41 protein-coding genes and 1 tRNA gene (1 of these 42 running past the window's edge) are annotated in these 57,671 nt (G+C 75.2%); 24 read left to right on the top strand and 18 right to left on the bottom strand.

Annotated features, from left to right (window positions below):
- Positions 1-806 precede the first annotated feature (806 nt).
- Complete coding sequence (locus tag ACFQ8C_RS02315) at positions 807-2,501, top strand: S8 family serine peptidase (RefSeq protein ID WP_383451594.1); 1,695 nt, start codon at positions 807-809, stop codon at positions 2,499-2,501.
- Positions 2,502-2,723: 222 nt separating this feature from the next.
- Positions 2,724-5,747 (top strand): AAA family ATPase, encoded by a 3,024-nt coding sequence (locus tag ACFQ8C_RS02320; protein WP_383451413.1) that lies wholly within the window; start codon positions 2,724-2,726, stop codon positions 5,745-5,747.
- A gap of 25 nt (positions 5,748-5,772) precedes the next feature.
- Here the strand turns inward: ACFQ8C_RS02320 and ACFQ8C_RS02325 are convergent, their stop codons facing one another.
- From ACFQ8C_RS02325 to ACFQ8C_RS02360, 8 genes are all read right to left on the bottom strand, one after another.
- Positions 5,773-6,465, bottom strand: coding sequence for a 1,4-alpha-glucan branching protein (locus ACFQ8C_RS02325; protein WP_383451414.1), 693 nt, complete (start codon positions 6,463-6,465; stop codon positions 5,773-5,775).
- A gap of 190 nt (positions 6,466-6,655) precedes the next feature.
- Entirely contained in the window at positions 6,656-7,669 is a 1,014-nt protein-coding gene (locus tag ACFQ8C_RS02330; protein WP_383451416.1) for a M48 family metalloprotease, read from the bottom strand.
- Between the two features lie 893 nt (positions 7,670-8,562).
- Positions 8,563-9,192 carry a Pycsar system effector family protein gene (locus ACFQ8C_RS02335; RefSeq protein WP_383451417.1) on the bottom strand — a complete coding sequence of 210 codons (630 nt, stop codon included), beginning with the start codon at positions 9,190-9,192 and terminating at the stop codon, positions 8,563-8,565.
- The gene (locus tag ACFQ8C_RS02340; RefSeq protein WP_383451418.1) at positions 9,189-10,415 is read right to left on the bottom strand and encodes a PE-PGRS family protein; all 1,227 of its coding nucleotides are present in this window, start codon (positions 10,413-10,415) and stop codon (positions 9,189-9,191) included. The genes ACFQ8C_RS02335 and ACFQ8C_RS02340 overlap by 4 nt, the downstream gene beginning before the upstream one ends.
- Positions 10,416-10,532: 117 nt before the next feature.
- Complete coding sequence (locus ACFQ8C_RS02345; RefSeq protein ID WP_383451420.1) at positions 10,533-12,944, bottom strand: hypothetical protein; 2,412 nt, start codon at positions 12,942-12,944, stop codon at positions 10,533-10,535.
- Positions 12,941-13,828 (bottom strand): hypothetical protein, encoded by an 888-nt coding sequence (locus ACFQ8C_RS02350; protein ID WP_383451422.1) that lies wholly within the window; start codon positions 13,826-13,828, stop codon positions 12,941-12,943. Before ACFQ8C_RS02350 ends, ACFQ8C_RS02345 begins: the two co-directional genes overlap by 4 nt.
- A gap of 162 nt (positions 13,829-13,990) precedes the next feature.
- Complete coding sequence (locus ACFQ8C_RS02355) at positions 13,991-14,677, bottom strand: Crp/Fnr family transcriptional regulator (RefSeq protein ID WP_383451424.1); 687 nt, start codon at positions 14,675-14,677, stop codon at positions 13,991-13,993.
- Positions 14,678-14,735: 58 nt separating this feature from the next.
- Positions 14,736-16,043: a cytochrome P450 gene (locus ACFQ8C_RS02360; RefSeq protein WP_383451426.1), complete on the bottom strand. Its 1,308-nt coding sequence runs from the start codon at positions 16,041-16,043 to the stop codon at positions 14,736-14,738.
- A gap of 376 nt (positions 16,044-16,419) precedes the next feature.
- Here ACFQ8C_RS02360 and ACFQ8C_RS02365 point away from each other — a divergent pair, with 376 nt between their 5' ends.
- Positions 16,420-17,919 (top strand): cellulose binding domain-containing protein, encoded by a 1,500-nt coding sequence (locus ACFQ8C_RS02365; protein ID WP_383451428.1) that lies wholly within the window; start codon positions 16,420-16,422, stop codon positions 17,917-17,919.
- Here ACFQ8C_RS02365 and ACFQ8C_RS02370 read toward each other — a convergent pair.
- Positions 17,909-18,862: a hypothetical protein gene (locus ACFQ8C_RS02370; RefSeq protein ID WP_383451430.1), complete on the bottom strand. Its 954-nt coding sequence runs from the start codon at positions 18,860-18,862 to the stop codon at positions 17,909-17,911. The two genes, ACFQ8C_RS02365 and ACFQ8C_RS02370, sit on opposite strands and share 11 nt — an antisense overlap.
- 242 nt (positions 18,863-19,104) lie before the next feature.
- Between ACFQ8C_RS02370 and ACFQ8C_RS02375 the strand changes: the two genes are divergently transcribed.
- The 13 genes from ACFQ8C_RS02375 (at position 19,105) to ACFQ8C_RS02435 (ending at position 38,929) form a co-directional block, all read left to right on the top strand.
- A complete protein-coding gene (locus ACFQ8C_RS02375) occupies positions 19,105-20,406 on the top strand; it encodes a serine hydrolase domain-containing protein (RefSeq protein ID WP_383451432.1) in 1,302 nt (433 codons plus the stop codon).
- 238 nt (positions 20,407-20,644) lie between these two features.
- Positions 20,645-21,253, top strand: a complete 609-nt coding sequence (locus ACFQ8C_RS02380) for a TetR/AcrR family transcriptional regulator (protein ID WP_383451434.1) — start codon at positions 20,645-20,647, stop codon at positions 21,251-21,253.
- Positions 21,254-21,458: 205 nt separating this feature from the next.
- Positions 21,459-23,078, top strand: a complete 1,620-nt coding sequence (locus ACFQ8C_RS02385) for an acyl-CoA dehydrogenase family protein (protein WP_383451596.1) — start codon at positions 21,459-21,461, stop codon at positions 23,076-23,078.
- Between the two features lie 415 nt (positions 23,079-23,493).
- Positions 23,494-23,979 (top strand): RNA polymerase sigma factor, encoded by a 486-nt coding sequence (locus tag ACFQ8C_RS02390; RefSeq protein WP_383451598.1) that lies wholly within the window; start codon positions 23,494-23,496, stop codon positions 23,977-23,979.
- Between the two features lie 143 nt (positions 23,980-24,122).
- Complete coding sequence (locus tag ACFQ8C_RS02395) at positions 24,123-24,455, top strand: hypothetical protein (protein ID WP_383451436.1); 333 nt, start codon at positions 24,123-24,125, stop codon at positions 24,453-24,455.
- A 253-nt stretch (positions 24,456-24,708) separates the two neighbouring features.
- Entirely contained in the window at positions 24,709-26,382 is a 1,674-nt protein-coding gene (locus ACFQ8C_RS02400; RefSeq protein WP_383451438.1) for an ABC-F family ATP-binding cassette domain-containing protein, read from the top strand.
- Positions 26,383-26,619: 237 nt separating this feature from the next.
- The gene (locus ACFQ8C_RS02405) at positions 26,620-27,963 is read left to right on the top strand and encodes a discoidin domain-containing protein (protein WP_383451440.1); all 1,344 of its coding nucleotides are present in this window, start codon (positions 26,620-26,622) and stop codon (positions 27,961-27,963) included.
- Positions 27,963-29,249, top strand: coding sequence for an MFS transporter (locus tag ACFQ8C_RS02410; RefSeq protein WP_383451442.1), 1,287 nt, complete (start codon positions 27,963-27,965; stop codon positions 29,247-29,249). Before ACFQ8C_RS02405 ends, ACFQ8C_RS02410 begins: the two co-directional genes overlap by 1 nt.
- A gap of 3 nt (positions 29,250-29,252) precedes the next feature.
- Positions 29,253-30,257: a hypothetical protein gene (locus ACFQ8C_RS02415; RefSeq protein ID WP_383451444.1), complete on the top strand. Its 1,005-nt coding sequence runs from the start codon at positions 29,253-29,255 to the stop codon at positions 30,255-30,257.
- A gap of 125 nt (positions 30,258-30,382) precedes the next feature.
- Positions 30,383-33,505: a type 2 lanthipeptide synthetase LanM family protein gene (locus ACFQ8C_RS02420; RefSeq protein ID WP_383451446.1), complete on the top strand. Its 3,123-nt coding sequence runs from the start codon at positions 30,383-30,385 to the stop codon at positions 33,503-33,505.
- A 109-nt stretch (positions 33,506-33,614) separates the two neighbouring features.
- The gene (locus ACFQ8C_RS02425) at positions 33,615-33,815 is read left to right on the top strand and encodes a hypothetical protein (protein ID WP_383451448.1); all 201 of its coding nucleotides are present in this window, start codon (positions 33,615-33,617) and stop codon (positions 33,813-33,815) included.
- Positions 33,816-33,919: 104 nt separating this feature from the next.
- Positions 33,920-36,844 (top strand): helix-turn-helix transcriptional regulator, encoded by a 2,925-nt coding sequence (locus ACFQ8C_RS02430; protein WP_383451450.1) that lies wholly within the window; start codon positions 33,920-33,922, stop codon positions 36,842-36,844.
- Between the two features lie 204 nt (positions 36,845-37,048).
- Entirely contained in the window at positions 37,049-38,929 is a 1,881-nt protein-coding gene (locus ACFQ8C_RS02435; protein ID WP_383451451.1) for a BTAD domain-containing putative transcriptional regulator, read from the top strand.
- Between the two features lie 49 nt (positions 38,930-38,978).
- On the opposite strand, the gene ACFQ8C_RS02440 is transcribed toward ACFQ8C_RS02435, so the two are convergent.
- The 5 genes from ACFQ8C_RS02440 to ACFQ8C_RS02460 form a co-directional block, all read right to left on the bottom strand.
- On the bottom strand, positions 38,979-40,343 hold the full coding sequence (locus ACFQ8C_RS02440; RefSeq protein WP_383451452.1) for an MFS transporter: 1,365 nt from the start codon (positions 40,341-40,343) through the stop codon (positions 38,979-38,981).
- A gap of 50 nt (positions 40,344-40,393) precedes the next feature.
- The gene (locus ACFQ8C_RS02445) at positions 40,394-41,191 is read right to left on the bottom strand and encodes a class I SAM-dependent DNA methyltransferase (protein ID WP_383451454.1); all 798 of its coding nucleotides are present in this window, start codon (positions 41,189-41,191) and stop codon (positions 40,394-40,396) included.
- A 68-nt stretch (positions 41,192-41,259) separates the two neighbouring features.
- Positions 41,260-42,420, bottom strand: a complete 1,161-nt coding sequence (locus ACFQ8C_RS02450) for a glycosyltransferase (protein ID WP_383451456.1) — start codon at positions 42,418-42,420, stop codon at positions 41,260-41,262.
- A gap of 76 nt (positions 42,421-42,496) precedes the next feature.
- Positions 42,497-43,687 carry a radical SAM protein gene (locus tag ACFQ8C_RS02455; protein WP_383451458.1) on the bottom strand — a complete coding sequence of 397 codons (1,191 nt, stop codon included), beginning with the start codon at positions 43,685-43,687 and terminating at the stop codon, positions 42,497-42,499.
- A 93-nt stretch (positions 43,688-43,780) separates the two neighbouring features.
- Positions 43,781-43,933, bottom strand: a complete 153-nt coding sequence (locus ACFQ8C_RS02460) for a hypothetical protein (protein ID WP_383451460.1) — start codon at positions 43,931-43,933, stop codon at positions 43,781-43,783.
- A 315-nt stretch (positions 43,934-44,248) separates the two neighbouring features.
- Between ACFQ8C_RS02460 and ACFQ8C_RS02465 the strand changes: the two genes are divergently transcribed.
- From ACFQ8C_RS02465 to ACFQ8C_RS02490, 6 genes are all read left to right on the top strand, one after another.
- Entirely contained in the window at positions 44,249-45,427 is a 1,179-nt protein-coding gene (locus tag ACFQ8C_RS02465; protein ID WP_383451462.1) for a radical SAM protein, read from the top strand.
- Positions 45,424-46,179, top strand: a complete 756-nt coding sequence (locus ACFQ8C_RS02470) for an iron-containing redox enzyme family protein (protein WP_383451465.1) — start codon at positions 45,424-45,426, stop codon at positions 46,177-46,179. Before ACFQ8C_RS02465 ends, ACFQ8C_RS02470 begins: the two co-directional genes overlap by 4 nt.
- On the top strand, positions 46,176-46,376 hold the full coding sequence (locus ACFQ8C_RS02475; RefSeq protein WP_383451467.1) for an aroma-sacti cluster domain-containing protein: 201 nt from the start codon (positions 46,176-46,178) through the stop codon (positions 46,374-46,376). Before ACFQ8C_RS02470 ends, ACFQ8C_RS02475 begins: the two co-directional genes overlap by 4 nt.
- 127 nt (positions 46,377-46,503) lie before the next feature.
- Entirely contained in the window at positions 46,504-49,659 is a 3,156-nt protein-coding gene (locus tag ACFQ8C_RS02480; protein WP_383451469.1) for an adenylate/guanylate cyclase domain-containing protein, read from the top strand.
- Complete coding sequence (locus ACFQ8C_RS02485; protein WP_383451600.1) at positions 49,647-50,537, top strand: S8 family serine peptidase; 891 nt, start codon at positions 49,647-49,649, stop codon at positions 50,535-50,537. Before ACFQ8C_RS02480 ends, ACFQ8C_RS02485 begins: the two co-directional genes overlap by 13 nt.
- Positions 50,521-51,099: a GAF domain-containing protein gene (locus ACFQ8C_RS02490; protein ID WP_383451471.1), complete on the top strand. Its 579-nt coding sequence runs from the start codon at positions 50,521-50,523 to the stop codon at positions 51,097-51,099. Before ACFQ8C_RS02485 ends, ACFQ8C_RS02490 begins: the two co-directional genes overlap by 17 nt.
- 122 nt (positions 51,100-51,221) lie before the next feature.
- Here ACFQ8C_RS02490 and ACFQ8C_RS02495 read toward each other — a convergent pair whose 3' ends face one another.
- The 3 genes from ACFQ8C_RS02495 to ACFQ8C_RS02505 all read right to left on the bottom strand — a co-directional run bounded on the left by ACFQ8C_RS02495 (position 51,222) and on the right by ACFQ8C_RS02505 (position 55,029).
- Positions 51,222-52,481, bottom strand: a complete 1,260-nt coding sequence (locus ACFQ8C_RS02495) for an acyltransferase (RefSeq protein WP_383451473.1) — start codon at positions 52,479-52,481, stop codon at positions 51,222-51,224.
- Positions 52,482-52,483: 2 nt separating this feature from the next.
- Positions 52,484-54,634: a bifunctional polysaccharide deacetylase/glycosyltransferase family 2 protein gene (locus tag ACFQ8C_RS02500; protein WP_383451475.1), complete on the bottom strand. Its 2,151-nt coding sequence runs from the start codon at positions 54,632-54,634 to the stop codon at positions 52,484-52,486.
- Positions 54,635-54,792: 158 nt separating this feature from the next.
- Positions 54,793-55,029 (bottom strand): hypothetical protein, encoded by a 237-nt coding sequence (locus ACFQ8C_RS02505; protein ID WP_383451477.1) that lies wholly within the window; start codon positions 55,027-55,029, stop codon positions 54,793-54,795.
- Positions 55,030-55,378: 349 nt separating this feature from the next.
- On the opposite strand from ACFQ8C_RS02505, the gene ACFQ8C_RS02510 reads away from it, so the two are divergent.
- Entirely contained in the window at positions 55,379-56,329 is a 951-nt protein-coding gene (locus ACFQ8C_RS02510; protein WP_383451479.1) for a glycoside hydrolase family 16 protein, read from the top strand.
- Positions 56,330-56,554: 225 nt separating this feature from the next.
- Here ACFQ8C_RS02510 and ACFQ8C_RS02515 read toward each other — a convergent pair.
- Positions 56,555-56,628, bottom strand: a tRNA-Pro gene (locus tag ACFQ8C_RS02515).
- A gap of 374 nt (positions 56,629-57,002) precedes the next feature.
- Between ACFQ8C_RS02515 and ACFQ8C_RS02520 the strand changes: the two genes are divergently transcribed.
- Positions 57,003-57,671, top strand: the 5' portion of a protein-coding gene (locus ACFQ8C_RS02520) for an acyl-CoA dehydrogenase family protein (RefSeq protein WP_383451481.1). Its footprint extends 540 nt past the window's final position; 669 of the gene's 1,209 nt are visible here — the first part of the coding sequence; the start codon lies at positions 57,003-57,005; the stop codon falls past the right edge of the window.

A 57,671-nucleotide genomic window follows, 5' to 3' on the forward strand; every position in this document is an offset into this window, starting at 1 on the left:
GGCCTCCGGCATCCGGGACATCGGATCCAATACCCAGCCCGGGACTGGATCCGGTAACCGGTATCCAGGAGACCGGATCCGATATCCAACCCAGACCGGATCCAACCTCCGCGATACCGGATCCACCGTCCAGCCCCTTACCGGATCCGCTCTCCGGGGTATCGGATCCGATATTCAGCATCCGAGGTCCGCACCCCTACCCCTCACCCTCACCCCCTCCCCCGCCCACGCGGCCCACGCGCACCCCCCTGCGCGCCCCCCATACGTGCCCGCGAACGGGTCGGATCCGGCCAGTTCGCCTCGCGGAGGCGGGCCTTCGGGCCGTCGAGGGCTCGGTGGGGCCGGACCGCCGGACCTCCCGGGCGATCCCCTCGGGGGGACCCCCTCCCCGGCGGTGAGGGGTGACAAGGGTTTTCCCCGTATCGCGTTCACCTCCGCGTTCCCTACTGTCCTCCGCACCGGCGGATATCATCCCCCGCATCGCACCTGACAGGTGCATGCGGGGAGACCGCCGCCGGTGACGGCCTTGACCCGGGCCGTCGGCGCCGGTGGCGGCGCACGGGCTCCCCAGCCCAGGGAACACGGCCGCGACCCCACTTCGCACCGTGCCTCCCGCGCCGCCGCCACTGCCCGCAACCACGTCGTACTCGAAAGGGCCAATCACTTTGAACGGTTCCAGGCGGAGAGTCATATCCGTGGTCGCCACCGCCGCGATCATCGGTGCCGCTGTCACCACTACCGGGGCGTTCGCCGCCGCTCCGGCCGCTCCCTCGCCGAAGCCGGCTCCGGCTCCGGCTTCGCAGACCATGCGGGCGCTCCCGAGCGCTCCGGTCGAGAAGGTCATCGTCACCTACAAGAGCCAGGCCGCCGAGGCCGGTTCCAACTCGGCCGCGAAGACCGACACCGCCGAGAAGGCCGCGAAGACGGGCGAGGAGCTCTCCTTCGAGCGCCGCCTCTCCGGCGGCGGCGCCCTGGTCGACCTGGGCGACTCCGCCTCTCCGCAGGACGTGAACGAGGTCATGGCCGCTTTCCGCGCCGACCCGTCCGTCGCCACCGTCGAGCCGGACGTCCGCGCCTACGCCATGGCCGTGACGCCGAACGACACCGACTACGCCAAGCAGTGGGACCTCGTCGAGGCCACCGGCGGCATGAACGTCCCGTCGGCCTGGGACAAGACGACCGGCTCGGGCGTCACCGTGGCCGTCATCGACACCGGCTACGCGGCCCACACGGACCTGGCGTCCAACGTCGTCGCCGGCTACGACTTCATCTCCACCTCCACCGACGCCCGCGACGGCAACGGCCGGGACGCGGACGCCAAGGACGAGGGCGACTGGAACGCCACCGCCGGCGAGTGCGGCACCGGCTCCACGGCCTCCAACTCCTCCTGGCACGGCACCCACGTGGCGGGCACCATCGCCGCGGTCACCCACAACTCCAAGGGCATCGCGGGCATCGCGTACAACGCGAAGATCCAGCCCGTGCGCGTCCTCGGCAAGTGCGGCGGCTCGTCCTCCGACATCGCCGACGCCATCACCTGGGCCTCCGGCGGCACCGTGTCGGGCGTCCCGGCCAACCCGACCCCGGCCAAGGTCATCAACCTGAGCCTGGGCGGCGCCAGCTCCACCTGCCCGAGCGTCTACCAGACCGCGATCAACGGCGCCGTCTCGCGCGGTACCACCGTCGTCGTCGCCGCGGGCAACAGCAACGCCAACACCTCTGGCTTCACTCCCGCGAACTGCTCGAACGTCATCACCGTGGCGTCGACCAGCCGCGAGGGCAACCGGTCGTACTACTCCAACTACGGCACCCTGGTGGACGTGTCCGCCCCGGGCGGCGAGACCCGCCGCGCCACCGACACGCCCGGCACCGTCACCACCCCCGAGAACGGCATCTACTCCACGCTGAACTCGGGCACGACGACCCAGTCGGCCGAGAACTACAAGCCCTACCAGGGCACCTCCATGGCCGCGCCGCACATCGCCGGCCTCGCCGCCCTCCTGAAGTCGGCCAAGAGCACCCTCACCCCGGCCGAGATCGAGTCGGCGATCAAGAACAACGCCCGCCCGCTGCCCGGCACCTGCTCCGGCGGCTGCGGCACCGGCATCGCCGACGCGGCCAAGACCGTGGACGCGGTCACCGGCACCACCCAGCCCGGCACCGTCTTCACCAACGCGAACAATGTGACGATCTCCGACAACACCACCGTGTCGTCCTCGATCGCCGTCACCGGCCGCACCGGCAACGCCCCCGCCACCCTCAAGGTCGGCGTGGACATCAAGCACACCTGGCGCGGGGACCTGGTCGTCGACCTGGTCGCCCCCGACGGCACGGTGCGCAACCTGAAGGCGTCCTCCTCCTCGGACAGCGCCGACAACGTCATCGCGACGTACACGGTCGACGCCTCCAGCGAGGTCGCCAACGGCACCTGGAAGCTTCAGGTCCGCGATGTGGCCTCGGGTGACACCGGCTACATCGACTCCTGGAGCCTCACCTTCTGAGCCACCGCTCCACCGACGTAACACCACCCCCCACACCAGCATCATCGCTGGTCAGCGACACCCCCGTGGTCTACACCACGGGGGTGTCGCGCAGTTACGGAAGGGACCGCGCACGGTGCCGGGTGTCCGTATGCCGGACAAGGCCCCTGGACGGAACGGGTGGGCTCCGTATCCTCTGCGCAGGGCTCATGGGCGGGGCCCACGGGCGGAGGTGGCGACCAGGTGACGACGGTTCCGAACGGCCCCCTGCCCGCACGCACCCCCGGCACGGCCGGTCCCCCGGCCCCGGTGGGCCGCGAGGAGCTGCTCAGCCGCCTCGAATCCGTCCTCCACGCACGCGGCCGCGCCCTGCTCACGGGCCCCGCCGGCGTCGGCAAGACCGAGGTCGCGCTGGCCGCCGCCGCCCGGGCCGAGGCCCGCGGCGAGACCGTGCTGTGGCTCGCCGCACTCCCCGCCGACCGCGCGATTCCCGGCGCCGCCGCGGCCGCCCTGGTGGCCTCCGTCGCGGCCACCGTCGCCTGGCCGGGCCCGCGCTCCGAGTCGGTTCCGCGCGCGGAACCGGCCGCGCGCCCGGAGCCGGGAGCCGGTGAGGACCTCCGGTCCGGCATCCCCGCGCGCTCCGCCGCGGACGCCCTCCCCTCCGGGGTCTTCGCCTCCGGCGTCTTCGACGACCTGCCGGGGCCGCAGCGCACCGCCGTCGCGATGCTCTGCCGCGAGGCACCCATCCAGCAGGGCGGCTGGGACCCGATCGCCCTGCGCCTGGGGATCGCCCGCATCCTGCGCGTGCTGACCTCGCGGGGGCCGGTGCTGCTCGTCGTCGACGGCGCCGAGTTCCTCGACCCCGACAGCACCGACCTGCTCCGCTTCGCCCTGCACCTCGCCCCGCCGTCGCTGCGGGTGGTCGCGGTCGAAACCCCCGAGCCGTACGGGGACACCCACCGCGCCGACGAGCCGGACCCCGGCACCGGCGCCGGCGGACTCCCCGGCCGGCCGGGCGCCGGACACTCGGCGCACCTGTGGGTCCCGTCCGAGGCCGACCTGCTGCTGGTGCCGCCGCTCCAGGCCGACGAGATCGCCGAGCTCCTCATCCACCACCGGCTGCCGTCCCGGATGGCCGGCCGCATCCACCGCGCCAGCGGCGGCAACCCGCGGCTGGCGCTCGCCGTCGGCCGCTCCCTCGCCGACGCCCGCACGCCCGTCCACCACGCGGAGGCACTGACCCTCTCAGGCCGTGCCCGCGACCTCGCCCGCCAGCTCCTGGGCGCCGCTCCCCCTCCGGTCCGGGCCACCCTGCTGCTCGCGGCGCTCGCGCTGCGCCCGTCGGCGACGCTGGTGCGGCGGGCCGGACGGCCCAACGCCGAGGCGGACCTCGCGGCGGCCGAGCGGGCCGGCCTGGTGTCGCTCGCCGAGGACGGCTCGCTCGTCTTCACCGCCGGGCTGCTGCCGTCCACGCTGGTGCACGACGCCTGCTGGGCGGAGCGCAGCGCGGGGCACGCGGCGCTGGCCGAGGTCGTGGACGACCCGGTGGAGGCGGTACGCCACCGGGCGCTGGCCTCCGACCGGCCGGACGAGGAGCTGGCCGCCGAGGTGGCGGCCGCCGCGGAGACCGCCCGGCGCCGCGGGAACAACGCGCTCGCCGCCGAACTGGCCCTGCTGGCAGCCGAGTCGACGCCCGGCCGGGATGGGGCGCGGCGGATCGCCCGCCTCGTGGACGCGGCCGAGGAGGCGGCCCGGGCCGCCCGCGCCGACCTCGCGATGCGGGCCACCACCGACCTGCTCGCCCGGGACGCCTCCCCCACGGACCGGGTGCGGGCCCGCCTCGCGGTCCTGGACACCGCCGGGCAGGGCCTGACCGACCTCGACGACATGTACGTGCACGCCATGGAGGACTCGGAGGGCGAGACCGCGCTCCGGGCCGCCGTGCAGCTGCGCCTGGCCGTCAAGTACGTGCTGGCGGACGGCGATCCGGAGCGCTCGCGGACGGCCGCGATGGAGTCCGCGGCGCTCGCCGCGTCGGTCGGCGACCCGCGCACGGCCGCGCAGGCGCTGACCGTCCAGGCGCGCATGGAACGGGCCCTCGGCTCCCCCGACTCCGAACCGGTGCTCGCCCGCGCCCGCGAACTGGAGCTGACCGAGCGGCCGCTGGGAATCCGCAACGCCGCCCAGATCCTGACCATCCGTCACGCGCTCTTCGACGACCGGCTCAACGACGCCCGGGACGAGCTGAACGCGCTGCTGCCGCTGGTGCAGCGGCGCGGATCGGTCGAGGACGCCATCGAGCTGTTCCGTACGCTCGCGGAGATCGAGTCGCGGATCGGCGCCTGCGCGGCGGCGCTCGCGCACGCGGGCCAGTCACTGGCGCTCACCCTCGAAGCGGGCCTGTCCCCCGGCCCCGCCTGGTACGCGCTGGCGCTCGCCGAGACGGCCGGCGGCAGCCTGGGCCGGGCGGCGAGCTACGCGCGACGCAGCGTGCAGGCCTCGGAGGAGGAGGGCGACCGGGTCTTCCTCTCGCGCAGCCGGTACGCCCTCGGACGGGTCCAGCTGATCAACGGCGACGTGGCGGCGGCCCTGGAGACGCTGCGCCGGGTGCAGACCGACGAGCGGGCGCAGTCGACGGTCGACCCGTCGATGCTGCGCTGGCACGAGGAGCTGGCGGAGGCACTGCTCGCCCACGACGCCGTCGAGGACGCGCTCGCACTGCTCGCCGAGGTGCGTCCGGTCGCCCAACGACTGGGGCGTACCACGGTGTTGCTGGGCTGCGACCGGGCACAGGCGCTGTGCCTGGCCGCGGAGGGCCGGACGGACGAGGCGGCGGAGCTGCTGACCGGGACGGCGGGGCGGTTCGCGGAGGCGGGCCTGCCCCTGGAGCAGGGCCGGGCGCTGATGGCGCTGGCCCGGGTGGAGCGCAAGCGGCGGCGCCGCTCGGCGGCGCAGACGGCGCTGCACGCGGCGGCCACGATCTTCGAGCGGGCGGGGGCGGTGCCCTGGCTGGCGCTGACCTCGGAGGCGCCGGCCGGCGAGCTGCCGGGGGCGGCGCCGGGCGGCGACGAGGTCACCACGGCGCTGGCGTCGCTGACCGAGGCGGAGCTGCGGCTGGCCCGGCTGGTGGGCCAGGGCGCCTCGAACCAGGAGGCGGCGGCCAAGCTCTTCCTCAGCGTCAAGACGGTGGAGGCGCGCCTGACCCGCATCTACCAGAAGCTGGACGTCCGCTCCCGCGCCCAGTTGGCGACTGCGCTCCGCCCCTGAGGCGGACGGAGCGCCCGGGCTCGCGTCAGGCGCGGTGGAGGGTCACGTACGCCCCACGGGCGGTGACGCCCTCGGCGCCGCCGGGGGTCCACTCGGCGGTGACGTGGCCGAGGAGGACGGCGCCGTCGCCTTCCGCGTCTCCCGTGCCGTCCGTGTCGTCCGGCCGCAGGACGCGACGGAAGCGCAGGATGAGGGGCTCGGCGGCCTCGCCCACGCGGACCCGGACGTCGGTGTGGCCGCCGCCGTCGACGGCGTCCAGCGCCTCGGCGTCCCCGGTGGTGACGGCCGCCGCGTCGAGGGCGGCGGCGACGGTCCGGTCGACGGCGTCGCTGACGGACTGGTGCTGCGGCACCGTCCGCCCGGCGAGCATCGCGTACAACTGGCCGACGAGGACCGGGTCGTGGGCGCCGTCGTAGATCCAGCGGGTGCCGAGGACACCGTGCTCGGAGGTCCCGATGAGGGCGTGCTCGGCGCCGTCGAGGGGCTTGCCCCGGTACGTCAACGGCACCAGGTACGTCACCGCCTCCGGGCCCTCGCCGTCGGAGACGGCCATGAACTCGATGCCCACCTCGCCCTCGGGGTCGTCGATCCGGAACCCGCCCGCCTTCACCGGCAGCGGCCCCCGCGGCCCGGCGGCGTACCACGCGCGGGTCGGCAGCCAGTCGGCGATGAGCTCCAGCTTGGTCGGCCGCATCGTGGTGTGGTGGATGAGGGCCATGGCAGGGTCGCTTCCTCTCCTCGGGACCGGGAGCCGTCAACGTAACAGAGCGGACGTCAGGTCGTTTCGGGCCGGGGCGTCCCTCTCCGCCGTCGGCGACCGGGCGCCCGTCGGCACGGCCTTCGTCATGCCGCTCGCCACGGCGGGCCCGGCGACCGTGACCCCCGCGCACGGCCGCCGGACCGGGCTTTCAGCGCCGCAGCCGGCCGCTCATGACGAGCCGCACGTTCCGCAGCCGGGCCTCGACGTTGGCATGGGCGGACCGGGGAGCGAGCCCTCCGCCGACGGGCCCGGACGGCACGGGCGTTCCGGGCGGGAGGGGCACCGTTCCGGGCGGCACCGGTGTCCCGGGGGGCATGGGCGGTCCGGGCGGCAGAGGCGTTCCGGGCGGGGCCTGTGCCGGCTCGCCCCGGCCCTCCCGTACGAGGACGTCCTCCAGCGCCTCCCCGAAGCCGAGGCCCACGGCGTAGGCGTCGGCCTTGAACTCGGCGTGCCGGTGCAGCCAGGCGACGAGCGGCGGCGCGACCGCGACCGGTACGACCAGCCACCACATGCCCTGTACGACGGTGAGGCTGAAGACCAGCCAGCCGATCATCAGGGTGAGGCAACCACCGCAGGCGAAGCCCGCCTTGTTCCTGACGCCGAAGAGGAACACGATCAGCGTCAGGATCAGGCGTCCCGCCACACGGGCCGGCATCGCGTACCAGTCGGCCAGCATCGCCGCCCAGGTGTGCCCTCCCACGTGGTGCCCGAGCTCGTGGGCGAGCACCGCGGCCAGCCGGGTGTCGGACAGCCGGTCCAGCGCGTGCCGGGTGACGGCCACGATGTGGCCCGCGGCCGCCGTCGCGTTGAGCTCGGTCCGTTCCTGGATCCAGAGCTCGTAGTTCTCCCGGTCGACCCCCGCGCGCCGGGTGACCTGCTCCCACACCGCGTCGAGCCGCCGAGCCTCCTCCGCCGAAGGCCTCCGCATCCCGAACAGCCGCTGGGCGATGGCCTTCTCGACCCGCCGGTTGAAGACGAGCGGCCCGGAGAGCAGCCAGACGATCGGCAGGACGACGCCGAGGGCGATGTGGACGATCGCCGACAGCACCGTGACGACACCCAGGCTGATGATCCCGATCGGCACCGTGAGCAGCAGATGCGACAGCGCGGCGCCGTCGATCCCGCGCTGACGGGCCTTCACCAACCGTCGTCCGGTGTCCATTTCGAGGTCGTCGCGCCGCTCGTCGGTCCCCTCCCCGTACGGGACGGAAGGAGGCGGCGCGACACCCGGCGCGACGGGGTACGCCGGAGCGGGCAGGGCCTCACCCGGGTGCGGCGGGGCGGGGGCGGGCCCGGGAACCGGGACCGCCGCGGGCGGTGCAGCCCCGACAACCGGGCCGCCCGGGTACGCAGGAGGGCCGGGCTCGGAGTACGCCGGAGCCACCTCCCCCGGATACGCCGGGGGTTCCGACCCCTGACGCGGAGGGCGCGCGGTCGGCCCGGGGAGCGGGGTGGCCGGGTACGACGCCCGGGGGTCGACCGGGCGGGCCGACGGCGGCGCCGACACCTCCGGCACCCGCCCGGCCACTTCGGGGCCACCACCCGGGTAGGGCGGGGCCGCCTCGCCGGGATCGGCCGCCGGACCGGGCGCGGGGTACGGCGGGGGCGTCTCACCGGGATACGCCGGAGCCTCGCCGGGGTACGCCCGGGGACCCGGATCGCCCGGGTACGGCGGGGCCGGATCGCCCGGGTACGGCGGCGGACCCGACTCCGGGTACGGCGGGCTCGGCTCGCCCGGATACGGCGGCGGACCCGAGTCCGGGTACGGCGGGGCCTGCTCGCCCGGGTACGGCGGGGCCGACTGACCTGGATACGCCGTGGCCGAATCGCCCGGATACGGCGGCGGACCCGACTCCGGGTACTCCGGAGCCGACTCTTCCGGGTACGCCGGAGCCGTACCGCCCGGGTACGGCGGGAGGGGCTGCTGCGGGCGGGGCGGGGGTGTCTCCGCCGGAGGGGCGGGTGCGGGCGGTTCCGGGTGGGGCGGGGGCGCTGCGGGGTCGGCCATGGCGGTGTCTCCTGGAGTGGTGTGCGGTCCGGGGCGGGGGCGGCGGGTCAGCCGGCCAGGAGGGCGCCCGGCAGCAGGACCAGGGCCACGGTGAAGCCGGCCATGCCGGCCCGCAGCCAGCCGTACTTGATCGAGACGATCCGGCTGTTCTCGACGAGGGAGCCGAGGACGGCGGCGTCCGGCGTCCGGTCGGTCTCCCGCAGCGCCTCCTCCAATGCGGCCAGGCCGTGGCGCGCGGCGCCCTGGATGTCGGCGAAGTGGGTGAGCGGCGTGCCGGGGCTCCAGTCGACGGCGCGGTAGCGCGGGACGACGGCCATGAGCAGGGCGATCAGGGAGACGAGGAAGCACGCGGCGCCCGCCCACCACATCACCTGGCCTACGACGGCGAGCTGCGAGGGGTGCCAGCCGCGGACGGCGAGCACGCCCACGAGCGCGGCCGCGGCCATGCCCTGCGCGGCCACGAGCACGGAGCCCTTGGTGTCGGCGCGGGCGGCCTCCAGGCGCACTTCCGCCAGGAGGCGTTCGGCCGTCCTCCGGCCCGGCACCGGGGCGGGCACCGCGCCCGGCTCCGCGCCCGGCCCCAACCCCGGCTCCGGCTCCGGTCCTGTCGCCGGCACCGTGCCCGTCCCTGCCGCCGGTCCTGTCACCGGCACCGCCGCCGGGTCCGGGGCGCTCATCGCGGCGGCCTCGGGGGCGCGGGGTAGCCGAAGACGGGCGGGTCCGCGGGCGGGGGCGGGACGGCGCCGTCCTCGGTGGGCGGCGGCGGTGCCTGGGGCGGGATCGGGCCGGGCCCCGCCGGGGTCGTACCGGTCTCGGGGGCCGCGGCGACGCCCTCGGCGCCGCCGGGCGGCAGCTGCTGTACCCCGCCCTGGTACAGCTTGGCGCTGAGGACCTCCTTCATGACGTTCGCCGCGAGCCGCCGCGGCTCGTCCATCTGGTGCTCTTCCAGGCCGCCGGGCCCGCCGCCCAGCGCCTGGAGGGCGACTTTGAGCTGGTTGTCCATCAGGCGGAGCTGGTCCGTCCGAAGGTTCTCCATGATGAGGCGTGTGTCCTCGGGGTGCCGGGCGAGCTGGAAGGCCATGGCCGCGGGGCCGCCGCGCTCCAGGTAGTACGTGTAGAAGTCGATCTTCTGCGCCTCGATGGCCTGGAGTTCGAGCTCCTGGTGGCCGCGGGCGAGCCGGCGCTCGTGGTCGAGGGCCTGGCGTTCGAGTTCGACCTGGTGCTGCTGCCGGCCCTGCGTGAGGGCGCGCTGCGCGGCCAGTTCGTCCTCGCGCATGAGGAGGACGTGCTGGGGTTCGAGCTGCTGGCGGGCGAACTCGATCTCCCGGAGCCGACGGGCCTGTTCGAGGGTCGCCTCGTCGCGCCGGATCTGCAGGGCGCAGTGGACGGCGAGCCCGGCCCCCGCGCCGATCGGTCCCGCTCCCTCGATGGCCTTGCGGGCGTGGAGTTCGGCGGCGGCGCTGTCCTCCATGGTGTAGCCGCGGAGCACGGGCCGGACGATCTGCTCGACGGAACGCTGGACGAGGGCCGGTACGTTGCGCTCGCCGCTGGCGACGAACGCGGCGGGGTCGGTCACCTGCCAGGTGCAGTCGAGGGAGACCTCGAAGAGGAAGGCGTCGTTCTGGCTGGCGAGGGTGAGCGGGGCGGTCGCCTCGTGGCGGCCGGTGTCGACCTCGTACACGCTCGTCCAGCGGCGGGTCGCGAGCTCGGTGCGGCTCGGCCGGCTCGGCGGCAGGAAGGCGTCGAGCGCTCCCTGCGGGGTGGTGAAGACGAGCGCGTGGTCGATGCGGGTGGCCCGCAGGGGCTTGAAGCGGGACAGTTCCTGGATCGTGATCACGGGGTCGACGAGGACGGTGTGGCGGTTGGCGTCCTGCTGCCACTGGGGCGGCTGGCTCATCATCGTGACGCTGCTCCTTGAAACGGTTCGTACGTCGCGGTCGGCCTCGGCGGAGGCCGCCCGCCCGGGGATGCGCACCGGTGGGTCACCGGGAGAGGGAGGGCCGGAGGATCTGGAGGTTCAGGAGGAGGCTGAGGGGGCTGACGAGGCTGAGGGTCCTGCGGGGCCCGAAGCGGCCGGTGTGCGCGGCCCGGCCAGCCCCGCGCGCAGCCGGAGGGCGACGGCGACCGGTACGGCACCGAGGCCGGCGTCCACCGGTTCGGTCCGGAGGTTCTCCAGGAGGTAGGCGAGGCGCCGGTGGTCCTCGACGGAGACGGCGAGGAGCGGCAGCAGCCCGGCGAGCGCGGCCTCTGCGCCCGGGTCGGAGTCCGCGGCCCGCACCCAGACGCGCAGCGCGTGGAGCCCGGACGCCGAGCAGACCGGGTCGTTGAGGACGCTCCGCCAGAGCGCGGCGAGGGCCTGGCGCAGCGCGGCCCCGTCCGTGCCCGGGGTGGGGTCGGCCCGGCCGAGCAGGTCGAGCAGGAGCGGGCGGCCGAAGCCGTCGGGGCCGTCGGTGGGGCCGCAGGCGTGCACCATGGCGCGCAGGACGAAGTCGCGCGTGGTGCCGCGGGCGAGTCCCGGCAGGTCGACCCACAGGTCGGCGGCGGCGCTCCAGTCGCCCCGTCCGGCGGCCTCCTGTCCGCCCGCGAGGAGGAGGGCGGCGGCGGACTGGGCGAGGTCCTCGCGTTCCTCCGTCCAGCCGCGTACGGGCCCGCCGCGCGCTTCCATGCCCCGGACGGCCTCGGTGAGGGCGAGCAGCGCCTCGTGGGGGAAGGCGTCGCCGACGAGGGCGTAGGCGCGGACGGCGGTCCAGCGCAGCCGGTGGTCGGGGGCGGTGCACCACTCGGCGAGGATGCGCGAGACGTGCGGGGCGCCGAGGTGGTGGGCGAGGGCGAGGGCGTTGGCGGCGGCGAGCCGGGCCCTCAGGCGGCGGTCGCCCGCCCAGCCGCGGACGAGGAGGGCCATCGCGGACGGCAGGTCCGCCTCGGTCATGACCGCGGCGGTGGCGGCGGCCCTGGTGCGGACGACGGGCCTCGGGTCGTCGGCGAGCCGCCGCAGCCAGTCGACGAGGGCGGGGCGGGCCGAGGGGTGGCCGGTCCAGACCTCGCGGAGCAGGGTGAGCGGGGTGAGCTTGTCCCGGAACTGGACCTTGGTCTGGAGCACCGGCCCCCACTCGGTCTCCTCCGGTTCCTGGTACCGCTCGGCGAGGGCCTGCTCGACGCGCTGGGCGCTGGAGGTGCCGAAGACGGGGATGCGGGCCGGCTCGCCGGGGTTCTCGATGCGCTGGAGGAGCCCGTAGAGGACGTCCCCGAGTTCGGCGGTGAGCGGGTAGGGGGCCTCGTCGAAGGTGGCGAGGGCGATCAGGAACGCCTTGTCGTGGAGGGTGTGTTCGGCGCTGTCGAACCAGGCGCGGACCTGCCGTTCGGCGGCGATGTGGCCGAAGGAGCCGAGCGCGGCGAGCGTCACCGTGCCGCGCGCGTGGCCGGCGACGTGGTCGGCGAAGCGGGCCGTCTCGGCGACCGGTCGGTGTTGGGCGAGGACGGCCTTGACCTCGGCGAGTCCGAGGAGTTCGGCCACGTGTCGGCCGGCCAGGTCCTTGGTGCGCAGGTGGCCGGCGAGGAGGGCCTCGGGCTCGGGCGGCCTCCAGGGCACGTGGCCGGTGCCGGTGGGGACGACGGGGTGTGGTCCGGTGACGAGGACGAGGTGGCCGCCGGTGGTGTGGAGCCGTTCGCTGAGGGCGCGCAGGTGGTGTTCGCGCAGGGGGCGTTCGGCGGTGGCGGCGAAGTCGGCGACGAGGTGGCCGCAGCCGTCGCGGAGTTCGGCGGCGAGCCGGCCGGCCCCGAGCCCCGGGTCGAGGGCCCGGTAGGAGCGGGAGCCCGCCTCGCGCAGCAGCATGAGGGCGGCGGCGCGGCGTCCGGTGGTGGCCGGTCCGGAGAGGATGACGACGCGGTGCTTCCGGAGCGCGTCGAGGGCGAGCCCGAACGGCCCGTCGGCCTCCTGGCCCTCCCCGTCACCGCCACCGTCCCCGGCGCCTTCCCGGTCTTCCCGGCCTTGCCGGTCTTCCCGACCTTCCCGGTCTTGCCGACCCTCACGGCCTTCTCCGCGCGGTCGTACGAAGTACGCGGCCAGGGACTCGACTTCGGCGACGGGGATCTCGCCGGAGCGCTCCTCGGTGTCGCCGCCGTAGTGGTACTCGACCTTGCTGCCGAGGATGACGTCGCCGGTGACCTGCCCGCCGCTCACCCCGTGCTGGTCGCCGCCGACGACGGAGCCGCCGACGCGGGCGGAGCGGCCGAGCATGAAGGCGGGGCTGTGCCGGTAGAGGTCGCGGCGGGAGTGCCAGGCGTGCTCGGTCTCGGTGTCGGCCTCTTCGTGCTCCTCGTGCGCGCCCACGGCGGGGGCGCCGTCGGACTGCGGCGGGACGGCCGCCCCGGTGTACGGCGCCGCGCCCGGCTCCCCGGGGGCGGGAGGCTGCTCCTGCGGGGTGCTCACGCCTGGCTCCCTTCCGCGCCGTCGGCGCCGTCGGCGCCGCGCGGGTCCCGGTGACGGCTGCCGCCGAGGACGACGTCGCCGTGGACGGTGCCACCGCTCACCCCGTGCTGGTCCCCGGCGACGAAGGAGCCGTGGACCACCGGGTTGCCGTGGAAGTGGAAGACGGGCGCGGGTCGCCCGGCGGCGGTCGAGGCGGCCTCGGCCCGAGGGGCGGGGGCGGCGGGTTCCGTGTGCGCGGCCGGTTCCGTGTGCGCGGCCGGGCCCGCGGGTGCGGCCGGGCCCGTGTGCGTGGCCGGGCCCGCGGCACCCTGGTGGATCCAGGCGGCCAGCACGCCGTCCTTCACCACCACGTCGGCGGGCCGGAACAGCTCCGGCCTGACGCCCCGGTGCCCGTGCCGGACGATGCCCTGGTAGACGGGCTCGCTGACGGCGAGGACGGCGTGCTCGTCGGGGCGCGCGGCGAGGGCCGTGCGCAGGACGTCGGCGTCCAGCAGCCGGCACGCCTGGTTGAGGTCGTGGCCCACGACGCCGCCGGTGGTCCCGGCGTGCGGGTCGTGGGCGACCTCGCCCACGGCGAGGACCATCCGCAGCCGCATCTGGGCGCTGTCCGAGGCCAGCAGGTTGTGCTCGTGGAGCAGGTCGCGCGCGGTGGTGAGGAGGGCGCGCAGCAGCGCGGTCTTGGCCACGTCGCCGCTGAGGAGCACGATGAGGCCGTCGCCCCGGTCCTCGCGGTACTGCTGGGTGGGCTCGACGCCGGCGGCTTCCAGCGTCTGGTCCACGATCGTGTTCAGGCCGCGCCGCAGCACGGCCTGCACCACGTCGTCGCGACGGCTGAACCTCTCGATGTCGAGGAGCAGGATGGTCCGGTTGACAGGCTCGCGCATGGACGCCTTCCACTGGTGACAGGGCCTTCGAGGGGCCGTGGGGTCATCGCGACGATGTCAGTCGCGGGGCGACGGGGGCGACGGCACCGGGCACACCCCGAATGTGACCGTGTGCACAGAAGGGCACCCCGGAGGTCGGCGCGCGGGGGCGCCCGGCGGCTCTCAGCTGGTGCCGGCGCGCGCTATCCGGCGGAGTACGTCAGGTCGTACGACGACGAGGCCGCGCCTGCCCGTTCGGACGATGCCGCGTTCGCGCAGCTGCTTCAGGAGGCGGGCGACGGCCTCGCGGGAGGCGCCCACGGAGCCCGCGAGTTCGCTCTGGGTGAGTCCGGCCGTGAGCTGGACGCCGTCGGCGGACTCCTCGCCGTGCGTGCGGATGAGTTCGAGGAGCAGCAGCGCGAGGCGTTCCTGCACGTTGAGCGAGGCGTACTGGACGCGGCGGCGGTCGCTGTCGCGGGTGCGGTCGGCGGTGAGGGCGAGCAGCTTGCGGGCGATGCCGGGGCGTTCGTCGAGCAGGGCGCCGAAGCGGTCGGCGTCGAAGGCGAGGGCGTCGACCTGTTCGAGGGCGGTGACCGTGGCGCCCCGGGGGCGGCCGCTGAGGAGGGCCTGTTCGCCGACGATGTCGCCGGGGCCGCGGAGGGCGAGGAGCGCTTCGTACCCGTTGGGCGCGGCGGAGGTGACCTTGGCCCATCCGGAGAGGATGACGAGGACGTGCGTGGAGGGTTCGTGCTCGCGTAACAGGATGTGGCGCGCCGGGAAGACGAGGGGGCTTCCGCTGTGGAACAGCGCCTGCCTGTCGTCGGATTCCAGCCGCGCCACGAAGGGGACCTGGTCCTCGAACTGCGTCACCTGTCTTCTCCCCGCCGGCTTCTCCGGGCCGGGCCCGTGCCCGGGACAAGCCGGGAGGTTAGCGCATCGGAGCCGGGCAATCCGCCCGTTCGGCGGCGAGGACGGCCGCCGTGGAGCCCTCGGGGCGGACGGTGAGGCCGTAGGCGGTCCGTTCCGGGCGGGCGAGGAGGCGGGGGACGGGGCCGGGCAACAGTTGTTCGAGGAGGGTGGTGGACTCCCGGAGCGCGAACTGGAGGCCCAGACAGGCGCGGGGTCCGATGCCGAACGGCAGGTAGGCGCCGGGGTGTCCGGGGCGGCGGCCGGGGGTGGTGAAGCGGGTGGGGTCGAAGTGCTCGGGGTCGGGCCAGAGTCCGGGGTCGCGGTGGGTGAGGTAGGGGCAGACGAGGAGGTCGGTCCCGGCGGGGAGTTCGTGGCCGGCGAGGGTGTCGGGCTCGGCGGCGTGGCGGGGCAGGATCCAGGCGGAGGGGTAGAGGCGGAGCGTCTCGTGGACGAGTGCCTGGACGGCACGCTGTCGCTCGGGGGAGCCGTCGGGTCCGGCGGCGAGGGCGTGTTCGCGGGCCTCGGGGTGACGGCCGAGGAGGAGGTACAGCCAGGTCAGGGTGGTGGCGGTGGTCTCGTGCCCGGCCACGAGGAGGGTGACGAGTTCGTCGCGGATGAGCCGGTCGGTGTACTCGGGGCGGCTCTCGGCCGCCTCGACCAGCACGTGCAGCAGGCCGGGGCCGTCGGGCCCGGCGCCGTCGTCCCGGGCGGCGCGGACGGCCCGTTCGGCGACGGCGTCGACGCGGGCGACGTCGGCGGCGACGGCCGCCCGGGCCGCCACCTTGTCGGCGGGCAGGCTCGGCAGGGTGGCCACGACCGCGGCGACGGCGGCGAGTTCGCTCTCGGTGCCGGGGTCGAGCGGGTGTCCGGTCAGGGCGCGCCAGATGGTGTCGAGGGCGAAGCGGCGCATCTCGGCGCCGAGGTCGAAGGCCTCCCCGGTGCGAGCGTACGCCCGCCAGCGCGCGGCGGTCTCCTGGGCGGCGGCGGTGATCCGCCCCTCGTACCGGCGCATCCCGGTTCCGGTGAACTGGGACTGGAGGAGCCGGCGTTGGCGCTGCCAGGCGTCTCCGGTGGCGGAGAGGACGCCGTCGCCGACGAGGACGCGGGCGCGGTGCGAGCGCTTGACGTACCGGTCGGGGTGGTGCGCGAGGACGTGCCGGACGGCGTCGGGGTCGGTGACGAGCACGGTGGGCGCGGCCCCGGGAGCGGCGCGGAACGCCCCGATGCCGCCGAGCCGTTCGCGGACGAGGGTGAGCAGGTCGACCAGTTCGCCGCCGTCGGCGTGCCACCGGGCGACGAGGTCGGGGTCGAGTTCGGGGATGCCCACGGCGTGGCTCCTGTTCGGCGTCCACACGCCCTCGCGTGCGGGGGTGGCGCGGTCACCTCGCACTGTAGGGGCGTGGCGGCGCGGGCCGACAGCGCACCGCCGGACGGGCCGCGCCCCGCCGTGGCGCGAAGTGCGCGTTGTTCGGGGCGCGTTCGGAACGTGTCCGGGGCGCTTTCGGGACGTGTCCGGGGCACGTTCGGGGCGTGTCCGGGGCACGTTCGGGGCGTGTCCGGGGCACGTTCGGGGCGTGTCCGGGGCACCGCTCCAGAAGGATCGATCCGTCGCTCCCGTTGACGTGCCCGCAACAGTAAGGAAGCTTTACTGACAACAAACGCCGACCGACCCGCCGCCGTCCGGCAGGAGGAGACGACCCATCATGCGCAGAGCGATTCCGGCCGTGGCCGCGACGGCCCTCGCCGGCCTGATCGCCGCGGGGCTCCTGACCCCGTCGGCCCGGGCCGCCGCCGACACGGCCCCCTCCCCCGCCCTCACCGCCTCGGTCACCCGGGCCAGTGCCTGGAGCACCGGGTACGGCGCCGACGTGACCGTGGCCAACGGCGGGGACACCACGGCGAACGGCTGGACGGTCGAGTTCGACCTGCCGGAGGGCACCTCGGTCAGCAGCCACTGGTCGGCGACGAAGACCCAGAGCGGCCGGCACTACACCTTCACCGCCGTCTCCTGGAACGGCTCGATCGCCCCGGGCGCGACGCAGGGCTTCGGCTTCAACGCCAGCGGCCTCGGCCTGCCGCTCAACTGCACGGTCAACGGCGCCCCGTGCCAGGGCGGCACCCCCACGCCGACCTCGACTCCCACGCCGACCCCCACCCCGACGCCCACACCGACCCCCACCCCCTCCCCCACGGCCACGACTCCGACGCCCACCACGCCGCCGCCCGCCGGCTCCGTCGTCGACGTCGACACCGCCGCGGAGCTCCGTGCCGCGCTCGCCGCGGCGGCGCCCGGGCAGACGATCCGGATGGCCCCCGGCGAGTACCGGGGCTCCTTCGTCGCCCAGCGGCCCGGCGCCGCGGACCGGCCGATCACGCTCACCGGCCCGCGCACCGCCGTGCTCGTCAACGACGGGCCGTCCGGCAGCGGCCCCTCCTGTCCCGTGCCCACCGCCGGCTGGGATCCCGGGTACGGCCTGTGGCTGTACCAGGCGCCCTACTGGAACCTGGAGGGCTTCACCGTCCGGGACTCCAAGAAGGGCGTGGTCGTCGACGCCTCCCCGCACGTGAGGGCGGACGGGCTGTACGTGCACCACGTCGAGGAGGAGGGAGTGCACTTCCGGCGCTCCTCCGCGGACGGCGTGCTCCGCGACTCGACGGTCGAGGAGACGGGCCTGGTCCAGCCGGGGTACGGCGAGGGCGTGTACATCGGCTCGGCGGGCTCCAACTGGGGCTGCCACGGCAACGAGGGCGGCGCCGACCGTTCGGACCGGGTGCTGGTGGAGAACAACCGGATCGGCCCGAACGTCGCCGCCGAGGCCATCGACGTCAAGGAGGGCACCTTCGGCGGCGTGATCCGCGGCAACACCTTCGACGGGCGCGGGATCACCGGCCAGAACTCGGCGGACTCGTGGATCGACGTGAAGGGCGTCGACTACCTCGTCGAGGGCAACACCGGCACCTTCGCCGCGCCGGGCACCTTCGCCAACGGATACGAGACCCACAACCCGGCCACCACGCCGGCCTTCCCGAACGGCTGCGGCAACGTCTGGCGCGGCAACTCCTCGGATCTGGGCGGGGTGGGCGCGTACGCCGTCCGGATCACCTCGACGTCCAAGTGCCCGGGCCGGCTCAACGTCGTGCACGCCTCGAACACGGTGCGGGGCGCCACCGCGGGGCTCACCAACATCGCGGTCACGCCGTGAGGTCCGGCTCCCCGTAGGGCTCGAACCAGTGCCGGTCGAAGTACCGGGCCGTGGAGAAGGGGTGGTGCGGGTCGGTGAGCACGCGGTACAGGAACTCGGTGACCGTGCCGTCGAACCGGACCCAGGAGTCGAAGTCCTCCTCGACGGCGAGGACCGGCCAGCGGTCGGGGTCGCCGCCCTCGGTGAGCCAGTAGAACGTGGCGGCCTGCTCCGTGTCCCCCCACTGGAGCAGGCCGCCGGGCGCCGGATACACCGCGTACGGCTCCCACAGCGCGCCACCGTGCGCGCGCACGTGCCCGGCCAGCCGGAACGCGTTCCCGGTGAGGTCCGACCCGCGGGCGTCGGAGCCGGGAACGTACAGCCGGAGGTAGTCGTCGAAGGCGCCCTCGCCGAAGACCTCGGCGAGCTGCTTGTAGTCGACGGGGAGCGCCGTGCCGAGCCGGGCCTCGACGTCCGCCCAGTCGACCGCGTGGCGGGGCGCGGCGAGGTCCCGGCCGGTCGTGGCGACGATCCCGCCCAGCCAGGTGGAGCCCTCGGGAACCTCGGCGCCCGGACCGCGGCCCTCCGCGACCAGCAGCACGGGCACGCCGCCGAGCGGCCCCCGTACGGTTCCGAAGCCGATCCACCGTCCGCCGTGGGACCAGCCCCGCATGGCGACGATCCGGTCCCCGAAGGGGGCGAGCAGCGGCAGGCCGGTGTGGACGGTGACGGTCGGGTCGGCGTACCCGTCCCTCGCGAGGTTCCGCGCCCGCCCGTACCGCTCGACGAGCGCCCGCCGGAGGGCGTCGAGGGCGACCTCCCCGGCGGGCGCCGTCAGACAGACGTGGCCGTCCGGGTGGCCGGGCTCCCGGCAGCGGAGCTCGTCGGTGTCGGCCCAGGCCCTGCGGTGCAGCCGGGCGAGGAGTTCGGCGGGGGCTTCGTCGTGCTCGTGCGGCAGGTTCACGCCCGGCATGCAACCAGAGGCCACTGACAACGCCGCCCCCGCCCCGGCCCTCGACCACGGTCGGGCCCGCCCTCGCCCCCGCCCGGCCGGGCCCGGCTCGGCTCGGCCCAGACCGCCCCGGACCGGCCCGGACCGACCCCGCCCGGCCCGGCTCGGCCCGGAGGACAGACAGACGGGTGACGTGCGTGCGCGTCGGGTCCCCGCCGCGCCGCGCCGCCATCGGCCCGGCCGATACTCCGGCCATGAGACCAGCCCGTCCGCTGTCCGGTTCGCTCTCCCGCTCGCCGTCCGGTTCGGCGTCCCGCCCGCTGTCCCGGAAGCGCCTCGCCGCCCTCACCGCGATCCTCGCCCTCACCGCCCTCGTCTCCCCCGCGGCCGGTCAGGCGGCCTCCGCGGTCCCCTCCGCCGGCCCGGCCGGTGGCGACGGTCGCGGCCACCCCTGCGTCGCCTCGGAGGTGCCGGGCCACGGCCCGGCCCGGGAGGTGGCGCGGATCGCGGAGCGCGCCAAGACCGAGCTGGGGCTCAAGTCGGTGATCGTGCGCGTCACCGACGGCGACCGCGAGGTCGTCACCACCGCGCTCGGCGAGTCGATGACCGGGGTCCCGGCCGACCCCGCGATGCACTTCAGGAACGGGAACATCGCGATCAGCTACATGGGCACCGCCCTGCTGCGCCTGGTCGACCAGGGCAGGGTCGGGCTCGACGACCCGGTCTCGCGCTGGCTGCCGGAGCTGCCGGACGGCGACCGGATCACGCTGCGGATGCTCGCCGCCTCCACCACCGGTCTCGTCGACTACGTCCGGCTCCCCACCTTCCAACAGGCCGTGGTGGCGAACCCGTTCCGCCAGTGGACCGCCCGCGAACTGGTCGACCTCGCCACGGACGAGGACCGTTGGTACGAGCCGGGAACCAACTGGAGCTACTCGCACGCCAACTTCGTCCTCCTCGGCGCCGCCCTGGAGAAGATCACCGGTACCCGGCTCGACGTGCTGCTGCGCCGCCAGGTGCTGCGGCCGCTGGGGCTGTCCGAGACCCGCAACGGTTTCACCCCGGCCATCCCGGAGCCCGTCCTGCACGCCTTCACCGCCGACCGCGGCACCTACGAGGAGTCCTCCTTCTGGAACCCCTCGTGGACCACCGCGCCCGGCGCCGTGCAGACCACCGACATCTGCGACCTCGCCGCCTCGGCCGGCGGCATCGGCTCCGGCCGGCTCCTCTCCCCGGCCTCGTACCGCGAGCTGCTGGATCCCGGGACGGTCGGCCTCGGCCACGCCACCCGGAAGTGCCCGGCCACGGTCTGCCTCGCCCAGACCGAGCGGACCCACTACGGCCTCGGCGTGCTCGTCCTCGGCGACTGGATCGCCCAACACCCGCTGTTCTTCGGCTACTCGGCGTCCCAGGCGTACCTCCCCTCCTCGCGCCTCGCCATCGCCGTCTCGACGACCCTGAGCCCGGGTTCCGCGAGCGGGCACACCGCCCACGTCATCACCCAGCGCATCGCCGCCGCCCTGGCCCCCGACCACCCCATCCCCGACTTCGGCTGATCCGGTTGGCCGCGCGGGGTCGGCCGGAAGACGCCCGACAGGGTCGCGGCGTGCCGGGCCGCGGTGGCGAACTCGCCCTAGGTCCGGCTCCGTTCGCCACAGACGAGGGCCTCCTTGGTGCCGGCCGCGCGAACGGCTCCGCCCAGCGGGGCGCAGAGGTGCGTCACGTTCTCCCGGTGTGCCCGGGCCGGGGGAGCCGACCGTGGCGGGAAACTCTGAATGGTGGTTCACTTCTTTCATGGCCTACCGCAAGACCCCCGCCGAGATCCGCCGGCTCGAAGCCGCCCGGGAGCACCTGGTCGCCTGCGCCACCTCGGTCGTCGCCGAGGTGGGCTGGTCCCAGGCGTCCGTGACGGCGGTCGCCGACGCCGCCGGAATCGCGGCCGGCTCCGTCTACCAGCACTTCCCGTCCAAGGCGGCGCTCGCCGTGGAGGTCTTCCGGCGCGCCGCCGGGCGCGAGGTGGAGGTCCTCGGCGAGGTGCTGGCCACGCCCGGCGATCCCGTCGAGCGGCTGAGCCGCGGCATCCAGGTCTTCGCCCGCCGGGCCCTGGAGAACCGCGGGCTCGCCTACGCCCTGCTCGCCGCCCCGGCCGAGCCCGCCGTCGGCGCCGAGCGCCTCGACTTCCGGCGCCGCTACCGCGCCCTCTTCGCCGAGGTGGTGCGGGAGGGCATCGCGGAGGGGGCGCTGCCGGAGCAGAACGGCGAGATCACCGCCGCCGCGCTCACCGGCGCGATCGGCGAGGTCCTGGTCGACCCGCTCGGCACCCCCGGCGCGACCACCACCGACGCCCTCCTCGCCGAGCTCACCGCGATGGCGCTGCGCTGCGCGGGCGCCCCCGCGCCGTAGAGCGTCGCCGTTTCCGCCGTAGAACGTCGCCGATTCCGCCGTCCCTCACGGAACGCCGTCGTGACCGCCGCCGCAGACCAGCGCCGCACCACCCCCGCACCGCCCCCGTACCGACCCGCCTTCCGGAGGAGCGAACACCGTGACCACAACTCCCGGCTCCGACACCACCACCGCCGAGGCCGCGCCCCAGAGCCGTCCCACCGCCGTGACGCACGCCGTCACCAACCAGACCCCGCCGCTCACCGGCCACGACGCCGCCGCCGACCCCGTGCTGCTCGAAGGCGTCGAGCGGGAGGGCGCCGGCTGGCACCTGGAGGACCTGCACCGCCTCGGCCGCGTCGTCGCCGGCGAGGAGGCCCAGCACTGGGCCGACCAGGCCAACCGCAACGAGCCCGAACTGCGCACCCACGACCGGTACGGCAACCGGATAGACGAGGTCGAGTTCCACCCGGCCTACCACCGGCTCATGGACCTCTCCGTGAGCGAGGGCATCGCCGGCGCCGCCTGGGCCGACGAGCGGCCCGGCGCCCATGTCGCACGCGCCGGCAGCTTCATGCTCGCCACCATGCTGGAGCCGGGCCACCTGTGCCCGGTCTCGATGACGTACGCGGTCGTCCCCGCGCTGCGCCACTCCCCCGAGCTCGCGAAGACGTACGTGCCGCTGCTCACCAGCCGGTCGTACGACCCCGGGCTGCGCACCCCGACGGAGAAGCGCGGGCTGCTCGCCGGGATGGGCATGACCGAGAAGCAGGGCGGCAGCGACGTCCGCGCCAACACCACCACCGCCACCGAACTCCCGGACGGCACCTGGCGGTTGCGCGGTCACAAGTGGTTCACCAGCGCGCCGATGAACGACCTCTTCCTCGTCCTCGCCCAGGCGCCCGGCGGCCTCTCCTGCTTCCTCGTCCCGCGCGTGCTGCCCGACGGCGGCCGCAACACCTTCCGCATCCAGCGGCTCAAGGACAAGCTCGGCAACCGCTCCAACGCCAGCAGCGAGCCGGAGTTCGACGACACGGTGGCGTGGCTGGTCGGCACCGAGGGCAAGGGCGTGCGGACCATCATCGACATGGTCACGATGACCCGTCTGGACTGTGTGCTCGGCTCCGCCGCCGGCATCCGCGGCGCGCTCGCCCAGGCGGCCCACCACGCCCGCCACCGCTCGGTGTTCGGCGCGACGCTGATCGACCAGCCGCTGATGCGCAACGTCCTCGCCGACCTGGCGCTCGAGTCGGAGGCGGCCACCACGCTCGGCCTGCGCCTCGCCGGCGCCGCCGACCGTGCCCGCCTCGGCGACGAGGGCGAGCGCGCCTTCCTCCGCCTGGCCACCACCGTCGGCAAGTACTGGGTCTGCAAGCGGCAGCCCGCGGCGGTCGCCGAGGCCCTGGAATGCCTCGGCGGCAACGGGTACGACGAGGCGTCGGGCATGCCGCGCATGTACCGCGAGGCACCGCTCAACAGCATCTGGGAGGGCTCCGGAAACGTCGGCGCCCTCGACCTGCTGCGCGCCCTGGCCCGCGAACCGGAGGCCCTGGAGGCCTTCCGTACGGAGGTCGGGGCGGCGTCCGGAGCGGACCGGCGGCTCGACGCGGCCTGGACCGCCCTCCAGGGCGAGCTGCGCCTCACCGAGGACGCCCCGCTGCGCGCCCGCCGGGTCGCCGAGCGGGCCGCGCTGGTCCTCCAGGGCTCGCTCCTGGTCCGGCACGCCCCGCCCGCGGTCGCCGACGCGTTCTGCGCGTCGCGCCTCTCCGGCGACCAGGGCCTCGCCTTCGGCACCCTCCCGCCGGGCACGGACTTCGCGGGCCTGCTGTCGCGCCTGCCGGTCTGACAGGCGCCCCGGCCCGACGGCCCGGCTCACACGCCCCTGCCCGACACCCCTCGCCCCCGTCCTCGCCCTTGCCCCCGCCCCCGGAAATTTCCCGCGGCGGGGGCGAATCCTTTCCGGGACCCGCCGTCTCTTATCCGCGTACCGGCCGACAGGGCCGGCCCCACCGGAAGGAGACATCATGCTGATCACCGGCCTCGTCGTCGTCGGAGTCCTGCTCGTCGGAGCGTGCAGTCTGCACCTCATGCGGCGGTACAAGAGCCGCGCCTGATCCGGGCCCGCGCCGCGTGAGCCCGCAGAGTACGAGGAAGAGCCCATGAACCGACCCTTCTCCTGGCCCGACGAACGACTGGTCAAGGCGGCCCAGGACGGCGACGTCGCCTCGCTCACCACCGTCGTCATGGAATCGCAGCCGCACGTGCGGAAGTTCGCCCTGACGCTGTGCGCCTCGCCGCAGGACGCGGAGGACGCGGCGCAGGAGGCGCTGATCATCCTCTACCGGAAGATCGGCACCCTGCGGGCGACCGGGGCGCTCGCCTCCTGGATGTTCCGCATCGTGCGCAACGAATGCCTCCGGCAGGTCCGGCTGCTGGTCTCGCGGGCCGAGGAGCCGGGGGCGGCCGGCCCGGACACGGCGGCCGAACCGTCGGCGGAGGAGGCGGTCCTGCACCGCCTGGAGGCCCGGCGGATCGCCGCCGCCGTCGGGGCCCTCCCCCGCGACCAGCGGCAGGTCCTGATCATGCGGGACGTGCAGGGCCTGCCCGGCCGGACCGTCGCGCACGCGCTCGGCCTGAGCACCGCCGCGATGAAGTCCCGGCTCCACCGGGCCCGCGCCGCCCTCCGCGAGTCCCTGGCGGCACCCGACCGGGCCCCCGGCGAGGCACCCGGCCACGCACCCCGCTGAGCACCCGGCCGCACCCGCCACCCCGCCCGAACCGGACGCCCCGACCGCCCCCGACCCCACCACCTCCCCACCCCCTCCCCCGGCCCCGACCCCGACCCCAGCCCCAGCCCCAGCACCAGCCCCGACGAAGGAGACCCGCGACCGTGAACACCCCACCCGTCCTCGACGCCGTCGCCGTGAGGAAGCCCGCCCCGAGCCCCGACTACGCCAGCACGTCCGTCCCTCGCCACCTCGCACGCGGCGCCCTCGGCTTCGGTCTGGTCATCGGCTCGATCGCCCTGGTGCCGGTGGCCGGACCGGTCACCCTCCTCGCCGCCCCGCTGGCCCTGATCGCCTTCCGCGGCTGCCCCACCTGCTGGGCGGTCGGCCTGGCGCAGACGATCTCCCGGGGCCGTCTGGAACGCCGGTGCGTCGACGGCGTCTGCACGCTCGCCAAGGCCCACCCGCACCCCGCCGGGCCCTCGGCGCGGGCGTAAATCCCACCGGTCCGCGGGGGCGGACTGTTAGGCTGGTGGGGACGTTGATCGTGTATCGAGGAGAGCAGCAGACGTGGCGGGTGACGACGACATCTCCGGGTGAGATCCGGATCTGACGGCCACCGGACGCGCCGAGGAGCGCACGCCGGGGTGGCCGGTTCGTCGTACCCAGTACCCCTCTCCCTGTCTGCCCGGGGCGGAGCCGTATCCGCATCCCACGCTCGCCCCCCTCCCTCCCCGCGAGGTCACCTTCATGTCCCACGCCACCGTCGTCTGCTCCGGCCTCTCCTTCTCCTGGCCCGACGACACCCCCGTCTTCGACGACCTGTCCTTCGCCCTGGCCGCCGGCCGCACGGGCCTGGTCGCGCCGAACGGCTCCGGGAAGAGCACCCTCCTGAAGCTGATCGCCGGCGAGCTGCGCCCCGCCTCGGGCTCGGTCACCGTCGGCGGCACCCTCGGGTACCTCCCCCAGACCCTCCCCCTGACCGCCGACCTCACCGTCGCCGACGTGCTCGGCGTCGCCGACGTGATCCGCGCCCTGGACGCCGTCGAGTCCGGCGACGTCGGCGAGGAGCACTTCGCCACCATCGGCGACGACTGGGACATCGAGGAGCGCACCCGGGCCCAGCTCGACCGGCTCGGTCTCGGCGCGCTCGCCCTCGACCGCACCCTCGGCACCCTCAGCGGCGGCCGGATCGTCTCCCTCGGTCTCGCCGCGCAGCTGCTCAAGCGGCCCGACGTCCTGCTGCTCGACGAGCCGACGAACAACCTCGACCTGGAGGCCCGGCACCGGCTGTACGACGCGCTGTCGGACTTCGACGGCCTCCTCCTGGTGGTCGCCCACGACCGGGCGCTGCTCGACCGCATGGACTCCGTCGCCGAACTCGGCGGCTCCCGGCTGCGCCTGTACGGCGGGAACTTCACCGCCTACGAGGAGGCCGTGCGCGCCGAGCAGGAGGTCGCCGAGAAGAACGTGCGCAACGCGGAACAGGACCTGAAGCGCGAGAAGCGGGAGATGCAGCAGGCCCGCGAGCGGGCCGAGCGCCGCGCGAGCAACGCCGCCCGCAACCTCAAGAGCGCCGGTCTGCCCCGTATCTTCGCCGGCACCATGAAGCGGGGTGCCCAGGAGTCCGCCGGCCGGGCCGGGCAGACCCACGCCTCCCGGGTCGGCGAGGCCCAGGCCCGGCTCGACGAGGCCGGGCGGACGCTCCGGGACGAGCAGCGGCTGGTCCTGGACCTGCCCGACACCCAGGTCCCCGCCGGGCGCGACCTGTTCCTCGGGGAGGGGATGCGGGTACGGCACGACGGGCGGGACCTGTTCGGCCCCGGCGGTGTCGACCTGTCCGTGCGGGGTCCCGAGCGGATCGCGCTCACCGGCCCCAACGGCTCGGGGAAGACCACCCTGATGAGGATCGTCGCGGGTGAACTCGTCCCGGACGGCGGGGAGATCAGGCGGGGCGACGTCCGTGTCGCCGTCCTCTCGCAGCGCCTGGACCTGCTGGACCCGGAGCGGACGGTGGCGGAGAACTTCGCCGCGTTCGCGCCCGAACGGCCCGAGGCGGAGCGGATGAACCTGCTCGCGCGCTTCCTCTTCCGGGGCGCCCGGGCCCATCTGCCGGTCGGGGTCCTGTCGGGCGGCGAGCGGCTCCGGGCCACCCTCGCCTGTGTGCTGTGCGCCGAACCGGCCCCCCAGCTGCTGCTGCTCGACGAACCGACCAACAACCTGGACCTGCTCAGCGTGGGCCAGCTGGAGGGCGCGCTGCGGTCCTACCGGGGCGCGTTCATGGTGGTGAGCCACGACCAGCGGTTCCTCACCGAGATCGGGGTGGACCGCTGGCTGCGGCTGGAGGGTGGCACGCTGCGGACCACGGGGGCGCCCGAGGGGGCCGCCACCGGGGCCTCCACGACCTGGACCGCAGCCTGGTAGGAAACCTTCCTATCCGCTAGCATCCCGGCAGCGGCCCGGCGCGGCGGCCCTCCCCGAGGGACGTGACGCGCTCAGTGAGAGCTCTGACCCGGCCGCCGAGCACCACCCGTCGTGTGGCGTCCCGAACGCCACGCGGTCGGTCGTCCGCGCCCATGTCCCAGGGCGCGGACGGCCCCCACCGTGGTGCCCCGGCACGGTGTCCGGCTCTCCCCTCTCCTCAGGCCAGGGAGTCCAGGTATGCGCCTGCTCGCCTCCGCCCCACCCCGTCGCACCACGACCACTCCCCTCTCCCTCGTCCTCGCCGGCGTGCTGCTGCTCGTCGGCGGGCTCCTCCTCGCCCTCCCGGACCGGGCCGGCGCCGCCGCCGACACCCTGATCTCCCAGGGGCGTCCGGCCACCTCGTCCTCCGTCGAGGACAGCACCTTCGGACCGGAGAAGGCCTTCGACGGCGACTCCGCCACCCGCTGGGCCAGCGCCGAGGGCGTCGACCCGCAGTGGCTCCGCGTCGACCTCGGCCCGTCCGCCACCGTCTCCCGCGTCAAGCTCGTCTGGGAGGCGGCCTACGCCAAGGCGTACCGCGTCGAGATCTCCGCCGACGGCACCACCTGGACCCGCCTCGCCACCGAGACCGCGGGGAACGGCGGCACCGACGACTGGACCGGACTCGCCGGCCAGGGCCGTCACCTGCGCGTCCACGGGACGGCGCGCGGCACCTCGTACGGCTACTCGCTCTACACGGTGGAGGTGTACGGCACCACCGGCACGACTCCCCCGCCCACCGGTTCCTTCACGGTCGTCGCGGCCGGTGACATCGCGGCCCAGTGCACGGCCTCCAGCAGTTCCTGCGCCCACCCGAAGACGGCGGCCCTCGCCCAGCGGATCGCCCCGTCCTTCTACCTGACGATGGGTGACAACCAGTACGACGACGCCCTGCTGTCCGACTTCCGCGCCTACTACGACAAGAGCTGGGGCGTCTTCAAGGCGAAGACCCGGCCCGTCCCCGGCAACCACGAGACGTACGACCCGGCCGGCTCCCTCGCCGGCTACAAGGCGTACTTCGGCGCGATCGCCTACCCGCAGGGCAAGCCGTACTACAGCTACGACCAGGGCAACTGGCACTTCGTCGCCCTCGACTCCAACTCCTTCGACGACGCCGCGCAGATCCAGTGGCTCAAGGACGACCTCGCGCGGAACACCAAGGGCTGCCTCGCCGCCTACTTCCACCACCCGCTGTACTCGTCCGGCGGGCACGGCAACGACCCCGTCTCCCAGCCCGTCTGGAAGATCCTGTACGCCGCCAAGGCCGATCTCGTGCTCAACGGCCACGACCACCACTACGAGCGCTTCGCCCCGCAGGACGCCGACGGGCGGGCCACCGCCGACGGCATCGTCGAGATCGTCGGCGGCATGGGCGGCGCCGAGCCGTACGACATCGAGACCGTCCAGCCCCACAGCCAGAAGCGGATCAGCGGCCCGTACGGCGTGCTGAAGCTGGACCTCACCGACACCACCTACACCTGGCAGTACGTCGGCACCGACGACCAGGTCAAGGACTCCGCCCCGACCTACACCTGTCACTGATGTACCTCGCGACCACCGGTCGCCCGGACGCGCCGCCCGCCCCCTCGGGGGTCCGGCGGCGCGTTCCCGGCACCGTCCTCGCCCTCGGGGCGGTCAGCCTCGTCACCGACGTCTCCTCGGAGATGGTGACCGCCGTCCTGCCGCTCTACCTGGTCCTCGGACTCGGCCTCTCCCCCCTCCAGTTCGGGCTGCTCGACGGCCTCTCGACCGGCGCCACCGCCCTCGTGCGGCTCCTGGGCGGCGCCACCGCCGACCGCGGCGGGCGCCACAAGGCGGTCGGCGGCCTCGGCTACGCCCTCTCCGCCCTCTCCCGGCTCGGCCTCCTGCTCGCCGGCGGCGCGACCGGCGGGATCGCCGGGGCCATCGCCGCCGACCGGCTCGGCAAGGGCGTCCGCACCGCCCCGCGCGACGCCCTGATCACCCTGCACAGCCCGCCCGGGGAGCTGGGCCGCGCCTTCGGCGTCCACCGCGCCATGGACACGACCGGCGCCCTCCTCGGCCCCCTCGCCGCCTTCGCCCTGCTGTGGGCGACGGCCGACGCGTACGACGCCGTCTTCGCCGTCGGCTTCTGCGTCGGCGCCTTCGGCGTCCTGCTCTGGCTGCTGCTCGTCCCCGGCCGCGCCCGCGACACCACCCCGCGGCCCGGTCCTCCGGCGGCGCCACGCGCGCGTGCCGGGCTCCTCGCCGTCCTCCGCTCGCCCGGCCACCGCCGGATCGTGCTGTGCGCCGGGCTCCTCGGCGCCGCCACCGTCGGCGACTCCTTCCTCTACCTGCTGCTCCAGCGCCGGCTGGAGCTCGATCCGACGTGGTTCCCCTTCCTGCCGCTCGGCGCCGCCGCCGTCTTCCTGCTGCTCGCCGTCCCGGCCGGCCGGCTCGCCGACCGGTTCGGCCGGCGCGGCCCCCTGCTGTACGGGCACGGGGCCCTCCTCCTCGCCTACGGCCTGCTGCTCGTCCCGCTGCCCGACGCCGTCGTCCTCCCCGGCGTCCTCGCCCTGCTCGGCACGTTCTACGCCGCGACCGACGGCGTCCTGATGGCGCTGACCGGCCCCTTCCTCACCGAGGGGCGGCAGGCGAGCGGGCTCGCCCTCGTCCAGACCGCCCAGGCGCTGGCCCGCGTCGGCGCCGCCGTCGCCTTCGGCGCCCTGTGGACGGCGAGCGGCCCGGAGACCGCGCTCACCGCCGCCCTCGTCGCGCTCGCCGCCGCCGTCTGCTGCTCGGCGCGCCTTCTCCCCCGGGACCCCGCCGCCGCGGGCACCGCCCCCGAGCCCTCCGAGAGGACCGACTGACCCATGTCCGCCCCGACCGGCGCCTCCGCCCGTACCCGCGTGGGGATCATCGTCCTGGCGCTCCTGCTGCTCGGCGGCGGGGCGACCGCCTACACCCTGCGGGCGGCCTCGGGCCGGGCGGCCGCCACCGGCCGCCCGGCCGAGCCCGGCTTCACCCTGGACGGCGGGGCCGGCGCGCTCTACGCCCGGGACTCCGTGACCGGCCGCGTCGCCCGCGTCGACCCGGCGGCGCCCGGTGGCCGGGTGGCGCGCGGCCCGGCCTGCGACCGCTTCCACGCGGCCGGGAACACCGCCCTCTGCCTCCAGCGGCGGCCGGGCGTCCCGGCCCGCTCGTACGCGATCGTGCTCGACCGGCGGCTGCGCGAGGTGCGCCGGATCGGCCTGCCGGGCATCCCGAGCCGGGCCCGGGTCTCCGCCTCCGGGTCGCTGCTCGCCTGGACGATGTTCGCCACCGGCGACTCGTACGCCCGCTCGTCCTTCTCCACCCGCACCTCCGTCCTCGATCTGCGCACCGGCTATCTGGTGAAGAACATCGAGCAGATCCCGCTGACCCTCGGCGGCCGCCGCCACCACGCCCCCGACGTCAACTACTGGGGCGTGACCTTCGCCGCCGACGACAACCGCTTCTACGCCACCGTCTCCACGGGGGGCCGGACCCGTCTCGTCGAGGGCGACCTGGCGGCGTGGTCCGCCCGGGCCCTCCGCGAGAACGTCGAGTGCCCGTCCCTCTCCCCCGACGGCACCCGGATCGCGTTCAAGAAGCGGGTCTCCGAGGGACCGCGCGAGCCGTGGCGGCTGTACGTCCTCGACCTGGCCACCGGCCGCGAGCACCCGGTCGCGGAGCGCCGGGGCTTCGACGACCAGGCCCTGTGGACGGACGCGCGGACCCTCGCGTACGGATACGGCGGAGGGATCTGGTCGGTCCCCGCCGACGGCACCGGTTCCCCCCGTCTCCTGGCCGGACGGGCCTCCTCCCCGTCCCTCGCGACGGTGCCCTCCGCCCCCTGACGGAGCCTCCGCCGCCGGCCGGGTCGGAAAGATGGGGGACGTGCCCCCATGTCCCGGGTCCGCCCCCCGGGACAGCATGGGTGCGGCACGGCGACCGGTCGGTCCGGGACCGCGGAGGAGGAGCGATGGCGGCTGAGGAGAGGCGGGACGGGGTGGACGGCGTCCGGAACCGTCCGAGGCCGCCCGCGGGCGCCGGTGACGGCGCGGGCCTCCCCCAGGAGCGGCACGACCGGCCGGACCCGGCCGGCGGGGAGGCCGGACGGCTCCCGTTCGGGGACGAGCGCTGGTGGCGGCGCGGCACGGTCGCCCGCCCGGCGGGGCAGGAGCCGGGCCGGTACGCGGAGCCCTCGCCGGCCGAGCCGCCGGACTGGGCCGAGTTCACCCTGCGGGTGGTACGGACCGCGCCGGAGGAGGCCGTGGTCCCCGAGGGGGACCACCCCGGCCTCACCGGGTTCGAGCGGGTGCTGGAGCCGTTCGCCGCCTGCGCCGGTGAGCGGCTGCTGACGGCGGTGCCGGAGTCCGTACGGGCCGTGGTGGACCTTCCCGCCGTCCGCGCCGACCTGGAGCGTCACCTCCGTCGCCGGCTGGCCCGCATGGCCGCCCGCACCCTGGTGCTCGAACTCCACGAGGCGCGCGGCGCGGGACGGCTGGACGGTGCCGATCCCCGGGCCCGGTACCGGGACTTCCTCCGGCGCACCGCCACGCGCGGCGGTCTCACGGCGCTGCTCACCGGCCGGCCGGTGCTGGCGCGGATCCTCTCCCGGGCGAGCCTCGACGCGGCCGACGCCCTCGCCGAGATGCTGGGGCGGCTGGCCGACGACCTCCCCGCCGTGTCCGGCGGCCTGCTGGACGGGAGTCCGGGGCGGCTGACGGGTGTCGAGCCGGGGGCCGGGGACGGGCACGGGGGCGGCCGTTCCGTGATGCTGCTCCGCTTCGAGGGCGGCGCCCGGCTGGTCTACAAGCCGCGTCCGATCGCCGTGCACCGCCACTTCAACGAACTCGTGGCGTGGTTCAACGGGCTGCCGGGCGCGGTGGACCTGAGGACGCTCCGGCTGGTCGACCGGGAGCGCTACGGGTGGGTGGAGTTCGTCGAGGCGCGGGGCTGCGCGGAGCCGGCGGAGGTCGAGGCGTTCTACCGCCGCCAGGGGGTGCTGCTGTCGCTGCTGCACGTGCTCGACGGGACCGACCTGCACCACGAGAACCTGATCGCCGTCGGGGAGCACCCGGTCCTGGTCGACCTGGAGACGCTGTTCCACCCGCCGCTGACGGGAGCCGGCACCGACGACCCGGCCGCGCGCGCCCTGCACGACTCGGTGTACCGCGTCGGACTGCTGCCGCAGCTGCTCGTCGGGGACGACAGCGCGCTGGACGTGTCCGGGGTGGGCGGGGGCCGGCAGGCGGTCTCCCCCGTGGTCCGCGCCGACTGGGCCGACGCCGGCACCGACACCATGCGCCTGGTGCGCCGGGCCGGGACCATGGCCGAGTCCGCCAACCGGCCGCGGCTGGACGGGGAGCCCGCCGAGCCGGGCGCCCATGTCGAGGCGATGTGCGCCGGGTTCCGCGCCGGGTACACGGCGATCAGCCGGGCCCGTGAGGAACTGCTGCGGCCCGGCGGCCCGTTGGAGTCCTTCGCCGGGGACGAGGTGCGGGTGGTGGCGCGCCCGACCTGGGTCTACACCATGCTGCTCGACGAGTCGACCCATCCCGATCTGCTGGCGGACGCCGCGGCACGGCACCGGATCCTGGAGACGCTCCGCACCGACCGGCTCGGTGCGGCCGCCTTCCCCGGTCTGGAGGACGACGAGCTCGGCCAGCTGTGGGCGGGTGACGTGCCGCTCTTCACCGCCCGCCCGGGCCGTGCCCGTCTGGGGGGCGCCGGCGGGCGGCCGACGGCGGTGGAGACGGACCGGCCCGGGCTCGCCCGGGTCCGGGAGCGGATCGCCGCCCTCGACACGGTGGACCGGCAGGACCAGGAGTGGATCGTCCGGGCCGCGATGGCGACCTCCGCGCGGGAGCCCGCGCACCGCCCGCCCGGCAGTCGGCGGGCCCGTACGGCGGACTACGCCCCCGAGCCGGAACGGCTCCTGTCGGCCGCCCGGTCCGTGGGGGACCAGCTGGTGTCCCAGGCCTACCGGAGCGCGGGGCGCACGAACTGGATCGGTCTGGAGCTGCTGGACGAGCGGTACTGGCGGATCGGCCCGATGGCCGCGGACCTGGCGGGCGGCTACACCGGACCGGCCCTGTTCCTGGCCCAGTTGGCCGCGCTGACCGGGGCGGCCCACTACGCGGACGCGGCCCGTACGGCCCTCGCGCCCGTCCCCGGGCTCCTGGACGCGCTGCACGAACACCCCGACAACCTGGGCGTGGTGGGTTCCGGGGCGTTCTCCGGGCTCGGCGGCATCGCCTACGCCCTGGCCGAGACGGCCCGGCTGCTCGACGACCCGTCGGTCGGCGAGTGGGTCGCGCCGGCCCTGCGGCTGACCGGCGCGGCGGCCCTGTCCGAGCGGGAGCACGGTTTCTGCTCGGGCACCGCCGGTGGTCTCGTCGCCCTGCTGGCCGGGCACCGCGCCACCGGCGGGGCGGAGACCTGGCGGGCCGCCCGTGCCTGCGCCGACCGGCTCGTCGACCTGGTCGCCGGAGCGGAGCTCCGGGGGCGGCGCGACGTCGCGGCGGGGGCCGCGGGGGTGGGCTGGGCGCTGCTGCGGTTCGCGGAGGCGGGGGGCGGTGAGCGCCCCCGGCGGGCGGGCCTGGCCGCGCTGCGGGAGGCGGTCGGCGGGGAGCCGGACGGCCGCCCCGGAGCCTGGTGCCGGGGACGCGCCGGGATCGCGCTCGCGGTGGTGGACGGTCCGGGCGCCCTGGACGACCCGCTCCTGGCCGGCTGGGCGCGGGAGACCGCCGAGGCGGCGGCCCGCGGCGGGCCGTCCGGGGACGACAGCCTCTGCCACGGGGAGACGGGACTTCTCGAACTGCTCGGCCACGGCGCGCTGCCGGAGGCGCGGCCGCACTGGGTGCGGCGGGCCGGCGCGCTGCTCGCGGCGGTCGAGGAGGCGGGTCCGGTGTGCGGCACCCCGGACCGGGTGGCGCATCCCGGCCTGCTGACCGGGCTCGCGGGGGTGGGGCACGGTCTGCTCAGGGCCGGGTTCCCCGACCAGGTGCCGCCTGCGCTGCTCCTGCGTCCGGCGGGGCGGCCGGTGCCTCCGGGCCCGGCGCGGGGCGGGGCGGTACCGGCCCTTCACGCCGCCCGCTGACCGCGCCCGCCGGCCGCGGGAGGGGCGGCGGGGAGGCACGGGCGGAGCGCCCGTGCGGGAGACCACGAAGACGTCCAGCACATCAACCACGAAGGATGAGGCGGGAATCATGCAGATCAGCCACTCGGTGACGCACCTCGACGGCGCGCAGGAGAACGTGGCCCAGGGGCACCCGGCGGGCGAGGTCACGATCGGCGTCGGCGGGCGGCTGGGGATGCGCAGCCGGCTCCTGCGGGCCTCGGCGGCGGACCAGGCCGGCTACTCGGCGGACATGCCGTTCACCACCATGACCATCACCTGTGCGGACTGACGGTCTGACCTGTCGTCACACGGCTTCTTCGGCAAGGGTGTCGAGGGCCCGGGGTTCCCCTGGGCCCTCTGCCGCGCGCGGAGAAGATCAAGTACTTTGTGGGCATGCGTGCGACGTCTTCGGTCATCGTAGGGCGGGACTCCGAGATCGGGCTTCTGGGCCGTGCTCTGGACGGCGCCGCGCGGGGTTCGGGGAGCGCGGTGTTCCTCATGGGCGAGGCCGGCATCGGGAAGTCCCGGCTGGCCGGGGAGTGCGCCTACCGCGCCTACGGCCTCGACATGCCGGTGCTGCGCGGGCGCGCCACGTCGACCGGGCTCGTCGTCCCCTTCCGTCCGCTCGCCGAGGCCCTGTCCTCGCGCTTCCGGGCGGCGGGCACGCCCGACGACGAGGAACTCCTCCCCTACCGGCCGGCGTTGGCGAGTCTCGTGCCCGAGTGGCGGAGCGGCGCGGCGCCCGGCTACCCGGACTCGCTGATCGAGCTGGCCGAGGCGCTGCTCCGGCTGCTGTCGGTGCTCGGCCGGGAGCGGGGCTGTGTGATCCTCCTGGAGGACCTGCACGACGCCGACACCGAGACCGTCGCGGTGGTGGAGTACCTGGTCGACAACGTGGCGGAGTTACCGGTCCTCCTGGTGGCCACGCTCCGCCCGGACCCCGGCCCGGCCATGGACCTGGCCCACGCCGCGGAGCTGCGCGGCACCGCCTCGGTGCGGGAGCTGGGTCCGCTGGGGGACGAGGCCGTACGGGACATGATCGCCGCGTGTCTGGAGACCGGGCGGGGGGAGGTGCCGCAGGCCGCGCACCTGCTGCTGGCCGAGCGGGCGGGCGGGAACCCGTACGTCCTGGAGGTGCTGCTCGCCGACCTGCTCGACACGGGGCGGCTGGGCCGGACGGACGAGGGGTGGCGGCTCGCCGAGCGCTTCGACCCCACCGTGCCGACGGGCATCGTCCGCAGCTGGGCGCGCCGGCTGGCCCGGCTCGACGAGCCGGTGCGGACGCTGCTGCTCACCGCGGCCACCCTCGGCGGGCGGTTCTCCGTCAGCGTCCTGAAGGAGGTCACCGGCTTCGACGACCGGTCACTCTTCGCTCATCTGCGGTCCGCCTCGGAGGCCGGGATCATCACCCCGGACGGGGCGGCCCACGACCAGTACACCTTCCGTCATGTGCTGACGGCGGAGGCGCTGCGGGCCTCGCTGCCGCCCGCCGAGCAGGCCGCGCTGGCCCGGCACGCCGCCGACGTCCTCGAAGCGCCCGCCGACCCTGGCCGTGAACTCTCCGACGAGACGCGGCAGTTGGTCGCGGCGCTGCGGCTCGCGGCCGGCGAGGAGGCAGCGGCGGCCCGCCAGCTGGAGCTGGTCGGCCGCCATATGCTCGCCGCCGGCGCGTCCAGCTCGGCGGTGGTGCTGCTGGAGCGGGCCCGCAAGCTGGCGGCCGACGACGAGCGGGACGCCGTGACCGTCTCCCTCGCCGTCGCGCAGGCCCAGTCCGGGCAGCTCGACACGGCGCGCGCCCTCCTGGGCGACCTCGCTCCGGTGCCCGCGGGTTCGCCGGCGGCCGAGGTGCGGGCCGAGGCGCTCGTGGAGGTCGCCTGGGTCGCGGCGATGGCGGAGCAGCGGGAGGAGGCGCTCCTCCTGACCCGGGCCGCCCGTGCCCTGCTCGGGGCGGCGCCGCTCCCGGAGCACCAGGCGGCGCTGGCGGTGGTCGAAGGGCATCTGACGCTGCTGCCCGGCCACGCGGGGCGTGAGGAACTGGCGGAGACGGAACGTTCCGCCAGACGTGCCGCGCTGATCGCCGAGGAACACCGGAAACCGGTGGTGGCCTGCCGGGCCTGGCAGTTGCTGGCCCTGCTCTCCCGCGAGCGCGGCTTCGACGAGGCCGACGCCTGCCTCGAACGCATGCTGACGGTCTCCGAGGAACACCGGCTCCCCGTGTGGCGGGCCGAGGCCCTCGTCCGGCTCGGCGCCAACGCGTTCATGCGGACCGGCGAGGCGACCCGCCTCGAAACGGCCCGCTCGGCCGCCCGGGAGCTGGGTTCGCTCTCGCTCCTCCAGCACATCGACGGCATGCTGGCGATGCAGGCGGTGCTGGGCGGCGGCTGGGAGCGCGCCGCGGAGATCGTCGGGCAGTCGGTCGAGGCGAGCGCCCGGGTCCGCAACCACGCGGCCCACCGCTATCTGCTGCTCGTGCGCGCCACCTCCGCCGCGCACCAGGGGCGGTCCCGCGAGCGGGACCAGGCACTGACGCGGCTGCGCCGCGCGGGCGGCGAGGAGTCGATGCTCGTCCCCCTCCAACGGGGGCTGTGCCAGGCGATGGGCGCGCTGATGGAGGAGGACCGGGAGCGGGCGCTGGCCGAACTCGACGCCGCGCTGGCGTGGGAACGCGCGCACCCCAGCTTCTTCTACCTGAGCGGACGGTACGGGCTCCGCCCCCTGCTGCGCGTCCTGAGCGGCGAGGACGACCGTGCCGCGTACCGGGAGACGCTGGCCTCCCCCGGCGCGGTGCTCGCCTGGAACCGCGTCTTCCTCGGCATGGCGGACGCCGTGCTGCTCGGCAGGGAGAAGGACCGGGCGGGCGCGCTGCGGGCCGTGCGCGCCACCGGGGAGGCGGCACGGGTCTTCCCCCAGGCCTGGCACCTGGCCCTGCGGCTGACCGCCGAGGCCGCGCTCGCCGACGGCTGGGGCGAACCGGTGACCTGGCTGCGGACCGCCGAGGAGTACTTCTACGGCGCCGGCGTCCAGCCGGTGGCGGCGGCCTGCCGCGCCACGCTGCGGCAGGCCGGCGTCACCGTCTCGCAGCGCCGGGGCGGCCGCGAGCGGATCCCGGCGGAGCTGCGCGGGGTCGGGGTGACCCCGCGCGAGCACGAGGTGTTCGTCCTGCTCGCCGAGCGGCCGGGCAACCAGGAGATCGCCCGGCGGCTCTGCATCTCCCCGCGGACGGTGGAGAAGCACCTGGCGAGCCTGCTGGCCAAGACCGGCTGCGCGGACCGCGCGGCGCTCTGCGTCCTGTCCGCGGAGAACACCGAGGAGGACTGAGCGCCCCGGGCCCCGGCATGGGGGCTCGGGGCGGCCGGCGGTGGGGGCCGTGCGGGAAATGTGGGGGCACGGCGCGGCGGCATGGGGTCCCCCGCCGCGACAGTAAGGGCCCGGCACCGATGTGCGGGAGGCCGCGGGCCCCGAGCATCGGGGTACGACGACCGGCTCGCGCCGGCTTCCCACACCCCAGGGAGGGTCCGCTCCATGCCGCAACTCCTCGCGCCCGCGCCCGACCCGGGCGCCGTCCGCTTCTCGGTCCTCGGACCCCTGTCGGCGCACCACGGCCCCCGGGAGCTGCCCCTCGGCCCGCTCAAACAGCGGGTGGTGCTCGCGATGCTCCTCGGCAGCCCCAACGCCCCGGTGTCCGTGGAGGCGCTGACGGACGCGGTCTGGCCGGAGACGCCCCCGCGCACGGCGCGCAAGAACCTCCAGGTGTACGTGAGCGCCCTGCGCGCGCTGCTCCCCCCGGACCCGGAGGGCGGCCGGGAGCGGATCTCCCACACCGCCGGCGGATACCTGCTGCGCGTGGGCGAGGAGGAGCTGGACGCCCTGCGGTTCCGGTCCCTGGTGCGGGCCGCCCAGGGCCGCCCGCCCCGGACGGCCGCCCGGCTGCTGCGCGAAGCCCTCGACCTGTGGCAGGGGCCGCCGCTGGGCGGTCTCCGCCGGTCGCCGCGGCTCGCGGAGGAGGCCGAGCGCCTTGAGCTGCGGCACCTGACCGTCTACGAGGACTGGGCCGAGGCCGAGCTGGAGCTCGGCGGGGCACCGGCGCTCGTCGAGGGCCTGCGCGACCTCGTCGAGCGGCACCCGCTCCGCGAGCGGCTCAGGGCGGCCTGGATGTCCGCGCTGAGCGGCTCCGGCCGGCAGGCCGAGGCGCTGGCCGTGTACGACGACTACCGCCAGCTGCTCGCCAGGGAGCTGGGCCTGGAGCCGGGCGGGGCGATGACCGCCCGCTACCGGGCGGTCCTGGCCGGCGGCGAGGGGACGGCGGCGGCCGGCGGGACGCCGGGCTCCGCCCGACGGGGGGCCGGGACGGTCCTGCCGCCCGACATCGGCGACTTCACCGGGCACGACGAGGAGCTGCGGGAGCTCCTGGACGCGCTGGCCGACGACGGCCCGGGCGGCCCCGGCGCCGGCTACGGTCACGGCCCCGCCGGCGCGGTCCTGCTGACCGGCCCCGCCGGAGCGGGGAAGACCGTCCTGGCGGTACGGGCCGGGCACCTGCTGGCCGACCGGTTCGAGGACGGACGGTTCCACGTGCCGATGCGGGACGGCGCCGGGACGCGCCGCCCGCTCGACGAGGTGCTGGCCGAACTCTCCCGCCTGACCGGGGCGTCGTCCGCCCCGTCCCGGGGCGTGCCGCGCGACGAGGCCTGGCGGGCGTGGCTCGCCGAGCACCGGGCGCTGGTGATCCTCGACGACGTGCCGGACGAGGACGCCGTGCGGCCGCTGATCGCCTGGGCGGGCCGGGGCCGGGTCCTGCTCACCGCGCGCGGCCGGCTGGGCGGCCTCGCGCCCGTGCACCGCGTCGACGTGCCGCCGCTCCACGCCGAGGGCGCCCTCGACCTGCTGGGCGGGATCGTCGGGCGGGCCCGCGTCCGCGCCGACCGGGACGCCGCGCTGCGGATCGTACGGGCCTGCGGGCTGCTGCCGCTGGCGGTCAGGGTGAGCGGGACGCGCCTCGCGGTCCTCCGGCACATGCCGCTGCGGGAGTTCGCGGACCGGCTGGCCGACCCCGCCGGGGCGCTCGACGAGCTGACGGCCGGGGACGTGTCCGTACGGCTGCGGCTGGGACGCGACTGGGACGACCTTCCCCCGGGGGGCGGCCGGGACGCGGAGCGGCTGGCCGCCCGCACGCCGGAGGGCCCCTTCACCCTGCCCGAGGCGGCCGGGGCGCTCGGCCGCGACGAGGGGGCGGCCCTGCGCGCGGTGGAGACCCTCATCGGGGCCGGTCTGCTGACCTCGCCGCGGAGCGAGGTCAGCGCGCACTCGGCGCTCTACGAACTGCCGCGGCTGGTGCGGCTGTACGCGCTGGAGCGGGCGGAGGAGGCCGGAGGGGTGCGGAGCCCGATGCTCACCCGGGGATGAGCGGGCCGGGCCCGTCGGTCCCGGGCGTCACCGGGACGTCACCGGGACGTCACCGGGGCTCGGCGGACCCGGACGCGGACCCGGACGCCGGCGCGGTGGCGGGCCCGGAACCGGCCGGGGCCGGAGCCGCGTCGGCCGGCCCGTCGGGTTCGCCGGATCCACCGGGTTCGTCGGGGTCGTCGGGGTCGTCGGGTCCGTCCGTTCCGTCCGCGCTGAGCGTGTCGAGGGCGGTGCGCAGCCGCCGGCTCGCCAGGAGCGCCAGGAGCATCACCGCGAGCGGCGCGGCCAGGACCAGCGAGGCGGTCTCGGCCCCGGACCCGGAGATGAGGAAGCCGGTCGCGCCGGGGCCGGCCCAGGCGATGGAGACGGCGAGCATGGTCGTGGCGGTGGAGATGCGGCCCTGGAGGTGTGCCGGGGAGTCCAGCATCACGGAGAGCGACACCAGCGCCCCGATCAGGGGCAGCGCGAAGACCAGGGCGAAGACCGCGACGACGGTGAGGACCTGGTGGCCGGTGGCGGTGAGGGGGATGAGGAAGAGCCAGGTCCCGCAGACGGTGCCGATCACCGTCGAGGGCCGCAGCCGCCGGAGCACCCACCCCGCGCAGAAGCCGCCGGCGATCCCGCCGAGTCCGGCGGCGGTCAGGACGACACCGGCGGAGACGGGCCGGCTGCCGAGGTCCGAGGCCTCGACGGCGGCGAGCAGTTCGACGGCCCGGCCGAGCAGGTTGAGGTAGGCGACGAAGCCGATGAGGACGAGCAGCGGACGGCGGCGCAGCACCCACCGGATGCCGCGGGTCAGTTCCCCGCCCGTGTTCCGCAGGCCGCGCGCCTTGGCGGGGCCCTCGGCCGCCGGGGGCGACTCGTACCGGATGCGGGAGACCAGCCCGAAGGAGAGCAGGTACGACAGGCCGTCGAGGAGGAAGACGAGGGGGGCTCCGAAGCCGAGCAGGACTCCGCCGAGCGGCGGCCCCGCGGCGATGGCCACGTTGGTGCGGACGATGTTGGTGGTCACCGCCTCGCGTCGGCGTTCGCGGGGCACGATCTGGCGGATCACCCCGCCCTCGGCCGGGGAGAACACCGTCGACAGGACGGCGGTGAGCGCCCCCGTGACCATGGCCAGGGCGGTGCCGAACCGTCCTGTGGCCAGGGCCAGGGCGAGGACCAGGGCGAGGACCGCGCGCGCCGCGTCGCAGAACATCATCAGGCGTCTGCGGTCGACGGTGTCCGCGATGAGTCCGCCGGGGAGTTTGGCGATCAGCTCGGCGATGCCGATGGCGGTGGCCACGAGACCCGCGTCGACCGGGGAGTGCGTCGTGACCAGGATCGCCATCGGCAGGGCGAGCGCGGCCATCTCCCCGGCCGTGCAGGACAGGGCCTGGCTCGTCCACAGCAGTGTGAAGTTCCGGTTGATCAAGGGATCTTCTCCGGTTCGAGGCGTCGGGCGGCGCGACGCGTGCGCTGGGGTCAGACCGCGCGCGGCTTGACGGCGGCGTAGAGGCCCTTGGTGTGGACGGTCTCGTCGACGGTGTCCGCGAGGGTGCCGGAGATGTGCAGGCCGTGGCGGGCGGCGAGCCGCAGCCCGGCGGCGTCGAGGAGCTCGGCGAGCCGGTCCTGGCCGTGGTGGGCCTGGTGGTGTTCGACCGTGTCGCGGGTCCACCGGCCGGGTTCGCCGGACCGCTCGCGGAAGACGTCCATGGTGAGCCGGTAGCGGCCGTGGGCGTCGAGGTGCCGGCCGCGCAGCAGGGCGAGGAGACCGTCGTCCTCCATGACGTGGGGCTCGGTCATCAGGTCGTACCCGTGGGCCGTGTTGGCGTCGAAGACGAGCACGCCGCCGGGGGCCATGACGGCCGAGAGGGCGGCGAACGCCTCCGCCAGGTGATCGGCGTCGACGAGGTAGTTGACGATGTCGCTCATGCACAGCACGACGTCGTACGGGCCGTCCCCGGGCGCCGGGTGCCGGATGTCGTGGACGTGGAAGTCGACGCCGGTGTCCGCGTGGCGGGTCCGGGCGATGTCGATCATCGCGGAGCTGATGTCGAAGCCGGTGACCCGGTAGCCGCGGTCGGCGAAGAGCACGCTGCTCCGGCCGGTCCCGCAGCCGGCGTCGAGGAGGCGCCGGCCGGGCGGGTCGGCCCGCTTGATCAGGTCCTCCAGGACGGAGGCGAAGACCTCGTAGTCGTCGTGGCGGGTGAGCGCGTCGTAGAAGGGCGCGGTCAGGTCGTAGGCGACGGCGGCGTGGTCGGCGGGTGTGGTGGTGGCCACGGTGCGGTTCCTTCCGTGCGGTGGGGCGGGGCTTCGGGTCGACGGGGGACGGGCGGGGCCCGGCCGGTTCACCGGCAGGCGTCCTCGACGGCCTGCGCGGCGGCGGACTCGCTCTTGCTCTGGTCGAGTTCGTCCGCCATCCGCGCGGCGCGGGCGGACAGCGCGAGGTCCGCGGCGGCGGTGCGCAGCTGGTCCTCGCCGCGGGCGCGGTCGAGCGGGGCGGCGACCCCGGCCCGCAGGCAGGCGGCGGCGAGGACGCGCTGTTCGCCGCCGTTCGGCGAGACGAGCAGCGGGCGCCGGTGGCGCAGGGCGCCGAGGACGGGGGCGCTGGTGCCGTTGGTGACGACGAGGCTCGCGCGGTCGAGGAAGGGGCTCATCCACGGTCGGCGCACCACGGTGACGTCGGCCGGTTCCGCCGTGGCCCCGCCCTGCTCGGCCGGGGTCAGGGCCGGGTCGCCGCGGCGCCCGGTCTCGCTGCGTCCGGTCTCCACGACCGCCTGGAACTCCCCGCCGGTGAAGGTGCGCCGGATCCAGGGCCACAGGCTCTCGCCGCCGAAGACGCGGCCGAGGTGGACGTACACCACGGGTTTGCCGGACCGGTCCAGGCGCGACCCGGTCGCGGCGACGGCGGCCTCGTCGGCGGGCGGCTCCCACCAGCACGGCCCCACGTGCCGTACGCGCTCGGGCAGGACGGCCCCGGCCGGCTCCAGGCCGGCATGGCCGCGCAGCAGGAAGCGGGTGCCGAGCAGCGCCCGCTGCCCGTCCGGTCCCGTGCCCGGCAGGCCCAGTTCGGCGCGGAGGGCGCGGTACACGTCCAGGGCGCCGTCGAGGCGCCAGCCGCGGTCCTCGGCGTCGTCCGGCCCGGGGGCGTCGCGGTGGGGCCACAGGTGGCAGGCGAGGCCCAGGACGACGACGGGCAGGTCCAGCGTCTCGGCGGCGGCGAGCGCGCCGACGCACAGCGCGGAGGTGACGAGGACGTCCGGCCGGGTGAGCCGGGCGGCCCGGAGGATCCGGTGGTACTGGCCCTGCCCGGCCCGGAACCACCGGCTGACGGCGAACTCCTCGCCCGGTTCCAGCACGTCGAGGCCCGCCGCCTCGGCGGCCCGGGCGGCGGGCCCCGTGGACAGGAGGGTGACGGCGTGCCCCCGGCGGTGGACCTCCAGGGCGACGGCGGTGGCCGGATAGAGGTACCCGGGGTCGGACAGCGGGCAGAAGAGCGCCCTCACCACGCACCCGCCGTCACCGCGGGCGCCGTCACCACGGCCACCGTCACCGTCACCACGGCCGCCGTCGGTACGGGCGCCGTCATCGCGCACCCGCCGGCTCGGGGGCCGGGCCGCGGGCGGAGGCCGTACGGCGGCGGTGCTCGCGCAGCAGCTCCATGAGGCCGACGGCGATCCGGTCGGCGAACCCGGCCGCGCCCGAGCCGGACTCCCCGGCGGCGAACTCGTAGCAGCTGACCCAGGCGTGTTCCGGGTAGTCGGTGTAGCCCTCGTCGAGGGTGCCCACCTCGTAGCCGGGTTTGCCGATCGTCTCCCAGCAGCTGTAGAGCGTTCCGTCGGCGTTGACGACGGCGCCCGTCGTACCGTCCCGTTCGGTGCAGAAGCCACAGGCGCCCCGGCCGGGCCAGCCGACCTCGAAGCCGTGGTCGAGCGCGGCGGCGTACCCGCGCATCACGGCGGCGACCTCGGGGTCCGTGTGACCGATCCCGGCGTCGTACAGGCCCGCGTAGTTGAGCACGGGCGCGACGTCGAAGACGCAGCGGGAGGCGTCGAGCCGCTCGGCGAGGTGCGCGGCCAGCTCGGGCAGCCGGGGCAGCACCTCGGCCGTGGTGTTGATCCGGAGGGTGAAGCGCAGATCGGTCGTCCGCTGTGCGGCGGCCAGGTTGTCGAGGATGCGGTCGAAGGTGCCGCGGCCCGCCCGCGTGGTGCGCAGTCCGTCGTGCAGCTCGCGCGGGCCGTCCAGGGTGATCTGCGCGGAACGCAGGCCGAGCGCGCCGAGGTCGCGGGCGATCGTCGGGGTGAGCAGGACCCCGTTGGTGACCATCGAGGCGGTGACCGGGGCGAGCCGCCCGAGCCGGGTGAGCAGCGCGCGGCAGGCCGCGGGGTTGAGGAGCGGTTCGCCGCCGAAGAGCAGGACGAACAGCCGGTCGAGTCCGGCCTGTCGCATCCTGGCGTCGGTGAAGTCCGCGATCCGTTCGATGGTCCCGTCGTCGAGCGCGGCGCGCGGGATGCGGGGCGGGTCGAAGCGGCCGGGTGCGGCCGGCGCGGTGTTCTGGAAGCAGTAGGGGCAACCGAGGTTGCAGTCGGTGGCCGTGACCACCGTCAGGCTGTAGCGGCTGCGCGGCCGCTGCTCGGTGATGCCGGCCCGGGCGACTTCGGCGTGCCCCTGCTCGGTCAGCCGTCCGTCCACCGCGTACGGGAACGGCAGCAGCAGGGTCCCGCCGGCGCCCTGGCACCACACTCCGGACTGCCCCTGAAGGATGCGCAGGGTCATGTCCACCTCCTCATCTCCGGGAGCTACGGGGGACGAGGCCGGCCCGTCGGGGGTGACCCACCGGGCCGGCCTGATCAAGGAGTGCCGCAGGCGTCAGGCCTGGACTTCCTTGTCGTAGACGCCGCAGATGATCTCGGTGGCGTCGTCGAAGGCCTCCGGGGCGGTGGCGTTCTCGCCGACCATGCTGTGGGCCTCGACCTCGGGGGTCTCCTGGCTGTCGTCGGCCGGCTGCGTGTTCTCGGACATGGGTGTCTCCATCCGTCGAGAGTCGGTTGAGCGTCGGTCGGCGGCGGGCCGTGGCCTGCCGTCGACGAGAAAGCTAGGACGGCCGGACCCGAGGACGCCCCGGCGCCGGTATGGCTCCGGTATGGCGGCAGCCCACGGCGTCGCCGGGCCCCGGCCACCCCTCCGCCCGTGCCCCTCGGGACCCCGGTGGCCTGCGGACATACCGAAGGCGAACCGTCCCCGGGGCGCCGTCCTACCGGCCCGCGCGAGGCTGGGCGGGCACCCGCGGGCGGCCCCTCCTTGGTACCCGCGGCCCACGCCGCCGAGGGAGGCCCGATGGAACTCGCCGAACTGATCGGCCTGCGTCCCGTGCCCGCCGCCGGACTGCTGGTCACGCTCACCCGGCGCTGCCCCCTGCGCTGCGCGCACTGCTCGACCGGCTCCGCGCCCGAGACCCGCGAGCAGCCGGGACCCGCCCGGCTGCGGCGCTTCGTCGGCTCGTTCGGCCCGTCCGACCGGCCCGACGTCATGATGCTCACCGGCGGCGAACCCCTGCTGCTCCCCCGTCTCGTGGCCGACCTCAGCGCCTCCGCCCGCTCGGCGGGGACCCGTACGGCGGTGCTCAGCGGCATGTTCTTCGCCCGCCCCGGCGCCCGGGCCCGGTCCCGTGTCGTGCCGGCCTCCGTCCTGCGGGCCCTCGCGGCGGTCGACCACTTCTCCGCCAGCCTCGACGTCCACCACGAGCGGGAGGTGCCGCGCTCCGCCGTCTTCCGCGCGCTGCGGGAGATCCGGGAGGCCGGACCGGCCGTCAGCCTCCACCTCACCGGGGACGGCCCCGGCGACCCGTACCTCGCCGACGTCACCCGCGCGATCGACCGGGAGTTCGACGGTACGGTCCCGGCGCTGGTCAACGAGGTGCGCGCGGTCGGACGGGCGGCGTCCTGGGCGGGCCCGGCCCGCCCGGCGCCGGCGCCGGGGGCCGGGGCGGTGCCCGCGGCACCCTGCGCGATGGCCGCCTGGCCGGTGGTGGCCTTCGACGGCACGGTCCTGGCCTGCTGCAACCAGGAGGTCGTGGACCAGCGCCCCGCCCCGGACCACCTGACGCTCGGCCACATCGCGCGGGACGACTGGGCCGCCGTACGGGCCCGGACGCTGGGCTCACCGCTGCTCCGCCTGGTCCGCGCGATGGGCGCCCCCGGACTGCGCGACCGCTACCTCCCGGACGCCGGACCGGCGGCCTCCCCCTGCGCGGAGTGCCGGCGGTTCGGCGACCGCCCCGAGGTGGCGGCCGGGGCGGCGGCCGACGCCGGCGGACCGGCCGGCGCGCTCCTCGACCTCACGGTGGCGCGGCGGCGCGGCGAGCAGGGCCCGGTGGAACTGGTGCGGCGGTACGGCTGCGCCGCGTACGCGCCCTGGGTGCTGCCCCGGGCCCTCCGCCCCGCCGCCCCCGGCACCCCGAACGGCCCGGGCTCCCCCGGGGGCCGCACGCCGGCGACCACGGAGGCGTCCCTGTGAACGGGACACGCGGGGCGTCGCCTCCCCCTCCGTCCGCCTCGGAGCGCCACCGGGCCAGGCTCGCGCTGGCCGAGCCCGCCCTGCGCCACGCGGCGGCGGGGCTCTGGCGGCCGGAGGGCGTCCGGGGCCGGTACCTCGCCTACCTCCGCGCCATGCACGCGGTCATCCGCGCCTCCGTCCCGCTGTTGCGGCTGGCCGCCGGACGGGCCCGCGCCCTGGCCGGGGAGGGCGATCCGCTCGGCGGCCCGCTCGCGGACCACCTGGAGCGCCACGCCCTGGAGGAGGAGGGGCACGACGCCTGGCTGCTCCAGGACCTGGCCGCCGCCGGGGAGGACCCCGCCGGCGTCCTCGCCGCCGTGCCGGCGCCGGGCGCCGCGGCGCTGGCGGGCGCCCAGTACTACTGGATCGAGCACCACCACCCGGTGGCGCTGCTCGGCTACGTGTCCGTCCTGGAGGGGCACGCGCCCGAACCCGGGCTCGTCCCGTACCTCGCCGGGCGCACCGGTCTGCCGGACGCGGCGTTCCGTACCGTCCGCGCCCACGCCCGCCTCGACACCGGGCACGTCGCGGAGGTGTACGCCCTCCTCGACGCCCTGCCGCTCACCCGCGCGCACGAGTCCGCCGTGACCGTCAGCGCGCTGCACACCATGGACGCGCTCACCCAGTTGTTCGTCCGGCTCGGGCGCTGCGTCCCGGCGGCCGCGCCGGGGCGGGAGACCGGACGGCCCGCTCCGACGAGAGGTCTTCCATGAGAGAGCCACCCGACATGCTCGACACGCTGTACCGCGCGGGCTTCGCCGTCGATCTGCTCACCGAGGAGCAGCGGCAGGTGCTGACCGACCTGACGCCCGAGGAACTCGCCGTGCTGCTCGACGTCAAGGACCGCCTGGACGCGCTCGGCCCCGAGGTCGAGGCCCACGGCGAGTTCGCCGGCGGCGCCCTGTTCTGAGGCTCGTCCCGGCGCTCACACCGGCCGGTCGGACCGCACGTGTTCACGCCCCACCGGCCGGTGCGCGGCCCCCGCGACGGCGGGTCGCGCACCGGCCCGGACCGGCCCGCCGGAAGGAAGACCCCCGATGACCTGCCCGACCTGCCGTCAGCTCCTGCCCCCCGAGGCCAGGTTCTGCGCCTTCTGCGGGACCGCCCGCCCGACGCCCCTCGTCGTCGCCGAGGACGAGCGCAAGCCGGTGACGGTGCTCTTCTGCGACCTGGTCGGTTCCACGGCGCTCTCCGGGACGCTCGACCCCGAGACGCTGCGCGTCGTCACGCTGCGGTACTTCGGGCTGATGAGCGAGCAGATCGAGGTCCGGGGCGGCACTCCGGAGAAGTTCATCGGGGACGCCGTGATGGCGGTGTTCGGGGTGCCCACGGTCCAGGAGGACGACGCGCGCCGGGCGTTGGGCGCGGCCCTCGCCATGCGTGAGGCGCTCGCGGGGCTCAACTCCGAGCTGGAGGCGACGCTCGGGATCCGGCTGAACATCCGCATCGGCGTCAACACCGGCCAGGTCGTCGCCGCCGCGCGCTCCACCGCCCGGCAGGCGCTGGTGTCGGGAGAGACGGTCAACGTCGCCGCCCGTCTGGAGCAGAACGCCGCGCCCGGCGAGATCCTGGTCGGACCGGAGACCCTGCTGGCGGCGGGCCCCACCGCGGTGGTGGAGGAGGTCGGCCCGCTCGCGCTGCACGGCAAGACCGAGCCGGTCCGTGCCCACCGGCTCCTCGCCCTCGGCACGGACGACCCCGAGCTGCTGCGCCGGTTCGACGTCCCGTTCATCGGCCGCGAGGCCGAGCGGGCCACCCTGGACCGGGCCCTCGACGGCACCGAGGGCGGGGCCGCGGCGCTGCTGCTCGTCGGCGAGGCCGGCGTGGGGAAGACCCGTCTGGTACGGGAGTGGCGCGACGGCCGGGCAGCCCGGGGCCCGCTCGCCCACGGGGCCGGCCGGTGCCGCAGCTACGGCGAGCACGGCAGCCTCGCGCCCCTGGCCGACGCCGTGCGGGAGGTCCTCACGGCGGTGCCCGGGCCCGCGGACGGTCCTCCTCGCGACGCCTTGGCGCTGCTCCGGAACGGTCTGCTGCGCGACGGCACCCCGAACGCCTCGCTGGAGGACCTGTGCGCGGCGCTGGCCGTCGTGCTGCGCTGGGCGGCCCGGACCCGGCCGGTGCTGCTGGTGCTCGACGACTGGCAGTGGGCCGCCCCCCTCCTCGTACGGACCATGGACCGGCTGCACACGCTGCTGGGCCGCACCCGGGTCCTGACCGTCTGCCTGGTCCGCCCCGACGGCGCCGTCACGGCCCCGGCGCGGGACGGAGCGCCGGTGGAGACGCTGCGGCTGGCCGGTCTGCCGTCGCCGGAGACCGCGCTGCTCGCCCGCGAGCTGGTCGGCGCGGACGCGGCCCCTCCGCCGCCCGAACTCTTCGAACGGGCGGAGGGCAACCCGCTGTTCCTGGAGCAGCTGCTGGTCCCCCTCGGCCCCGACCGGGCCCCGGACGACGGGCGGGCCGGGGAGGCGGAGCAGTACCTGCCGCCGACCCTGCAGGCGCTGCTCGGGGCCAGGATCGGCGCGCTGGACCGTGTCGAGCGGGCCGTGCTCGATCTGGCGTCGGTGATCGGGCGGGAGTTCACCAGCGCCGACCTGGTCCGGCTGGACGCGACGGCGCGGGCCTCCGCCGGAGCTCCGGCCGCCGCCCCGGCCGGGGCCGGGGACGTCGACGGCGGTGTGGTCGGCACGCTGGCGCGGCTCGGCCGGCGGCGGCTCGTCGAGCCCTCCCCCGGGAAGCCCGGTCTGCACCGTTTCAGCGGTGGCCTGGTCCACGAGGTCGCCTACGCCTCGCTCTCCAAGCGCGCCAAGGCGGACCGGCACGAGTGGGCCGCCGGGCTGCCCAGCGTCCTGGCCGCGGGACCCGGTGTGGCCGGCGGCCATCTGGAGCGCGCGTACCGCTACCGCGCGGAGCTCGGCCTCCTCGACGAGCGGACCGCGCGGCTGGGGGAACGCGCCGCCGAGGCCCTGGGCGAAGCCGGGGCCCAGGCACTGTCCAGGTCCGACCTGCACTGGGCGGAGAGCCTGCTCCGCCGGGCGGTGGAGCTCCTCGCGCCCGGCGCGCCGGCCCGGCTGTCCGCCCTGCGCCGGCTGGGCGAGGTGCGCCTCGCCCAGGGACAGGCCGAGGAGGGCGCCGCGCTGCTGCGCGAGGTGCTCGACGCGGGCGGCCCGTCCGTGGAGTCCGCGCACGCCCGGCTGGCGCTCGCGGTCCTCGACCCGGAGGCCGGCGGCGTGGTGGCGACGGCCCGCCGCGTGCTCCCGGTCTTCGAGGCGGCGGCGGACTCCGTCGGCCAGGCCCGGGCCCGGCTGCGGCTGGCCCAGCAGCTGCAGCAGGCCGGCCGCCACGAGGAGGCCGACCGCGATCTCGTACGGGCGCTGGCGCATGCCACGGAGGCGGAGGCGGAGCCGGAGCGGGCCGCCACGCTGGGCGCCATCGGGGTCTCGCTGTGGCGCGGTCCGGAGCCGGTGGAGACGGCGCTGTCCCGGTGCCGGGCGCTCCTCGCCGAGCACGGCACGGGCCGGCCCACCGTGCGCGTCACCCTGAACTGCCCCCTGGCCGTGCTGTACGCCCTGCGGGGCCGGCCCACGGCCGCCCGGGCCGCCCTCGCGGAGGCGGAGCGGCTCTCGGCGGAGCTGGACTACGCGGAGGTGGGGGTGTTCCTTCCGGTGTTCCGGGCCACCGTGGAGGCGCTGCTCGGTCACCGGGGGCGGGCGCTGGCGCTGCTCCGGGAGGCCGACGCGACGGCCGCGTCCATCGGGGCCACCGGGTTCCGCCAGGCCATCGCGCTGGACGCGGCCCGGCTGTCCCTGGACATGAACCGCCGGGTGCTGGCCGAGGGCTGGCTCACCTCCCTGACCGACGCGCGCAGGCTGCCGCGCGCGGACGTCGTGGACCTGGCCGGACTGCAGGCGCGGCTGGCCGCCGGGCACGGCGACGCCGAGCTCGCCCGGCAGCAGGCCGACACGGCGGTGCGGACCGCCGAGCTGACGGACTCCCCCCTGGTCCGGGCCACCGCGGCCCTGGACCGGGCCCGCACCCTGGCGGCGCTGGGGCTGCGGAACGAGGCCGGACAGGCGGCGTGGTCCGCGGTGGAGCGGTACACGGACAAGGGGCACGCGCGGGGTGCGCGGGGGGCCCGGGCCTTCCTGGCGGGCCTCACCCGTGCCGGGACGACCGAGAGGAGCTGGGGCCCGTGAACACGGCCGACACCGCGCGGGGCGGCGGCCTGACCTGGAGTCTGCGGGGCCGCGGCCCCGACGACGTGCCGGTGGAGGCGGACCTCGGTCCCTCGCCGTCCGGTACGACGACGGCGGCCGGGACCGGGCGGGGGGTACGGGTGTGCGTCGTCGACTCCGGCGTCGAACGCGACCATCCGGAGGTCGGTCCCGTGCAGGGCTCGTGGGTGGTGGTCACGAACCCTGCCGACGGTTCCACGGAGGTGAGGCCCACGGACACCGGGGACACCTGCGGCCACGGCACCGCGTGCGCGGGGATCATCCGGCGCACGGCGCCGGAGTGCGAGCTCTACAGCGTCCGGGTCCTGGGCGAGCGCTTCTCCGGTACGGGGGACGTGCTGCTCGCCGGGCTGCGCTGGGCCGTCGAGCAGGGCTTCGACCTGGTGAACCTGAGCCTGTCCACCACCCGGGCGCGCTTCGCGGAGGAGCTCCACCGGCTGGCCGACCACGCCTACTTCACCCGGACGGTGATCGTCGCCTCCGCGCACAACTCGCCGGTGGAGAGCTTCCCCTGGCGCTTCGCCTCGGTCGTCTCCGTCGGCAGCCACCAGGAGGACGATCCGGACCTCCACCTCTACAACCCCTCGCCGCCGGTGGAGTTCTTCGCCCCGGGGCAGAACGTCACCGTCCCGTGGCTGGGCGGCCGTTCCATCCGTACCACCGGGAACAGCTTCGCGACCCCGTACATCACCGGACTGTGCGCCCGCATCCTGTCGGTCCACCCGAGGATGACGGCCTTCCAGCTCAAGAACGCCCTTTACCTCTCCGCGGCCAACGTGCGCACGGCGCCGCGGGGTCCCGTTCCGGCAGAAGAGGCACGCCATGAACACAAGCACTGATCCCGACCTGGACGCGCTGCGCCGTGATCTGCTCCAGTCCGTGGTCGACGTGGCCCGCGCGATCTTCGGCGCGGCGGCCGGCTCGGTGTTCCTGCTCGACGAGGACGCCGACGAGCTGGTCTTCCAGGCGGTGTCCGGCCAGGGCGAGGAGTTCCTGGTGGGCCGCCGCTTCCCGGCCGGCCGGGGCATCGCGGGCTGGGTGGCCGCCTCGGGCGAGCCGATGGTGGTGGACGACCTGGCCACCAGCGCCTCCTTCGACCGGGAGCTGGCCGAGTCCACCGAGTACGTGCCGAACGCCCTGATGGCCGCCCCCCTGATCAGCGACGGCCGGGTGCTCGGCGTCCTGGAGGTCCTCGACCCCTCGCCGCAGGCCCGCTCCGGGCTCCGGGAACTCGACCTGCTGGCGATGTTCGCCCGTCAGGCCGCCGCCGCCCTGCGCGTCGCCGCCCTCGCCGAGGGCGCGTACGCGGCCCGCGCGGCGCCGGTCCTGCCCCCGGGCCACCGCGCCGACGCCCTCCGTCTCCTCGGCGACCTCGAACGCCTCCTGCGCGGTCCGGCCTGACGGCGTGCCCGCGGGATGCGCGGAACGGTCGAGGGGCCGTTCCGGAGCGGCCCCTCGACCGAGACGAACGGGTGTGGGCGGCCGGCCGGAAGGCGGCGCGTCCGCGCGTCGGACGGTCCGCGTCAGGCGCCGGCCCGGCGCCTGCCCCGCACGCGGCGCGGGTACGGGAAGAGCCGCGGGGAGCGCTTCGCGGCCACGTCCTCGACCCAGCCGAAGGTCAGCACCAGCAGTCCGGTCAGCGGGATCGCCACCAGCAGCGTGAACCACGGGCTCATCAGCAGCCACTGGAGGTGCTCGTAGAAGAAGCCGACGGACCAGAGGGGGTCGATCAGCGGGATGGCGGCCACCAACGCGGCCTGGTGCCAGAGGTAGACGCTGACCGCTCGCGAGTTGAGCAGGCTGATCAGACCGTTCCAGCGTTCCAGCGGTCGGGGCCACTGCTCCCAGGAGGGACTGACGTGGAGCAGGAGGGCGACGAAGCCGAAGGACCACAGGGCCTGGGCGATCGGCCAGCTCTCGATGTCGGTGTGCACGGTCGGATCGACCGGCCGGGTCTGGAGGTACCACCAGCCGGCCACCATGATCAGCGGCGCGACGGACGGCACGACGTACTGCGGGATCCTCTTGAGCAGGCCCTCCTGGTGGGCCATGCCGAGGATCCAGCAGGAGCCGAACATGGCGAAGTCGCTGAGGTTCTCCCAGACCCGGCCGTAGAGGAACTCCTGGTCGATGAAGAACGTGTTCAGCACGACCGTCAGCACGATCGGCACGGACAGCGTCACCACCGGCATCCGCCGCAGCGCCCACAGCAGCAGCGGTGAGAGCAGGACGTACCAGAGGTACGCGCGGAGGTACCAGAGCGGGACGACGACCTGCACCGCCCAGCCCGGCCCCACGAGATGGTCGAAACCGTTCAGTGATGCGGCGTACGGCGGAGTGCTCAGCGGCACGAGCCAGAACAGCAGCTTGCCCCACCACCAGTCGGGATGCCCCTCGGCGTCGGGCCCCCAGCCGTCGACGATCTCGAGGGTGAGGACGACCGCGCCGAACAGCCACATCGGCGGCAGCAGTCGGCGCAGACGGCCCCGGATGACGCCGGGGGCGGGCCGGCTGAGGGAACGGGCCATCAGCGACCCGGCCAGCGCGAACATCACGCCCATCGACGGGAAGACGACGGGCAGCCAGAACCAGCCGAAGTTGTGGTAGATCACCACACGGACCAGCGCCAGCGCGCGCAGCAGGTCGAGATAGAGGTCCCGGCCGCCCTTGCGCGGGGACGGTGCCGACGGCTCCGCCTCCGGCTGGGACTCCCGTCGCAGAGCGGCGGGGATCCTCAGCCGGACGGTGTCCTGGGTGCCCACGGACTCGAAGGATGCGGTCATGGTCAGGCCTCCACCGGTGCGGCGACCTCGCCGGTGCGCCGGAGCTTCTGCCAGCGCAGTCGGCCACCGGTCAACGCCGTGATCACGGACTGCAACAGGACGATGTACATCAGCTGCCGGTAGACCAGCTGCTGGATCGGCAGGCTGATCAGGTGCAGGGGCTTCTCGCCGTCGAGCCGGAAGGCGTACCACGACAGCACGGCCTGGAGCAGGATGAAGCCGCCCCAGCTGGCGAGGGTGATCGGAGCGTCCGCGAACAGCACGCCGTACAGCAGGAACATGTCGACCAGCGGCGCGAGCAGCGGGGCGACCACGCCGAACATCACGACGAGCGGCAGCCCGAGCCGGCCGAAGCGTCCGGCCGGGCCGCGGGAGGTCACGGCTCGGCGGTGCTTCCACATCGCCTGCATGCTGCCGTAGCTCCAGCGGTACCGCTGGGACCAGAGCTGCTGGAGGCTGGCGGGGGCCTCGGTCCAGGCGCGGGCGCGCTCGGCGTAGACGATCCGCCAGCCGTCGCAGAGCACCGCCATGGTGATGTCGGTGTCCTCGGCGAGGGTGTCGTCGCTCATTCCGCCGACCCGCCGCAGGGCCTCCTTGCGGAAGGCGCCGACCGCGCCGGGGATGGTCGGGATGACGTTGAGCATGTCGTACATCCGGCGGTCCAGGTTGTGGCCGAGGACGTACTCGATGTGCTGCCAGGCGCCGATCAGGCTCTCGCGGTTGCCGACCTTGGCGTTGCCCGCGACCGCGCCGATCGTCCCGTCGCCGAACGGCTGGACCAGCTCGCGCACGGTGGACGGCTCGAAGACGGTGTCGCCGTCCATCATCACGACGATGTCGTGCGACGCGGCCGCGATACCGGTGTTGAGCGCGCTGGACTTGCCGCCGTTGGCCTGGCGGATCAGCCGGACGAACGGCAGGTTCATCTGCTCGACGATGTCCGCGGTGCCGTCCGTGGAGCCGTCGTCGATGACGATCACTTCGATCGGATGGTCACTGGCGATCAGGGAGTTGAGGGTGTTCGCGATGCACTCGCGCTCGTTGTAGGCCGGGACGAGGACGGTGACCGGCTCGGTGACGGGTGCTCCCCACGCGTCCCGCCGCCGGGAGCGCCGGGCGTGGAGCGGTGCGAGGACGAGCATCAGCGCGAACCGGCCGAAGTTGAGGAAGCCGACGACGGCCAGCAGCGCGACCAGGACCGGCAGGGTGAGCACGGCGGCCTGGCTGGCCCAGATGAACCCCTTGCCCGCCCACAGCTGGTAGCCGTGCACCGGCACGGTGGCGTCGGTGGCGCCGAGCGCCTCGGAGACGGTGGCGAAGCGGTAGCCCTCGCCCTGCAGCTTGTCGATGATCCGCTCGAGCGCGGCGAGGGTCTCGGTACGGTCGCCACCCGCGTCGTGCAGCAGGACCAGCTCGCCCGCGCCGGGCTTGCGCGGCATCGCCGCCTCGACGATCGCGTCGACGCCGGGACGCTTCCAGTCGTCGGTGTCGCGGTCGATGAACGCGGTGAGGTAGCCGTGGGAACCCACGTACTTGATCACCGGGTAGTTCCAGTCGTCGAGCGCCGAGGCGTCGGAGGAGTACGGCGGGCGGAACAGCGCGCTGTGGACGCCCGCGACGCCGGCCAGCGCCAGCTGCGTCTGCGCCAGTTCCCAGCTGATCCGGGCTTCGGACTGGTACACCAGATCGGGGTGGGTGAAGGTGTGCACGCCGATCTCGTGGCCGCCCGCGACGATCTGCCGGATCAGCTCCGGGTGGCGCGTGGTCATCGCGCCGGTCACGAAGAAGACCGCGTGGATGTCGTGGGCCGCGAGCACGTCCAGGATCTTCGGGGTCCACTCCGGGGAGGGGCCGTCGTCGAAGCTCAGGACCACGGTGCGGTCGGGGACCCGATAGCTCACCGGGTGCTCGTTCTTGTCGCCGCGCGCGTCGATGATCGGGCCGCCCTTGAGCAGGTTCTCCGGCACGGTCGTCTTGTCGACCGAGGTCGCGATCCGGGTGTCGTGGAACGCCTCGTTGGTGGCAAGGCCGCGGAGGACGAGGAGCGCGAGCAAGCAGGCCAGCAGGGACAGCGGCATGAAGAAGCGCAGCGGCGGCGCAGCCAGTCGGCGCGGTCTCAGCAGGGACTGCCGACGACGCTGGTGGCGGGACAAGGGCGCTCCTGGAGATGGGTGGTGCGGACGATCAGGCGCGCTCGGCCGGCCCGCAGGCCCTGCTCCGGGCGACACGACGGTCGCGGTGTGCCGTGGAATGTCACGAGGTTCGGCGTGACCGCCGAACTTTTCGGGTGGGGTGTCGCGGACCGCGCCCTCTAGGGCCAGAAGGGAGGCAGGGGTCCACTGGTGGGCAGGTACGCGGGCTTCGGCGGAATCTCCATCGCCGGGGCGTCCGACTGCATGCCGATCAGGCTGCCGCCCATGGCGGCCGCCAGGATCGCGCCGACCACGGAGACCGGCCAGCCGAAGCGCCGGAACAGACGGCTGCGCAGACCGGACTGGTCGACGAACACCGGTGCCGGAACAGGCTCCTGGCGATGGGATTCGGACACGCCGGGCTGTGCCGGGTATGCCGGTGTACGCCCGAAGGATGTGGAGACTTGGCGCATCTCGTGTGGCCTTTTTGTGCAGGGACGTAGACGGCTGAAGCGTAGAGCGAACCCTATCGGCCGACCCTGATCGGTTGGTGGGTGATATCCGCTTTTGGCATGATCCGATCGAATGTCGTAACCGGATCGGTATGTCACGGGCGGATACCGACCCAGGGGCGGCCGGGTCGGGCACACGCGTCGGGATGGCCGAAACCCTTCGCTAGGATGACGCCTCCATTCATGTGATCAGCGTTCGACCCCGATGCGAGGGGCGCGCCCAGCCATCGCCCCTACGCCCCAAGGAGCCCGCGTGAGCCAGCCCCGCCGCACCCCTCGTCGCCGCGCGTGGACGGCGCTCACGCTGCCCGCCCTCCTGTGCGTACTCGCCGCGTGTTCCGCCGCCCCCGCGGCCGGCGGGGGCGACGACGCCGTCGGGCCCGCCCGGGACGCCTCGCCGACGCCCACCGGACCGCCGGGCACCCTGTTCGACGACTTCGACTACACCGGCGCCGACGACCCCTCCTTCGCCGCGCACGGCTGGGAGGTCCGTACCGGCGGGGGCGGCCCGGGGATCAAGGACACCTGGAGCGCCGACGGCGCCGCCTTCCTCTCCGACCCGACGGCCGAGGGGGGCAAGGTCCTCCGGCTGCGCTCCTCCACCGACGGCACCGAGCGGGGCACCACGCAGGTCGAGGTGCAGACCACCAGCCGGAACTTCTTCACGGGAACCTTCGCCGCCCGGGTCCACCTCAGCGACGAGCCCACGAGCGGACGCGACGGCGACCACGTCGTCCAGACCTTCTTCCCGATCTCCCCCTCGGACTCCTCGGGGAACTACAGCGAACTCGACTTCGAGTACCTGCCGAACGGCGGCTGGGGTTCGGTGGGTCCGCAGCTCGACAACGTCAGCTGGCACAAGGCCGACCCGCCGGACCGGGTCCACCACACCCTCAAGCGGCGCCTCGGGGGCTGGCACACCATGATGATCACCGCCATGGACGGAAAGGTCGTCTACTCCCTGGACGGCAAGAAGCTGTTCACCAGCTCCGGCAAGTACGTCCCGCGCGAGCGGATGGACATCCACTTCAGCAACTGGCTCATCGACCTCCCCTTCGCCGGCGGCCGGCGCACCTGGGACATGAAGGTCGACTGGGTCTACTACAAGGCCGACGAGGCCGTCTCCCCGGCGGACCTCCGGGAGACGGTGGACGGCTTCCAGGGCACCGGCACCGACCACGTCGACACCGTCCCGAAGCCCTGACCCCACCCGCCGCGCGGATGCCCCCTCGACGTGCCGCCCGCCGAACGGCGACGGCACCGAGGCGGACGCCGACGTGCCCGGCGAGCTCCCCGTCCGGGGCCGCCCCGACCCGGTCGAGGCGCGCTCCGGTCGGTCACGGGCGCTTGTCCCCCACCGGTTCCCCAAAACGGTCAGGGGCCGTTTCAGATTGCTCTGAAACGGCCCCTGACCTGCGACTCTTTCAAGTCGGGACGACAGGATTTGAACCTGCGACCCCTTGACCCCCAGTCAAGTGCGCTACCAAGCTGCGCCACGTCCCGTTGCCCGTCTGACCTGGGGTTTCCCCCGGCCGTTCGTGCATGAGAACCATACCGCACTTCCCCCGATGGTCACGAACCGCTTTGCCGGGGTCACTCCGGGACGCGGTGCCGAGCGACGGCAGGTGCCGGTGGAACGTGGCAGAAAGTCGCCCATGGACACAGGCGCCCCAGCGGACTCCATGGCTCCAGATCACCCTCAACACAGTCGGAAGTGATCGTCAACGGTACCTGTTTCAGACAAAGATGGGGGCGATATTGATCCACCCCGGAAAGATCAACACCATAAACAGGTCGGCCTGTTCGGGACGGGACCACCGCCGATGCACCACCTGTCCGCACCCCGTCGGACAGGCGTTTCGCAGGGAGGTACTCGTATGGACAGCTACTTCAGCAGCCGGCTCCATCATCAGCTGCGCGAGACCGTACGCGGCTTCGCGGAACGGGAGGTGCGGCCGCGCATAGCCGAGATGGAGGCCTCCCGCACGGTCCACCACGAACTGTCCCGGCTCATCGCCGAGCAGGGCTGGCTGGGCGCGACGATCAGCCCCGAGTACGGCGGCATGGGGGCCGGACACCTGGCCAAGACGATCATCATCGAGGAGCTGTCCCGGGTCAGCGGCGCCATGGGCGCCATGGTCCAGGCCTCCCAGCTGGGCACCGCCAAGATCGTCCATTTCGGCTCCGACGCCCAGCGCAAGACCTGGCTGCCGAAGGTCGCCACGGGCGAGTGCCTGCCGACCATCGCGGTGACCGAGCCGGAGTCCGGCGGCCATGTGCTCGGCATGGAGGCGAGCGCCGTCCGGGACGGCGACGACTACATCCTCAACGGCAGCAAGATATACGTCGGCAACAGCCACGTCGGCGATCTGCACGGCGTCGTGGTCAGGACCGGCCCCGGGTCCAAGGGGCTCACCGCCTTCCTCGTCGAGTCCGACCGCCCGGGCTTCCGGCTCGGACCGCAGCAGCCCGCCATGGGCCTGCACGGCTTCAGCTTCGGCGAGCTCGTCTTCGAGAACTGCCGGGTGCCGGCCACCAACCGGCTC

Source organism: Streptomyces sp. NPDC056503 (assembly GCF_042794995.1).
Lineage (GTDB): Bacteria > Actinomycetota > Actinomycetes > Streptomycetales > Streptomycetaceae > Streptomyces.

What these genes read in the sequence shown, in the direction of transcription:
- ACFQ8C_RS02315 (WP_383451594.1), top strand. Translation starts at nt 807, where the DNA reads ATGCGGGCGCTCCCGAGCGCTCCGGTCGAGAAGGTCATCGTCACCTAC.
- ACFQ8C_RS02325 (WP_383451414.1), bottom strand. Translation starts at nt 6,465, where the DNA reads ATGGCCCTCATCCACCACACCACGATGCGGCCGACCAAGCTGGAGCTC.
- ACFQ8C_RS02330 (WP_383451416.1), bottom strand. Translation starts at nt 7,669, where the DNA reads ATGGACACCGGACGACGGTTGGTGAAGGCCCGTCAGCGCGGGATCGAC.
- ACFQ8C_RS02335 (WP_383451417.1), bottom strand. Translation starts at nt 9,192, where the DNA reads ATGAGCGCCCCGGACCCGGCGGCGGTGCCGGTGACAGGACCGGCGGCA.
- ACFQ8C_RS02340 (WP_383451418.1), bottom strand. Translation starts at nt 10,415, where the DNA reads ATGATGAGCCAGCCGCCCCAGTGGCAGCAGGACGCCAACCGCCACACC.
- ACFQ8C_RS02350 (WP_383451422.1), bottom strand. Translation starts at nt 13,828, where the DNA reads ATGCGCGAGCCTGTCAACCGGACCATCCTGCTCCTCGACATCGAGAGG.
- ACFQ8C_RS02365 (WP_383451428.1), top strand. Translation starts at nt 16,420, where the DNA reads ATGCGCAGAGCGATTCCGGCCGTGGCCGCGACGGCCCTCGCCGGCCTG.
- ACFQ8C_RS02375 (WP_383451432.1), top strand. Translation starts at nt 19,105, where the DNA reads ATGAGACCAGCCCGTCCGCTGTCCGGTTCGCTCTCCCGCTCGCCGTCC.
- ACFQ8C_RS02380 (WP_383451434.1), top strand. Translation starts at nt 20,645, where the DNA reads ATGGCCTACCGCAAGACCCCCGCCGAGATCCGCCGGCTCGAAGCCGCC.
- ACFQ8C_RS02400 (WP_383451438.1), top strand. Translation starts at nt 24,709, where the DNA reads ATGTCCCACGCCACCGTCGTCTGCTCCGGCCTCTCCTTCTCCTGGCCC.
- ACFQ8C_RS02405 (WP_383451440.1), top strand. Translation starts at nt 26,620, where the DNA reads ATGCGCCTGCTCGCCTCCGCCCCACCCCGTCGCACCACGACCACTCCC.
- ACFQ8C_RS02410 (WP_383451442.1), top strand. Translation starts at nt 27,963, where the DNA reads ATGTACCTCGCGACCACCGGTCGCCCGGACGCGCCGCCCGCCCCCTCG.
- ACFQ8C_RS02415 (WP_383451444.1), top strand. Translation starts at nt 29,253, where the DNA reads ATGTCCGCCCCGACCGGCGCCTCCGCCCGTACCCGCGTGGGGATCATC.
- ACFQ8C_RS02420 (WP_383451446.1), top strand. Translation starts at nt 30,383, where the DNA reads ATGGCGGCTGAGGAGAGGCGGGACGGGGTGGACGGCGTCCGGAACCGT.
- ACFQ8C_RS02425 (WP_383451448.1), top strand. Translation starts at nt 33,615, where the DNA reads ATGCAGATCAGCCACTCGGTGACGCACCTCGACGGCGCGCAGGAGAAC.
- ACFQ8C_RS02430 (WP_383451450.1), top strand. Translation starts at nt 33,920, where the DNA reads ATGCGTGCGACGTCTTCGGTCATCGTAGGGCGGGACTCCGAGATCGGG.
- ACFQ8C_RS02435 (WP_383451451.1), top strand. Translation starts at nt 37,049, where the DNA reads ATGCCGCAACTCCTCGCGCCCGCGCCCGACCCGGGCGCCGTCCGCTTC.
- ACFQ8C_RS02455 (WP_383451458.1), bottom strand. Translation starts at nt 43,687, where the DNA reads ATGACCCTGCGCATCCTTCAGGGGCAGTCCGGAGTGTGGTGCCAGGGC.
- ACFQ8C_RS02460 (WP_383451460.1), bottom strand. Translation starts at nt 43,933, where the DNA reads ATGTCCGAGAACACGCAGCCGGCCGACGACAGCCAGGAGACCCCCGAG.
- ACFQ8C_RS02465 (WP_383451462.1), top strand. Translation starts at nt 44,249, where the DNA reads ATGGAACTCGCCGAACTGATCGGCCTGCGTCCCGTGCCCGCCGCCGGA.
- ACFQ8C_RS02475 (WP_383451467.1), top strand. Translation starts at nt 46,176, where the DNA reads ATGAGAGAGCCACCCGACATGCTCGACACGCTGTACCGCGCGGGCTTC.
- ACFQ8C_RS02480 (WP_383451469.1), top strand. Translation starts at nt 46,504, where the DNA reads ATGACCTGCCCGACCTGCCGTCAGCTCCTGCCCCCCGAGGCCAGGTTC.
- ACFQ8C_RS02490 (WP_383451471.1), top strand. Translation starts at nt 50,521, where the DNA reads ATGAACACAAGCACTGATCCCGACCTGGACGCGCTGCGCCGTGATCTG.
- ACFQ8C_RS02495 (WP_383451473.1), bottom strand. Translation starts at nt 52,481, where the DNA reads ATGACCGCATCCTTCGAGTCCGTGGGCACCCAGGACACCGTCCGGCTG.